The sequence below is a fragment of the Corallococcus sp. Z5C101001 genome (assembly GCF_007352635.1).
GTDB lineage: Bacteria > Myxococcota > Myxococcia > Myxococcales > Myxococcaceae > Corallococcus > Corallococcus silvisoli.
The window spans coordinates 57,672-113,414 of record NZ_VKLU01000015.1; the positions used below are offsets into that span (position 1 = coordinate 57,672).

The window sequence follows — 55,743 nt, forward strand, 5'->3', positions numbered from 1 at the left end:
AAGGACACGACGCCATGCTGCGCAAGAGCCTGCTGTGTGCCTCCCTGCTGTTCGCCGGCTGCAACGATGCCCAGAGCACCGACGCCGACACGTTCCGCGATGGCCTGCCCTCCAAGGAGATGACGCAGGTGAAGGCGCCGAAGCAGAACGGCCAGGGCCTGACGGCGGAGGGGCCGTCCGCGATGTACGGACAAGGGCAGAAGGCCGAGTACTACCAGGCCACGGTGGCGGCCACGCTGGCGGTGAACGGCGGCACGCTGTGGGTGCTCGGCCTCATCGAGCAGATCACCAAGTATCCGCCGACGACGCTGGAGGAGAACAAGGCGGTGTGGGGTCCGAGCACGGAGGCCCTGAGCCCCACGACGTGGCGGCTGACGGTGACGAAGTCCGGGGACGCGTCGTTCTCGTGGGTGCTGGAGGGCAAGGCGAAGGCGGCGGACGACAGCGCGTTCCGCGCGGTGCTGTCCGGCACGCAGGTGGTGGCGGTGGACGCGAACGGCGAGCGCATGAAGGGCTTCGGCTCCGGCGAGCTGCTCATCGACTGGGACGCGTCGCGCACCCTGCCGGACGCCGACGACAACGTGGGCACGGTGGAGATCCGCTACGCGCGCCCGAGCGCCACGGCGGAGGCCACGGTGGACGCGGACTTCCACCAGGTGCGTGACGAGAACGACGCCAGCAAGCGCGTGGACGGGAACTACCACTACAAGGCGTCCGCGACGGCGGGCGGCGAGTTCGAGTTCGCGACGTACAAGGACATCGACAACGGCAACCCGCTGCGCGCGAAGCTGGAGAAGCTGTCCATCAAGAGCCGTTGGGCGGCGACGGGCGTGGGCCGCTCGGACGTGAAGGTGACGGGGGGCGACCTGGTGGGCGAGGCCACGCTGAACGAGTGCTGGGATGCCAACTTCCTCAGCACCTACTTCCGCGTCAGCCTGGACCCCCGCCTGGGCTACGGCGAAGTGGAGGCCGCCTGCGGTGGCTTCAACGCGGCGGTGTACTCGTCGCTGTGAGGTTCCTCGCGGTAGGCTGAGCCGCGCGTGACCGGACCGACCCCGCTGGCCCTGAAGGTGGTGCCTCCCCGTCCCACCGAGGACCGGCGGGCCGTCCTGCGCGAGCTGTATGTGAAGTACGGCGGCAGCGTGCGTGAGCGCTGCCGTTATCTGCTGAAGGACGCGAGCCGGGCGGAGGACGCGATGCACGACGTCTTCGCCCGCGCGCTGGTGCACGGGGATTCGTTCCGGGCGGAGGCCTCTCCGCTCACGTGGCTGATGAAGATCGCCACGCACCACTGCCTCAACCAGCTGCGCTCGGAAGGGGCGGCGTGGCGCCGGTGGTTCGCGAGGGACGCGGCGGCCCGCTCGGAGGGCCACGGCGGAGCGGAGGAGATGGAGACGCGGGACCTGGTGCGCAAGCTGCTGGCCCGGGTGGACCCAGAGACGCAGGCCGCGGCGATCCACTACCACGTGGATGGAATGACCCTGGAAGAGGTGGCCGGGGTGCTGGGGCGGTCGGTGCCCACGGTGAGGAAGCGGTTGGAGCATTTCGCGGAGCTGGGTGGAGAGGAGCTGAGCGTCCGATGAGCGCGCACGAGTCGACCTGGACATTGCGTCGCCTGCACGCCGGCGAGCTGCCCGCCCTGGAAGCCACCCGCGCCCGGGAGCACGCCGACGCGTGCGAGAGGTGTGGCGCGACGCTCCGCTCGTTCGCGGAGGCGCAGGCCGCCTTCGAGGCGGAGGTGCCCTTCGAACGCTTCGAGGCGGGCGTGGAGCAGGCCCGCGAGAAGCAGCCCCAGGCACGGAGTGAGCCGGCGCCCAGCACGCGCTGGGTCCGGCCGCTGATGGCGGTGGCGGCGTCGGTGGGGGTGCTGGTGTTGGCGCGGCCGATGCTGGAGCGCGGCGGGGTTTCGGATCCGGTGGCGGGCAACCGGCTCAAGGGCGGCGCGAGCGCGGAGCTGCGCATCGGTGGCGGCGGGGAACCACAGCGCGTGGCGAGCGTGGACGCGCCGGAGGGGCTGCGGCCCGGGGAGCGGGTGCGGCTGGGCTATTCAGCGGAGGCGTTCCGCTACGTGGCGGCGCTGTCGGTGGATGCGCAGGGTGAGGTGACGCCGCTGTATCCCGAGTCCGGCGACAGCCTGTCGGTCGAGCCGGGCGCCGGACAGCACTGGCTGCCAGAGAGCGTGGAGTTCACCGGCGCGGGCGCGGAGCGCGTGGTGCTGGTCCTGACGGACACGCCCGTGTCGATGGACACGTTGAGCGACGCGGCCCGGAAGGCCTTCGCGGCGGCGGGGCGGGACGTCACGCGCATGGCCCCGCTGGATGTGGCGGGAGCGCAGACGCAGTGGGTCCTGCTGAAGCCATGAGCAACGGCCCCGTCAGACACCGCGCGCCGGGACGGACACCGCCTGTCCAGCTCCGCCGGACGCGAGCCGTGGTGGTCTCCATCCCCGCGTGGGTGTCGGCCGTCGTGCGGGGCCTTCGCGCGCCAGGACAAAGAGCGGCCCCCTTTATCGCGAGCGCGCGCGCATGGCTTCCCCTGCTCGTGGTCGCCTGGGTGTCCACCGCCCACGCGGACACGCTGCACCGCTTCGCGCTCATCGCGGGCAACGACGCAGGCGGAGCGGACACGCGGCCCTTGAGCTACGCGCGCGGCGATGCGCGCAAGATGCACGACCTGCTCACGCGGCTGGGCGGTGTCGCGCCGTCCGACGCGAAGCTCCTGCTGAACAACGACGCGAAGGACTTCCTCCTCGCGCTGTCGGAGCTGGAGCAACGGGCGCGCGCGGCGCAGGCGCGAGGCGAGCGCACCGCGCTGTTCGTCTACTACTCCGGACATGCGAAGGACGGCGCGCTGCGCCTGGGTGACTCCCGGCTGGCCTTCGACGCGCTCAAGCGCCGGTTGGCCGACGCCCCCGTGGACATCCGCATCGCCATCCTGGACTCGTGCCGCTCCGGCGCGCTCACGCGCACCAAGGGCGCGCGCAAGGCCCCCGCCTTCGACGTGGAGTCCGGCGCGGCGCGCGATGCCCGCGGCGTCGTCATCCTCACCTCCAGCGCCGCGGACGAGGACTCCCAGGAGTCGGACGCGCTGGGTGGCAGCTACTTCTCCCACCACCTGGCGAGCGGGCTGCTGGGCGACGCGGACCGCAGCGGCGATGGGCGCGTGACGCTCTTCGAGGCCTATTCGCACGCCTACGCGCGCACCGTCGCGGACACCGCCGACAGCAGCGCGGGCCCCCAGCACCCCACCTTCAGCTACGACCTCGCGGGCAACGGCGACCTCGTCCTCACCGACCTGCGCGCGAGCGCCGAGGGGCTGGTCGTGCCCGGCAGCGCCCCGGCGGGCTCGTACTACTTCGTGGATCCAGGCGGCCTCGTCGTCGCGGAGCTGGACAAGGCCGAGGACGCGGAGCGCCGCGTGGCCCTGGCTCCCGGCACGTACCGCGTGAAGCGCCGGCTCAGTGACCGGCTGCGCATTGGCGAGGTGGAGGTCACTCGCGGCCGGACCACCGTGTTGCAGGAGCCGCGGCTGAAGGACGCCCCCTTCTCCGACGATCCCGTGAAGGGCGCGGCGCGGGACCGGGGCTCCTGGTGGGCCTTCGGGCTCACCGGAGGCCTCCAGTCCTTCTTCGACCCGGAAGTGCGCCAGTCGCTCTTCCTCTCCGTGCCCCTCTTCGGCGCGGAGGCCGAGCTGCACGACTACTTCAGACGCGACTGGATCTGGGGCTTCGACGCGGTGGTGGGCGGCACGAAGAGCGTGCTGGCGCTGCCCACGCTCGCGGGGCCGGCCTACCGGTACTCCGTGGTGAACGTGGGCACCAGCCTCACCGCCGAGTGGCCCCTGGGCCGCGTCGCGCCCTTCGTGGGCGCGCGGGTCGCGTACCTGGTCATGAACCGCCGGTTCGACGACGCGGCGTTCCCGGATCAGCACTTCGCCATGGTGTCGCCGGGACTGGTGACCGGAGCGCGCTTCCGGCTCACGCCCCGCGTGCAGCTCACCGCGCGAAGCCGCCTGCAGTACCTCCAATACACGGTCGATGCGCAGCGCTCCCTGGGGTACTGGGAGCTGGCGGCGCTCCTCACGTACGAGCCATGAGGGAGCACGTGATGCGAAACCTGGCCCTGGCCCTGACCAGCCTCCTCGCGGTCGCGTGCGGCGGCGACTTCTCCAACGACGACCTGGAGTTCCGGAACGCCCTTCCCCAGCGCGAGGACCTGGCCGCGAAGCTGCCGGCCTCCGCCCGCGCCAGCCAGGGCCTGGGCACGCGCACCCAGCGGCTGGGCCTCCAGGTGCTGGGGGGCACGTCGGGCCTGGCGCTCCAGGCGTACACGGCGGGCTCGCAGTTCAACGCGAGCGTGGACGGCCTGCTCGCGCTGCTGGAGCTGTTCCGCAACGCCCCGCCCACCACGCGAGAGACGGACCGGCGCATCTGGGGTCCCTTCCCCGCGGACGACCACCCGGGCCACGAGCTGCGCTTCGTGATGGAGCGCACCGGCGCGGAGTTCAACTACCTCCTCCAGTTCCGTCCCCGGGGCGCGGGCGAAGGCGATTGGTGGACGTACCTGCCTGGCAGCTTCAAGGCGGACGGTGGCATCCGCAAGGGCGAGGGGACGCTCGCGCTGGACTTCAAGGCGGCCCGCGCGAAGGGCTTCGACACGAAGGGCGCGGAGGGGGTGGACCGGCTGGACATCGCCTACCAGACGAAGACGCCGCCCACGAGCGTGCTGCTGCTGTTCACCGCCAAGGGCGCCGCGCTCCCCGACACGCGCTATGCGTCGCGTCAGACGCCGGAGGGGCTGGGGGAGATGGCCTTCCGGCTGCCAGGGGAGGACCTGGTGCCCGGCGGGCTCCTGGAGACGCTGGACATCGTGGCGCGCTGGACGCCGGACGGCCGGGGCGTGCTGGTGCTCACCATCCTGGAGGGGGACGCGAAGGGCGCGAAGTACACCGAGTGCTGGGACGCCCGGACGCGAATCACCTTCATGCAGCGCAACTGGGACTTCCTCAATCCCACCGAAGGCAACCGAAGCACCTGCCCGGATGTGTCCGCGCTGGACCTCTGAGCCCCGGAAGCGGCCCGGGTTTCGGCCCGGTGGGCAGCCGGGCGGACAGTCCCTGCCCCATGGAAGGTGACGCGCCGGGTGGATTCTCTATGCTGGCGGCTGTTCTCCCGCGCCCTCCATGCCCAATTCCTCGCTTCTCACCGTCTTGAAGAGCCGGCGCATCTGGCTCCTGATGGCCGTCGGCTTCGCGTCCGGCCTCCCCCTGTGGTTGACCGGCGTCACGCTGTCCGCGTGGATGAAGAACGAGGGGGTGAACCTCAAGACCATCGGCATCTTCAGCCTGGTGGCGCTGCCCTACACCTTCAAGGTGCTGTGGGCGCCGCTGATGGACCGCTACACCCTGCCCTTCCTGGGCCGCCGCCGCGGCTGGATGCTGCTCACGCAGGTGCTGCTCATGGGCGCCATCGCGGCCATGGGGCTCGTCAACCCGAAGGACGCGCCGGTGGCCATGGCGTGCATGGCCGTGGTGGTGACGTTCCTGTCCGCCAGCCAGGACATCGTCGCGGACGCGTGGCGCACGGACAGCCTCACGATGGAGGAGCGCGGGCTCGGCAACTCGATCTACGTCACCGGCTACCGGCTGGGCATGCTCGTCGCGGGCGGGCTCGCGTTCATCCTGTCGGACCACCTGGGCTGGTCCCGGACGTACTACGTGATGGGCGTGCTCATGGGCGTGGGCGTGTTGGCCACGCTGATGGCCCCGGAGCCGCAGAGCGTCCGGCCCCCGCGCAACCTGGCGGACGCGGTGGTGCGACCCTTCGTGGACTACTTCCGCCGCAAGTACGCGCTGGGGGTGCTGGCGTTCCTGGTGCTCTACAAGCTGGGAGACGCCATCGCCGCCAGCATGGTGACGCCGTTCTACATCGAGCTGGGCTTCTCCAACACGGAGATTGGCGCGCTCAGCAAGACGCTGGGGATGTTGGCCACCATCGGAGGCGGCCTGATAGGCGGACTGCTGATGGTGAAGCTCAGCATGCGCCGCGCGCTCTTCATCTTCGGCGCCGCGCAGGGCATCACCAACCTGGCCTTCATGGCGCTGGCGCTGGTGGGCAAGAACGACGTGATGCTCGCGAGCACCATCGCCGTGGACAACGTGTGCACGGGCCTGGGCGTGACCGCGTTCGCGGCGTTCTTGATGTCGCTGTGCCACAAGAGCTTCAGCGCCACGCAGTACGCGCTGCTGTCCGCGCTGGGCACCATCGCCAACCGGCTCATCGGCTCCGTGTCCGGCTACCTGGCGACGTGGATGGGCTGGCCCACCTTCTTCGGCTTCACCGCCGTGGCGGCCATCCCCGCGCTGGTGCTGCTGATGTTCCTGCCCGAGAACGCGGCCCAACCCGTGGAGGAGGAGCCCCCCTCCGCGCCAGAGGCCATGCCGCCCACGGCGCCCTCCGTCGCCGCCGCGCGCTGACGGCTTCCGGACACGCGCCCCTACCCGCCCGGTCCGCGCTCCCGCCCGCTACTGGACGGAGCGCGTCATGACCGGTGCGGCGCCCGACAGGGACCGCGACTTCGGCTCCCCTCCGTCAGCGCGCGCGACTAGGGTGGCTCCGTCATGGCCCACCCCTCCGCTGGCAAGCCCCTTTCGCGCGACCTGCTCATCGACCCCGAGAAGCTGCGCGCGCAGTACTACGACGACACGCCCGACGCGTCCGTGGCCGAGCACCGCGTCGCCTTCGGCACCTCCGGGCACCGCGGGAGCGCCGCGCGCCGCAGCTTCAACGAGCCGCACATCCTCGCGGTGGTGCAGGCCCTGTGCGAGTACCGCAAGCAGCAGGGCTATGACGGTCCGCTGTTCCTGGGCATGGACACCCACGCATTGTCGGAGCCCGCCCAGCGCACCACGCTGGAGGTGCTGGCCGCCCACGGCGTCGAGGTCCGCTACACGGACGGCGCCACGCCCACGCCGGTCGTCTCCCACGCCATCCTCACGTACAACCGGGGTCGAACGAGCGGGCTCGCGGACGGCATCGTCATCACCCCGTCCCACAACCCGCCGGAGGACGGCGGCATCAAGTACAACCCGCCCAACGGCGGCCCCGCGGACACCCAGGTCACCTCGCGGGTGGAGAAGCGCGCCAACGAGCTGATGGCCGCGGGCAACCAGGGCGTCCAGCGCGTCCCCTACGAGCGGGCGCGCGCCAGCGCCACGGTGAAGGCCTACGACTTCATCACCCCGTACGTGGCGGACCTGGCGAACGTGGTGGACCTGGAGGCCATCCGGGGCGCGAAGCTCCACCTGGGCGCGGATCCGCTGGGGGGCTCCAACCTGGACTACTGGGCGCCGCTCGCGCGGAAGTACGGCCTGGACCTGACGGTGGTGAACCCCACGGTGGACCCCACCTTCGGCTTCATGCCCGCGGACCACGACGGGAAGATCCGCATGGACTGCTCGTCGCCGTACGCGATGGCGAACCTGGTGAAGCTCAAGGACCAGTACGCGCTCGCCTTCGGCAATGACACGGACTCCGACCGCCACGGCATCGTCACCCGCAGCCAGGGGCTGATGAACCCCAACCACTACCTCGCCGTCGCCATCAGCTACCTGTTCCGCAACCGACCGGGCTGGAAGGCGGACGCGGCGGTGGGCAAGACGCTGGTGAGCAGCAGCCTCATCGACCGCGTGGCGAAGGACCTGGGCCGCCGCGTGGTGGAGGTGCCGGTGGGCTTCAAGTGGTTCGTGGACGGGCTGCTGGACGGGTCGCTGGGCTTCGGCGGCGAGGAGAGCGCCGGCGCGTCCTTCCTGCGCCGCGACGGCACCGTGTGGACCACCGACAAGGACGGCATCATCCTGGACCTGCTCGCGGCGGAGATCCTCGCGCGCACCGGCAAGGACCCCGGCCAGCACTACCAGGACCTGGCGAAGAAGTTCGGCGCGCCGCTGTACACGCGCATCGATCAGCCGGCCACGTCCGCGCAGAAGGCCGCGCTGAAGAAGCTGACGCCGGAGGCCGTGAAGGCCACGTCGCTCGCGGGGGAGCCCATCCTCCAGCGCCTCACCCGCGCGCCGGGAAACAACGCGGAGCTGGGCGGGCTCAAGGTGACGACGGAGAACGGCTGGTTCGCCGCGCGCCCGTCCGGCACGGAGGACGTCTACAAGATCTACGCGGAGAGCTTCCGCGACCAGGCGCACCTGGACACCATCGTCCAGGAGGCGCGCGCCATCGTCGGAGAGGCGTTCGCCGGAAAGTAGGCGTGGACGGGGCGCCCCGCCCAGGCTTCGATGCCGCCGCGAGGAGCCCCACCCCCATGGATGTGAAGACAGTCCTGCAGTACCTGCTCGCGGTGTCCATGGTCGGCGCGGGGGTGAACCACTTCCTCAACCCCCGCGTGTACATGCGCATGATGCCGGCGTACCTGCCCCGCCCGAAGGAGCTGGTGCTGCTCAGCGGCGTGGCGGAGGTGCTGCTGGGCGTGTTCCTGGTGGTGCCCGCCACGACGCGGCTGGCGGCCTGGGGGCTGGTGGCGCTCTTCGTGGCGGTGTTCCCCGCGAACCTCCACATGGCCCTGCACCCGGAGCGGTTCCGGAAGCTTCCCCCGGCCCTGCTCTGGCTGCGGCTGCCGCTGCAGGGGGTGCTCATCCTGTGGGCGCTCTGGTACGTCTGAGGACGGTCAGCGCCAGAGCGGCGCGTGGTCCTCGATGTACTGGCGCACCGTGCGCGTGGGGCGGCCCAGGAGGTTGGTGAGCGTGGGGTCCACCTGCTCCGCCTTCCCGAACCGCAGGCCCACGTGCATGAGGGTCTGCATGCCCAGCTGTCCCCACGACAGCCGGCGCTGGTGCAGGTGGTGCACGTAGCCAGGCACCGAAGCGGGCACGTAGCGGATGGGCCGGCCCAGCACCTCCGACAGCACCGACGCCACCTCGCCGAACGTGACCGCCTCCTGCCCAGTGAGGGTGAAGGCGCGGTCGCGCAGGGATGTGTCCAGCAGCGCCCGCGCAGCCACCTCGCCCACGTCGCGCACGTCCACGAAGGCCACCTTGCCGTGGCCCGCGGGCATGTAGAGCCGGCCGTCCTGCCGGATGTCCTCGCGGTACGCGTCCCCCAGGTTCTGAGCGAAGAACGCCGGACGCAGCAGCGTCCACCCGACGGACGCGCGCTTCAGGTGCTCCTCCACCGCGCGGTGCGGCGCCCATGAGCGCTTCTCCGCGCCCGCCATGGACAGGAACACCACCTGCTTCACGCCCTGCGCCGCGGCCGCGTCGATGAACGCGTTGAGCGCCCCTTCCGCGTGGGAGATGGCCGGCGGCCGCATCAGGAACACGCCCCGCACGCCCTCCAGCGCGGGAAGGAACGTCTCCGGCCGCAGGAAATCCAGCGGGACCGGCGCCACGTCCCCGTCCATCTCCTTGAGCAGCGACGTGGCGTGCTCCGGCGACTTCACCGCCGCGCGCACCGCCACCCCTTCCGCCAGCAGCGCCCGCACCACCGCGCGCCCCACGTTGCCCGTGGGCCCGGTCACCAGCACCGGCCCGCTCACGGACGCCCCTCCCATGGCCCGCCCCTCCCACCCGACATGCACCCGGCACGGCCGGCGCCGCGCGACGCCACTGCGCTCATGCGGAAGACTCCTCATGCGAACCCGCAGCGCCGGACATCCTCCGGCGCGGGGTGATTTAGACCCACCTTCACATCCCATTCCCACCTCGGAAAAACGCACCCCTCCTGATCCGTTGAGGCCACCCGCTCTTGAATTCCGGAGGATGAGAACCCGGTGTGCGACACCCAACACGGGAGGCCTGGGAGCAGGCGTGGGGAGGAGCAGGGGGCGGACGGGCAGGCGAAGCCCGGCCGGGCTTCAGGCGGGGCGTGCGGCCCGCCATCCTTCCTTGACTGATCCAACCCTGCTCTTTAGGTTGAGAGGCTTCCACCGGCTCACCAGAGCCAAGAAGGATGTTCCATGGCCCGCGTTACCGTTGAAGACTGCCTCCCCTACGTGGACAACCGGTTCGCGCTGGTGCTGCTGGGCGCCAAGCGCGCGCGCCAGCTGATGGCCGGCGCCCGGCCCATCCTGGAGACCTCCAAGAACAAGCCGCCCGTGCTCGCCCTGCGCGAGGTCGCCACCCAGCGCGTGAAGTTCGACCGCGACGTGCGCGAGGCGCTCTCCGGCAAGTACGTGGGCGAGGAAGCCAAGAAGTAGCCTCCCCCGCTTGCCGCTACGCCGGCTCCTTCCCTTCCACGGGGGGAGGAGCCCCGGGCGCCAGGCCCTGGGCGCGCATCCACCGCAGCGCCCGGCCGGCGACGGCCTTCTCACCCTTGTACCCCAGCGCCGGAATCAGCCCTTCCAAGGGCAGCCAGCGCACCTCGTCCACCTCCACGCGCGGCCCCGGCAGCGGCCCCAGCTCTCCCGCCTCGTAGCGGAAGAGGAAGAAGTGGACGCGCTTGAAGATGCGCTGCCCGCGGAACTGGTAGACGTAGCGGATCTCCCCCAGCGGCGCGAGCAGCGCCACGGAGAGCCCCGTCTCCTCCCGCACTTCGCGGCGCGCAGTCTGCTCCGGCGTCTCTCCCGGATCCACGTGCCCCTTGGGCAGCGCCCACAGGTGCCGCCCGTGCGGACGGATGACCGCCACCTCCCAGGCGCCCTCCTGGAAGCGAATGACGATGCCTCCTGAGGACGCCTCGCGCGGCATGGCTCCACCCTACCCGAAGCGAGGGGCGGCCGGGCCATCAACCGCCGTGCGCGAAGTGCCGCAGCTTGGCTTCCGCCCCCAGGCGGTAGGCATAACGCAGGTCGCCGAGGAGCTTGTCCAACCGCCGGCTCGCGACGTGCCCCATGAGCCGCACGCAGAAGCGGCGGGAGAGCCGGTTCGCCTCCTCGTAGCGCCAGCGCTCCTCCACCGACAGCCGGGGCTGGTACGCCACGCGGTCGAAGAGGCGGCCCAACAGCTCGCGGGACCACCCGGCGACCCCCTCGCCCCAGCGGTGCAGCAGGCACACCACGAACTTGTCCACCTCCGCCTGGGCCTCCAACTCCAGCAGCGACACCGTGCGCTCGTAGTGCGCCGTGTGCGCGACGTAGAGGAAGTGGCTGACGCCCTCGGTCACCTGGCAGTAGCCATCCAGGTCGCCCTCCAGCACGGAGCCTAGGGGGCTGGTGTCATAGCGCTCCATGCGCTCGCGCAGCGCCGGGGCCAGGTAGAGCGCCAGCTCCAGTCCGCCCCGGGCCTCCAGCACCAGCAGTTCCTCCGGCGCGCGGCCGGTGCCGCCCAGGAGCGCGGCCACCTCCGCGTCCACCACCACGAAGGCCTCCGCGCGCGCCTCGCAGCGGAAGCCGTAGATGGCCTCCAGGTGGGCCTGGAGCCGCCCCACGAGCGGGAAGTCCGCGGCGTCAGTTGGCAAGGGAGCTCTTGCGCGGAACCCACCCGGCGTCCACCAGCACGCGCTCCAGTGTGTCGCTGCCGGTGCGCGCCCAGGACTCGTAGACGCGCAGCGCGCCAGCGGGCCCCGCGCTCACCAGCCCGCGCGCGCTGATCTCCTCCAGCACCTCCACCAGCGACCGGAACTTGTCGCACAGCTCGCGGTACACGCCGGTGAAGCCCCCCGGGGGCACCAGCTCCGCGACCTGGCCGTACGCCGCTCCGCCCATCTGGATGTAGTAGTCCGGGCCCACCATCCCCTGCTGCAGCGCGCCAGAGAAGAAGCCCACTTTGTAGAGCGACACGTCGCCCAGCCGCCGCAGCGTGCGGATGCGCTCGTCGCGCTCCTGCTGCAGCGCCCGGTGGTACAGCTCCGCCAGCGGCTCGTGGTCGCGCCGGCCTTCCGCGTCCCGGCTGAACAGCTTGTCCGTGGCCGCGAACTCCGCCAGCAGGTTCACCAGGTAGAACTCGGTGGACTCTCCCAGCGCCACCCGCTGCCGGGCCGCGGCCTCCAGGAGCAGTTCGCGGAAGAACTCCTTCAGCGAGGAAGAGGACGTCACCAGTCCGCTCATCGAGCACACCTCCCGAGGGGTCCCTGGAAGGCGCCATGGCCTCCAGGAGACGCTTCGGGCAAGCGTAGCCATGTCGCACGGCGTCGGCAAAAGGGACTCAAGTCTTATCAAGGACTTACGTTGGCACTCGGAATGGACGAGTGCCAACGGGCCGACACCTGGGACGGCCTGGCGGGCAGGCGTGGCCCAGGGGGAATCTTCCAGGAAAAGCGCAGGCGGGACGGGTGTTTAGCCGCGTACGGACGGATGCCCCGACGTCGCTTGACGAGGTGAAGTCCCTGGTTATTATCCGCCGCGCCTAGGCGTTAGCACTCAGCAGGTGCGAGTGCCAACGCCGGGGCCCACAGGCCCTTTTCAACCCCCAGCGGCGTCCCGGTCCGGACCCTTCCGTCCGCCTCCGGCAGCCGCGGTTCACAGGAGCAAGCCATGAAGATTCGTCCCCTGCAGGATCGGCTCATCATCAAGCGCGTCGCCGAGGAGAACAAGACCAAGGGCGGCCTCTTCATCCCCGACACGGCGAAGGAGAAGCCGCTCGAGGGCAAGGTCGTGGCGGTCGGCAACGGCAAGGTGCTGGAGGACGGCAAGGTGCGCGCCATGGACATCAAGGCGGGCGACACCATCCTGTTCAGCAAGTACGCGGGCACGGAGATCAAGCTGGACGGCGAGGATCACCTGATCCTCCGCGAAGAGGACGTGCTGGGCATCATCGAGAAGTGAAGCCCGCCGTTCGTCTTCCCACCCACAACTTCTAGAGGATTCAGACCATGGCGAAGGACATCATTTTCGAAGTGCGCGCGCGCGACGCCATCCTGCGCGGCGTGAACATCCTGGCCGACGCGGTCAAGGTGACCCTGGGGCCCAAGGGCCGCAACGTCGTCATCGAGAAGAGCTTCGGCTCCCCCACCATCACGAAGGACGGCGTGACGGTGGCGAAGGAAATCGAACTGGAGAACAAGTTCGAGAACATGGGCGCCCAGATGGTCAAGGAGGTCGCCTCCAAGACGTCGGACGTCGCCGGTGACGGCACCACCACGGCCACCGTGCTGGCGCAGGCCATCTTCCGCGAGGGCGCGAAGCTGGTCGCCGCGGGCCACAACCCGATGGACATCAAGCGCGGCATCGACAAGGCCGTCGCCGCCATCACCGCCGAGCTGAAGACGCTGGCGAAGCCGACCAAGGGCAACAAGGAGATCGCCCAGGTTGGCACCATCTCCGCCAACGGCGACACCACCATCGGCCAGATCATCGCGGACGCGATGGAGAAGGTCGGCAAGGAGGGCGTCATCACGGTGGAAGAGGCCAAGGGCCTGGACACCACCCTGGACGTCGTCGAGGGCATGCAGTTCGACCGCGGCTACCTGTCCCCGTACTTCGTGACGGATCCGGAGCGCATGGAGGTCGTGCTGAACGACCCCCTCATCCTCATCAACGAGAAGAAGATCTCGTCGATGAAGGACCTGCTGCCCATCCTGGAGCAGGTGGCGCGCGCCGGGAAGCCGCTGCTCATCATCGCGGAGGAGGTCGAGGGCGAGGCCCTGGCCACCCTGGTGGTGAACAAGATCCGCGGCGTGCTGAACGTGGCCGCGGTGAAGGCGCCGGGTTTCGGCGACCGCCGCAAGGCCATGCTCGAGGACATCGCGACCCTCACCGGCGGCCGGATGATCGCCGAGGACCTGGGCATCAAGCTGGACACGCTGACGCTCCAGGACCTGGGCCGCGCGAAGCGCGTGACCATCGACAAGGACAACACGACCATCGTCGATGGCGCGGGCAGCCAGTCCGAAATCGAGGCGCGCGTGAAGCAGATCCGCGCGCAGGTGGAGGACACCACCAGCGACTACGACCGTGAGAAGCTCCAGGAGCGCCTCGCGAAGCTCGTGGGCGGCGTGGCCGTCATCAACGTGGGCGCCGCGACCGAGACGGAGATGAAGGAGAAGAAGGCCCGCGTGGAGGACGCGCTCAACGCGACCCGCGCGGCCGTCGAGGAGGGCGTGGTGCCCGGCGGCGGCGTCGCCTACATCCGCTGCCTCAAGGCGCTGGACACCCTGAAGGTCGGCGACGGCGAGAAGTCCGGCGTGGACATCATCCGCCGCTCCGTCGAGGAGCCGCTGCGTCAGATCGTCGGCAACGGCGGCCTGGAGGGCAGCGTGGTGGTGAACAAGGTCAAGGAGGGCACGGGCGCCTACGGCTTCAACGCCGCGACCGGGACCTACGAGGACCTTCTGGCCGCCGGCGTCATCGACCCGGCCAAGGTGAGCCGCACCGCGCTGCAGAACGCCGCGTCGGTCGCCTCGCTGATGCTCACCACGGAGGCCATGGTCGCCGAGCGCCCGAAGGCGGACGACGACAAGGGCGCCGCGGGCGGTGGCATGGGCGGCATGGGTGGCATGGGCGGTATGGGCGGCATGGGCATGTAGTCGCCCCCCGTCCCCGCGCGACACAGGGGATGGACCTGACGGCCTCCGGCGCCCCCACGGGCTCCGGGGGCCGTCGTGTTTCAAGCGACCCGGCACCCGGCCCCCCTTGGCCCCGCGTGCAACGGGCCCCAGGGTCTGGCATCAGGAACTCCAGGAGGAATCGAATCCATGAAACCCGTGAAGATCTACACGACGACCTACTGTGGCTTTTGCGTGCGCGCCAAGGACCTGCTCAAGCGCAAGGGCGTGGCGTACGAGGAGGTCGACGTCACCGGCGACGACGACGCCCGCGAGAAGCTGGTGGAGATGAGCAACGGCCAGCGCACCGTGCCGCAGATCTTCATCGGCGACACGCACGTGGGCGGCTATTCGGACCTGGCGCAGCTGGACAAGGAGCAGCGGCTGGACCCCCTGCTCCAGGGCTAGAAGCAGGCAGGCGTCCGGGCCCCGGGTCCGGACGCCACCCGCGCCCGCCGTGCCTACCTTCTCTCCAGCGGAATTCACCCCTTTGACGGGAGGAACACCATGGCGGGCGGACAGGCAACGGCGGGGACCCGGGACGAACACCACGCCCTCATCAGCACGCTCTACCACCTGCTCAAGGGCGCGTCGGCAAGCGAGCAGTACCTGCGCGAAGCCGAAGCCTCCGGAGACCCGGAGCTGGCGCAGCTCTTCCGCGACTGGCGGGACGAACAGCGAAACCTGGCCGAGCGCGCCAAGAACCTGCTGGGCGCGCGCATGGTGAACGCGCAGGCCGCCCCCCGCCGCCCCCCCTCCCCGGCCCCGTCCAAGCGCCCCAGGGGCAAGGCGAACGCCTCCAGCGAGGCGTCAGCGGGCGAGGTGCGGGAGCCCACCAACGCCAGCGTGCGCTCCGGGGGGAGCCCCGGGGATGACTCCGTGGATGAGCAGTCCAAGGAGTCGTTCCCCGCGAGCGACGCCCCAGGGACGTACTGACGCGCGAAGACACGCCCGGAAACGAGCCCGACGTCCCCGGTAGGGGCGCGCGGGCTCCATCTGTCTTCACCTTCAACGGACGTTTCCGAGTCCACTTCTTCCGCTTGCCCCCTGTGTGCAGTCCCCCCTAAACAGGCGGGATTCAGGGCGGGGAGGGGTCCTTTCGCCCCCCGCGACCCGGTGCGACCAGGGGTCCGTGATCATGATTGACAGACCGGATGTCACCGAAACCGTGCAGGCGGAGCGCGAGGGGCAGTCCACCCGCGTCCCCCTCCACGAGTGGACGGTGGAAGTCGTGGGGGGTCCGGACAAGGGGAAGAAGGTCACCACGCGGGATTCGCTGGTGCGTGTGGGTTCCGACAGCGCGGGGGACCTGGTGCTGAGCGACCCGACGGTGAGCCGCCGCCACCTGGAGGTGGAGCGGCTGCCGCAGGGCCTGCTGCTGCGCGATACCGGCAGCCGCAACGGCACGTTCATCGACGGCCGCCGCATCCTCCAGGCCTTCGTCTCCAGCGGCGACAAGGTGGAGCTGGGCAAGACGAAGCTCGCGGTGAAGGTGGCCGCCCGCGCGACGGAGGTGGAGGTCGCCGGCACGGAGTCCTTCGGGCAGCTCGTGGGCAGCTCGGAGAAGATGCGCTGGGTCTTCACGGAGCTGCGCCGCATCGCCCGCGAGGACATGAACCTGCTCGTCGAGGGTGAGACGGGCACCGGCAAGGAGCTGGCCGCGCGCGCGGTGCATCAGCACTCGCTGCGCCGCCACGGCGCCTTCAAGGTCGTGGACTGCAACCTCATCTCCGAGGAGAAGGCGGAGCGCGAGCTGTTCGGCGGGCTGCGCGCCGGGGAGAACGAGGACAAGGGCGCGCGCGGCATCTTCGAGGCGGCGCGCGGCGGCACCCTCTTCCTGGACGAGGTGGGCGAGCTGCCCATGTCCGTGCAGGGCAAGCTCCTGCGCGTGCTGGAGACGCGGGAGGTGCCGTCCCTGGACGGGCAGCCGGTGGCGGTGGACGTGCGCGTCATCGCCTCCACGCACCGCAACCTGGAGGAGGACGTGCGCCAGGGCCGCTTCCGCGCGGACCTCTACTTCCGGCTCGCGGTGGCGCGCGTGCGGCTGCCGCCCCTGCGCACCCGCCGAGACGACATCCCCACGCTCTCGCAGGCGCTGTCGCGCGGGATGAAGGCCGCCCTGGAATTGACGCCGCAGACGCTGGCCCTCTTCGAGGGCTACGACTGGCCGGGCAACGTGCGGGAGCTGCGCAACGTGCTGGAGCGCGGCGCCCTGATGCAGGAGACGGGCAACACCAGCTGGCTGGACTTCCTGGCGCACACGCCCAAGCGCGCGGAGGGCAGCGAGCCCGCCACCAACGTGGCCGCCATCGTCTCCGGCATGCCGTACCACGAGGCCAAGGACCGCGTGCTCGCGGACTTCGAGCGACTGTACTTCGCGGAGATCATGCGCGAGGTGGCCTTCGACATGAAGGCCGCGGAGCAGCGCACCGGCCTGTCCATGCAGAGCCTCTATCGCCTGTTGAAGAAGAACGGACTCCGCCTCAAGGACCTCAAGAACGCCGAGGGACTGGAGAAGTGAGAGCCCGACCGCAGCACCCACCCACCCCACCGGGAGAAAGCCTCACCATGCTGAGACGTCTCGCCGTCGCCTCCGTCATCCTCACCGCCGCCTGTGCCGGTCAGCAGAAGACCGGCGACGCCACCGAAGGTCAGAAGGAGATGACCAAGGAAGAGCGGCTGCGCATCACCAACCAGCCGCCCTTCGACCTGGCCTCCTGCTTCCCGCATGAGCGGACCCTGCCCGCCCCCGCCAACCAGGGCATCCTCGTGGGCGCGCTCCTGAGCGTCCGTCCGGACGTGCTGGAGTGCCTGGTGGATCCGGCGAACCGCGGCCCCGCTGCCAACACCAAGGTGGTGGTGAAGACGACCGTCAGCGCCCAGGGCACCACGCACGCCGTCTCCGGGGAGAACCTCACCCCGGCGGGCACCCAGTGCGTCCAGAAGGTGGTGGACACGTACGTGAAGCCCGCGGCGCTGGCGGCGAACGCCCAGCCGGTGGAGTCCACGTACGAGTACGAACACGCCACGGCCAACAACCCCTCCGTCACCCTGGGCATCAACGAGGGTTCGGACTTCTCCGGCGCGGTGCGCCTTGCGGAGAAGGACTGGTGTGAGTGCTTCGCCGGCTACAAGGCGTCCACGCCGCCGGTGCTGGCCTTCGACATCCACATCATGAAGGGCCAGCCGAACCCCACGGAGGTCACCTTCAAGCCCACCGGAAGCACGGAGGGCGACCAGCTCGCGTCCTGCCTGAAGGCGAAGGTCGCGGCGATGCCCACCAAGGCGACGGGCGAGCTGAAGTTCCCCTTCCGCTTCGTGTACTTCAACTCGCAGGCCCCGCTGGAGGCCTCCGCGGACATGCCGCCGGAGCTGCGCTTCTTCCAGCTGGAGCTGGCGCGCACCCAGACGGCCGCCGCGTCCGCCATCGCCTACGGCGAGCGCAGCAACGCGGCGGAGACGTATGACGCCGTCGTTCAGAAGTACACCAAGACGAAGGACTACAAGCTCGCCAGCGAGCTGTCCTCCAAGTGCAACGCGCTGGTGGAGTCCGCCACTGCGTGGGTGAACGCCCTCAAGGCGCAGGAGACGGTGGACCAGACCACGCTCACCCTGGTGCAGGGCCTGAAGGCCAAGGAGGAGAACTGGGCCCCCGTGGAGACCGCCAGCCAGGAGGCGCTCGCCAACACCCAGAAGGACGTCGCCGGCGCCCAGCAGCGTCTGGCCGCGGACCAGAGCGCCTGCCCGAAGGTGAACTACACCGCGCCCAAGAAGAAGTAGGCACGCGGGCCACCGGGAGTCCTCCCGGCGGTCGAAAGAGAACGGGCGCTCCGGGAGACTTCCCGGGGCGCCCGTCGTCTTTTCTGGAGCCTCTGGAGAGGCCCCGGAGTCCCTGCCCTGCCGCGCTACGACGCGGCGGGGACCTTGTCGTCGTTGTGCGCGGCGGCCTCGCGCATCTTCACGCTGACCAGCTTGGAGATGCCGGGCTCCTCCATGGTGACGCCGTAGAGCGTGTCGGCGACCTCCATGGTGCGCTTGTTGTGGGTGATGAGGATGAACTGCGACTGGCGGCTCATCTCCTTCACCATGTCGTTGTAGCGGCCCACGTTGCCCTCATCCAGCGGGGCGTCGACCTCGTCCAGGAGGCAGAAGGGGGTGGGCTTGATGAGGAAGATGCCGAAGATGAGCGCCACGGCGGTGAGCGCCTTCTCGCCGCCGGACAGCAGGTTGACGCTCTGGAGCTTCTTGCCCGGCGGCTGGGCCACGATCTCCACGCCCGGCTCGCCGTTGGGGCCTTCCTGCGTCAGCACCAGGCTGGCGCGGCCACCGCCGAACAGGCGCGGGAAGATGGCCTGGAACTTGTCGTTCACCACGTCGAAGGTCTGCTTGAAGCGCTCGCGGCTCGTCGCGTCGATGCGGACGATGGCTTCCTTCAGCTGGCTGATGGACGCCTGGAGGTCCTGGCGCTGCGTGGAGAGGAACTCGTAGCGCTTGGACAGCTCCGCGTGCTCGTCGATGGCGGTGAGGTTGATCTCCCCCATCTTCTCCACCTGCGCGCGCAGGTCCTTGAGCTCCCCCTCCACCTCGTCCGAGAGCGGCGGCAGCAGGTGGTACTGGTGCAGCTCCGCGGCCAGCTCCAGCTGGTAGCGCTCGCGGATGCCGGAGGCCAGGTGCTCCATCTCCAGGGCGATCTCCTTCTCGCGCAGCGAAATCTGGGACAGGCCCTGCATGAGCTCATCCAGCCGGCCGCGCAGCTCGCGGAAGGCGGTGTCCTGCTCACGCACCTCGGTGGTGGCCGCGGTGTGCGCGGCGCGGCGCGCCTCCAGGGTCTCCGCCGCCCCGCGGTGCGCCTCCGCGCGCTGCTCCCGGGTGGACTCCAGCTCCGCGAGCCGGCCCTGGAGCGTCTCCACCTTGGCCCGGCCCTCCGTCACGGTGCCCTGCAGCCGGCCGACGCGCGCCTCCATGTCCCGGCGCTGGGACACCAGGCTCTCCAGCTCCTTGCGCGCGGACTCGCCGCGCTCGCTGCCGGCGGCCACCTTCACGCGCAGGCCCATCAGGTCCGAGGACGCCATGTCCGCGCGCTGGCGCAGCCCCTCCAGCTCCCCGGCGTACTGGCGCACGCGCTCCTCGCGCGCCTCGCGGTCCGCCTGGCCGTGGGCCACCTCGCCCCGGCTGGACTCCTCCTCGTTGGCGAGCGCGGTGTGGCTCTGCGACAGCTGCCCCGCCTCGCCCTCCAGCGAGCGCAGCCGCTCGCGCACCCGGGCCAGGTCCTCGCTCGCCTTGTGGAGGTCCTTCTCCTGGCTGGCCAGGTTGACCTCCTCCGCGTGCTGCTCCTTGCCCAGGCCCTTGAGGACGGCCTCCGCCTGCCCCATCTGCTTCTGGAGCGTGTAGTGGCGGGTGAGGATCTCGTTGTAGCGCTCCTCCACCCGCGCCACTTCCGACGCCAGCTCGGCGATCTCCCGCTTCTTCTGGAGCGCGCCCACCGCCGCGCCCTCGCGCTCACCGCCGGTGATGGAGCCGTCGGTGCGGAAGACCTCGCCCTCCAGCGTGACGAGCGTGCACGGGACGGGGCTGGCTTCGGCGTACTCGCGGGCGGCGAGCAGGTCCTGGACGATGACCACGTCGCCCAGCAAGAGCCGCAGCACCGGCTCCAGCGCGGGCTCGCAGGACACCTCGCGCAGCGCGTGGGCGAGGACGCCCGGGCGCGTGAGGTCCGGTTCCACGAGGCCCCGGCCCTGCTCCCCGCTGGGCACCGGCAGGAAGGTGCCGCGCCCTTCCGCGTGGCCCTTCAGGTACTCCACCAGCTCCACGCCCTTCTCGCGGCTGTCCACGATGACGTGCTGGAGCCGCTCGCCCAGGGCGGCCTCCACCGCGCGCTCATAGCGCGGCGAGTTCACCGTGAGCACGTCCGCCACCAGGCCGAAGATGCCCTGCTCCCGCGCCGCCTCCGCCGCCCGCACCATCACGGCGCGCACGCCCCGGTCGAAGCCGTCGTAGTTCTTCTGGATGTCCTCCAGCGAGGACAGGCGGCTGCGCTTGTCGCTCAGCTCCTCGCGCAGCGCGATGACCTGGACCTCGTTCTCCGTGAAGGCCTCGCGCGTGCGGGTGAGGGCCTCCTCCTCCTGGCCCCGGCGCTCGGCCAGCTCGGAGGCCAGGTGGCGGGTGTCCTCCACGTGCTTCGCCGCCTGGGTGCGCACGCCGTCCAGCGCCTGCTCCTGGGCGTGCAGCGTCTCCAGTTCGGCGGACAGCTTCGCGCGGCGGGCCTCCAGGTCGGTGCGCTGCCGCGCCAGGTTGACCAGGTTGCTCTCGTGGTTCGCCAGCCGCGTGGCCACGGCGACCAGGCCCGCCCGCTCCTGCTCCAGGCGCAGGGAGATCTCCGTCTGGAGCACGGAGACGCGGCGCTGCTCCTCCAGGGCCACCTGCATGGCCACTTCGTCTTCCTTGTACGAGCCGGCGATGCCCGACAGCTCCGCCTCGCGGGCCGTCATGGTCTCCACGACCTCCGCCTGCCGCGCGAGCAGCGCGTCCAGCTCCGCCTGCGCCGCGTCCACGCGCGTGCCGGTCTCCTCGAAGTCGCGCCGGCCGTACGCCAGCTCCTGCGCGTCGCGCTGCAGGGCGCTCTCCAGCCCGTGGACCTCTCCCGCGAACTGCTGGAGCGCGGCGCCTTCCGCGTCCAGCTCCGCGCGGCGCCGGGTGATGACCTCCTCCAGCTCCTTCACCCGGTCCAGGCCCTCGCGCTCCTCGCCGCCCAGGTTCTCCAGGCGCGACTGGAGCACGCGCTTCTCCGCCATCAGCTCCAGCGAGCGGTGGCTGGCCGAGTGCAGGTCGATCTCCCGCATGCGCGCCTTGAGCTTGCGGTACTTCTCCGCCTTCTTCGCCTGACGCGACAGCGTGTCGAGCCGCTTCTCCAGCTCGCCCGTGATGTCGTTGACGCGCAGGAGGTTGGCCTCGGTGGCCTCCATCTTGCGCTCGGCGGCCTTGCGGCGGGCCTTGTACTTGGTGACGCCCGCGGCCTCCTCCAAGAGGTGCCGGCGGTCCTCCGGCTTGCTGGAGACGATGAGGCCCACGCGGCCCTGCTCGATGATGGAGTAGGCCTTGGTGCCCACGCCCGTGCCGAGGAACAGCTCGGTGATGTCCAGCAGGCGGCAGAGCGTCTTGTTGATGAGGTACTCGGAGTCGCCGTTGCGGAACAGGCGCCGGGTCACGGTGATCTCGCTGAAGCCCTGGTACTGCGGCGCCAGCGTGTCCGTGTCGTCCACCAGGAAGGTGAGCGACACCTCCGCCATGGACAGGGGCGGCTTGTTCTCCGAGCCGTTGAAGATGACGTCTTCCATGCCGCGGCCGCGCAGGTTCTTCGCGCTCTGCTCGCCCATCACCCAGCGGATGGCGTCCACGACGTTGGATTTGCCACACCCGTTGGGGCCGACGACGCCGGTGACGCCCTCGTCGAAGGAGAAGACGCTCCGCTCCATGAACGACTTGAAGCCGGTGATGTCCAGGCGCTTGATTCGCATGCCAGCGGGCTCCCTACAGGCCGACGGTGAGACGGGATGAAAACGCGCGCGAGGCCGGAAAATCGGCTCCGCAGCGTCCGGCAGGAGTACCAAGCACCCCACCGGTGATCAAGCGTGACCATGCCACGCATGACCCTACGTCCAGTGCTACAGGATGGAGGGCAGGCGGCCTCGCATCACCCTTGCAAAGCAGCCGACCCACCCTACCTTCCTCTTGATCTTTCTGGAGGCGTCCTACGTTCCAGCCCTTGCTCGCCCTGTCACTCCTCGTAGGTGCGTCCCCGACGTCCCAGGTAGCACCCCGGTCTGACATGGTGGTGGCGGCGGCGCCGGCCCCCTGTCCGAACCCCTGGTTTCCCATGGAGGACGGCCTGACGCTGACGTACCGGGCGGGCCACGCGTCGGAGCTGGTGCTGGCGACGAAGGACGTCGTGCCCGCGCCGGATGGCACGGTGAAGGCGACGCTGGCGGTGAGCCTCAAGGGCCGGAGCGGCCAGACGGAGCTGACCTGCGACGCGCAGGGCGTGCGCACGGGCCTGGGCGGCCTGGAGGGCACGCTCCTGTCCGCGTCCGGTATGGACGTGCAGGTGGTCAGCGCGGAGGGCGCGGCCGTGCCGGCCCCTTCCGTGATGGTCCCCGGGGGCACCTGGAAGAACAGCCTGTCGGTGAAGCTCCAGCCGCCGGCGAGGAAGGGCGGCCTGCGCCCCATCATCGCCACGACCTTCGACAAGGAGGCCACGGTGGTGGGCGAGGAGGAGATCACCGTGCAGGCGGGCACCTTCAAGGCCCTGAAGATCCGCAACATCACCACGGCCCGCGCCAGCCGCCCCGGTTCGGAGGGGCGGTCCATGGAGAGCTACATGTGGTTCGCGCCGGACGTGGGCATCCTCAAGCTGACCACCGACGGGGAGACGCACCTGGAGCTGCTCAAGGTGGAGCGGCCCGCCGCCAAGGTGAAGCCGGCCTCCATCCAGGGGGGCGCGAAGAAGAAGACGCGGGCCACCAAGGGCTGACGCCTCCTGGGGGCGCTCGGCTTGGAGCGGGGCCCTACCCCGTCTCGCCGGACGACGCGGGAGGCTCCGGCGGGCGGCCCGTCCCGGGGGCCTGCGCGCCGGCGCGCGACTGGGGCTCCACGGTCACGCGCACCACGCGCGGGCCGTCCACCTCGTCCACGAGGATGCGCCACATGTCGAGCTTGAGGCTGTCGCCCTTCTCCGGCACCCGGCCCAGCTTCGTCATCAGGTAGCCGGCGATGGTGGTGACCTCGCCCTTCTCGTCGTCGCTCAGGTCGAAGGTCACGTCCAGCTGCGCTTCCAGGTCGTCCAGTTGGGCGGTGCCCGGCAGCTCGAAGCGGCCTCCCGGCAGCGCCCGGACCTCCTCCACGCGCCGGCCCAGCTCCGCCACGTCGCCCACCACCTCCGCCACCACGTCCGCGATGGTGACGAGGCCGGACGTGCCGCCGTGCTCGTCCACCACCATGGCGATCTGCCGCCGGCGCCGGCGGAACTCCGTGAGCAGCTGCTCCAGCGTCGCGTTCTCCGGGATGAAGAGCACCGGCCGCTGCACCTGGGACAGGCTGCGCAGCTCACCGCGCGACAGGAGGAAGAACAGGTCCTTCACGTTGACCACGCCCTCGAGCTCGTCGAGGTTGCCCCGACACACCGGCAGCCACGTGTGCCCGGACGCCCGCGCGTCGATGACGTTCTTGTCCAGCGTCTCCTCCACGTCCAGGTAGCGCATCTGGTTGCGGGGCACCATCACCTGACGCGCGGTCTTCTGCGCCATCTCCAGCGCGCGCTCCAGGAGCTCCGCGCGCGCCGTGGTGATGGCGCCCGCCTGCGCGGAGCTGTGCAGGATGACGCGCAGCTCCTCTTCGTTCGTCGCCTCGTGCGACTCGCTGGCCGAGTGCAGCCCGAACGCCTTGAGCACCAGCGCCGCCAACCCGTTGAGCAGCCGGATGGCCGGGTAGAAGAGGAAGTAGAACACGCGCATGGGCAGCGCGACCGCCAGCGTCGTCTGCTCCGCGCGCTGGATGGCGAGGCTCTTGGGCGCCAGCTCCCCCAGCACGATGTGCAGGAACGTGATGATGCTGAACGAGATGACCACCGCCACGCTGTGGGCGACCGTGGTCGCGGAGCCCTCCGGCACCAGCCGCGTCAGCACCGGCTCCAGCAGGTGCGCGAACGCGGGCTCTCCCAGCCAGCCCAGCCCCAGCGACGCGAGCGTGATGCCGAACTGCGTGGCGGACAGGTACGCGTCCAGCTCGCCCACCATCTTCAGGGCCATGTTCGCGCCGGGCGTGCCTTCATCCGCCAGGGACTGCAGGCGCGTGGCGCGGATCTTCACGATGGCGAACTCCGTCGCCACGAAGAAGCCGTTCGCGACGACCAGCAGCAGCGCCAGCCCCAGGAAAACCCATTCCATTGCGTGATTCCCTCAGAAGAGGGCTTCGAAGTCCGGATCGCCCTTGAGCACGTCGAACATGGGGTCCGCGGACAGCCACCCCAGGACCTTCTGCCGGTCCGCCGCCAGCGCCTTCTGCAGGTACTGGACGGCGTCCTTCGGACGGCCCCACAGCGCGTACAGCGCCGCCAGGTTGTAGTTGAGAAGCAGGTCGTCCGGATTGAGCGCCCGGGCGCGCTCGTAGGCGCGCTCGGCTTCCGCGTAGAAGCCCTTCTGGGCGTAGCAGATGCCCAGGTCCAGCTGCGCCTCGAAGTTGTCCGGCTCCAGCCGCACCACTTCCTTCAGCTGGGTGATGGAGGAGCGGTAGTCGCCCTCGTCCATCATCAGCGCCGCCAGCTCGTGCCGGGGGAAGGCGTCCTGCGGATCCAGCTCGATGGCGGATTGCAGCTCGCGCATCGCCTCCTCCACCCGCCCCTGGTCCGCGTACGTGAGGCCCAGGTTGAGGTGGGCGTCCGGGTACTCCGGATCCAGCTCGATGGCTTCCTTGTACTCCTCCACCGCCATCTCGCTGGCGTGCGTGGAGAGGAAGCAGGCCAGGTTGTAGTGCGCGGTGGCGCTCTCCGGCTCCAGCTTGAGCGCGGTGAGGTACTCCGCCAGCGCCTCGCGGAACTGCTTCTTCTCCGCGTAGACCGTGGCCAGGTTGTCGTGCGCGTGCGCCGACGTGGGGTCCAGGTCGATGGCCTTGCGGAACTCCTTGATGGCCTCGTCCAGCCAGCCGCGATCCGCCAGCTCGATGCCGCGGGTGTTGTGCTCATCGGACAGAGCGATGTTGTCCTTTTCCCGGGCCATGGAGCGCGCGGCAATCTACGCGTCGCGCGTTTCCCGGTGCAAGGTAGAGTTTCCCCTTGCCCATGCGCCACGCCGCCTTGCTGCTCCTGCTGTCGCTCGCCGCCTGCCATCCCCGCCCCGCGACGCCCGCGCCTCCACCCCCAGGGCTGACGACGCCCCCGCCCGGGACGGAGCCGGCTCCAGGGGGCACCCAGGGCGCCCCGGGCGGGTCCACTACCGGACACCCGGACGGTCCCCCGGACGGCCAGTCCCCCGCGAGCGCCTCCGGACGGCCTGCCGGGCCCGCACCCGCCCGCCCGGTGACGCTGGTGGTGGGCGGCGACGTGACGGTGGGGTACCACTACGAGGAATACTTCGACGCGCAGGTGGCCCAGGGCCGCTCGCGCGAGGAGATGTTCGCGTACGGCCTGCGCGAGGTGATGCCCATCGTGGACTCCGGCGACCTGTTCGTCGTGAACCTGGAGTGCCCGTACACGGACAGCACGCAGAAGCTGCCCAAGAACTTCAACTTCAAGGCGCGGCCGGAGCTGGTGAACGTGCTCACCGCGGGGCGCGTGGGCGTGGTCAGCCTGGCCAACAACCACATGATGGACTACGGCGCGCAGGGGCTCCTGGACACCCTCACCGCACTGGAGGCCGCGCGCATCCCCTATTTCGGCGCGGGGCGCACCCTCGCGGAGGCCCGCCGCCCCGCCCTCCTCGACGTGGGGGGCCAGCGCATCGCGTTCCTGGGCTACTTCTTCCTGGGCTCGCGCAACATCGAGCCGCCCCAGGTCTACGCCACGGACACCACGCCGGGCGTGGCCGGGCACTTCTCCGACGTGGAGGTGATGGAGCGGATGCTGCGCGAGGACATCGCCGCGGCGAAGGCCCGGGCGGACCTGGTGCTGCCCTTCTTCCACTGGGGCATCGAGGGCAACACCACCCCGGAGCCGTACCAGGTGCGGCTGGCGCACGCGGCCATCGACGCGGGCGCCGCGGGCGTGCTCGGCAGCCACCCCCACGTGCTCCAGTCCATGGAGCTCTACCGGGGCAGGCCGGTGCTCTACTCGCTGGGCAACTTCGTGTTCGGCGGGAACTGGAATCCCCGGGACAAGCGCAGCGTCCTGTGGCGGGCGCGCTTCGATTCCACGGGTTATCTCTCCAGTGACGTGCTGCCCCTCAGGACCGACCGCTATCCCGAGTTCCCCGTCCAGCCGGTGCCCGTGACGGGTGCCGAGGCCGAAGGGGTGATGACGCTGCTGCGCACCGCGTCGCAGGCCCCCGGCCTGGAGCGGATGCTTCCGGCCCTGGAGGCGGGGGAGCCTGGGGCCCGGCCGCTCCCCTCCTCCAGTGTCCGAGGGGGGGAGTAGCCTTCGTGCCTACTTGTTGTTGCGCTGGCCGCGCTTGAAGCGCGTGCGGCGGCGCTTCAGCTGCGCCTTCCGGGTCTTGGCGCGGTTCTTGAGCTTCTTCTTGGAACGATTTCCCTTCTGTGCGGCCATGTTGAAGGACTCCGTGTTGAGCGTGAATCGAGCCGCACCGGGCGGCGACGGGGGGCGTTCTTACATGCCACTGCCCGCACGGCCAAGGTTTTCCTTGACGCCCTCGGCCCTTGCCACGGGGCGGCCAAAGGGGCAAGACGCCCCGGGACCCACGCATGATTGACAAATTGGAAGAGGTCGAGCGCCGCTTCGAGCGGCTCACGGCCGACCTGTCGAACCCCGATATCCTCGCCGATACGGCGAAGCTCCAGAAGGTGTCCAAGGAGCGCGCCGGGCTGGAGCGGCTCGTCGAGACCTTCCGGAGCTACCGCAAGGTGCTGGCGGACCTGGGCGAGGTGGAGGCGTGGCTGTCCAGCGCCGACCCCGACGAGAAGGCCTACGCGAAGGAGGCCCTGCCCGGCCTGAAGGCGCAGCGCGAGGAGCTGGAGGCGTCGCTCAAGATCCTGCTGCTGCCCAAGGACCCCAATGACGACAAGAACGTCATCCTGGAGATCCGCGCGGGCGCGGGCGGCGACGAGGCCGCGCTCTTCGCGGAGGAAGTGATGCAGATGTACCTGCGCTACGCGGACCGCCGGGGCTGGAAGGCGGACATCGTGGACATGAGCGCGGGCAACGCCGGCGGCGTGAAGGACGCCACGGTGACGCTGTCCGGCGACGCGGTGTTCAGCAACCTGAAGTACGAGTCCGGGGTGCACCGCGTGCAGCGCGTGCCGGCCACGGAGACGCAGGGACGCATCCACACCTCCACCATCACCGTGTCGGTGATGCCGGAGGCGGAGGACGTGGACGTGCAGGTGAACCCGGCGGACATCGAGATGCAGGTGATGCGCTCCACGGGCTCCGGCGGCCAGAGCGTCAACACCACGGACTCCGCGGTGCGCCTCATCCACAAGCCGTCCGGCATCGTGGTGAAGTGCCAGCAGGAGAAGAGCCAGGGGAAGAACCGCGCCATGGCCATGCGCATGCTGCGCGCGAAGCTCTACGAAATCGAGCAGGAGCGCATCCGCAACGAGCGCGACTCCATGCGCCGCGGCCAGGTGGGCACGGGCGACCGCAGCGAGAAGATCCGCACGTACAACTTCCCGCAGGACCGGCTCACCGACCACCGCATCGGCCTCACGGTGCACAACCTGCCGGCCATCATGGTGGGCAACGTGGACGAGGTCATCACCGCCTGCCGCACCCACTACCAGGCCGAAGCCCTCAAGGCGCAGACGGGCGGCGGGCGGCCCCCCAGCGAAGCATGAGCGACGTCTGGACGATCCGCCGGGTCCTCACCTGGACGACGCAGCACTTCGAGAAGCGCCAGGTGGACGCCCCCCGTCTCACGACGGAGATCCTGCTGGCGCACGTGCTCAAGACGGGCCGGGTGCGCCTCTACGTGGACCTGGACCGCCCCCTGACGAAGGACGAGCTGGGGGCCTTCCGCGCGCTCATCGAGCGCAGGCTCGCGGGCGAGCCCACCAACTACCTGACGGGCGCGAAGGAGTTCTACAACCGCCCCTTCAAGGTGGACGCGCGCGTGCTCATCCCCCGGCCGGAGACGGAGCTGCTGGTGGAGGCCGTGCTGCACGCGGTGCCCAAGGACGCGCCGTCGCGCGTGCTGGACGTGTGCACGGGCTCCGGCTGCATCGCCATCAGCGTGGCGGCGGAGCGGCCCCAGGCCACGGTGCTCGCCACCGACCTGTCGAAGGACGCGTGCGCGCTGGCGCGTGAGAACGCCCAGGCCCTGGGCGTGGGCGAGCGCGTCCGCGTGCTGGAGGGCGACCTGTTCGCGCCCCTGCCCCCGGACGCGACGTTCCGGGTGGTGGTGTCCAACCCGCCGTACATCGACTCCGGGGACATCGCCGGGCTGTCGGCGGAGGTGCGGCGCGAGCCCCGGCTGGCGCTGGATGGCGGACCGGATGGCCTGGCCGCGCTCCGGCGGGTGATTCAGGGCGCCCGGCGGGTGCTGGAACCTGGCGGGCTGCTTGCATTGGAGATGGGGGAGACCCAGGGCAGCGCCGTCCTGGAGCTCCTGCGGGCCGCGGGGTACGCGGACGCGAGAGTGGAGAAGGACCTGGAGCGGCGCGAACGCATGGCGTTCGGGACACAGCCCGCGGCCTGAGGGCCACGGCCGTGAGGCCCGGAAGCAGCACGGAAGAAGGCACGCAAAGACATGGACAAGATCGTCATGAAGGGCGGCACCGCGCTGCACGGCGAGGTGGAGGTCTCCGGCGCGAAGAACGCGGCGCTGCCCATCCTGGCCTCCGCGCTGCTGGCGGACGGCACGAACACCTTCCGCAACGTGCCGGACCTGGCGGACGTGGCCACGATGCTGGAGGTGCTCCGCACGATGGGGTGCGAGGCCGCGCGGCTGACGGGCAAGAAGGCGGACACGTGTGAGATCAGCATCGCCGGGGAGATCACCCCGGAGGCCCCCTATGAGCTGGTGAAGACCATGCGCGCCAGCGTCCTGGTGCTGGGGCCGCTGGTGGCGCGCTTCGGGCGGGCGCGCGTGTCCATGCCGGGCGGGTGCGCCATTGGCGCGCGCCCCATCGACCAGCACCTGAAGGGCCTCAAGGCGCTGGGCGCGGACATCCACCTGACCGAAGGCTACGTGGAGGCCCGGGCGAAGCAGCTCAAGGGCGGCATGGTCAACTTCGACGTCATCACCGTCACCGGCACGGAGAACGTGATGATGGCGGCGGTGCTCGCGAAGGGCCGCACGGTGATGGAGAACTGCGCGCGCGAGCCGGAGGTGGAGGAGCTGGCGCGGGTGCTCAACAAGATGGGCGCGAAGGTGGAGGGCGCGGGGACGTCCGTCATCACCATCGAGGGCGTGGAGTCGCTCAACCCGGTGGACCACGCCATCCTGCCGGACCGCATCGAGGCGGGCACGCTGCTGGTGGCGGCGGCCATCAGCGGGGGCAACGTGCTGGTGAAGCACGCGCGGCCGGAGCACCTGGACGCGGTCATCGACAAGCTGCGTGAGGCCGGCTGCACCCTCACCGCCGAGGGTGGCGGCCTGCGCTGCAAGGCGCCGAAGACGCTCAAGTCGGTGAACATCACCACCACGGAGCACCCGGGCTTCCCCACGGACATGCAGGCGCAGTTGATGGCGCTGATGACGGTGAGCCACGGCACGTCGGTCATCTCCGAGAACATCTTCGAGAACCGCTTCATGCATGTGCCCGAGCTGCACCGGCTGGGCGCGGACATCACCATCCAGGGGCACACCGCGGTGGTGAAGGGCGTGAAGGCGCTGAGCGGGGCGCCGGTGATGGCCACCGACCTGCGCGCCAGCGCGTCGCTCATCCTGGCCGGCCTGCGGGCCGACGGGCACACCGAGGTCAGCCGCGTGTACCACCTGGACCGCGGGTACGAACGCCTGGAGCGCAAGCTGCGGGGCCTGGGCGCAGACATCCGCCGCGTGAAGGAGCGTGCCTGAGCCCTGGGGGCTGCCTGACGGCACGTTGACAACAGAAGCTGCGGCCCGGGTTGCATCCCAATTTTTGGGCGACCTATCATTCTCCATTCACCGGGGAGCACCATTGCTCCCCCCTTCAGGAGAACGAGCCGCCCCATGAATTGCCCCGGTTGCAACGCCGAAATGACTGATCTCGAAGGAGATCACGAGACGTTGCGGGAATGTAAAGAGTGCGGCGGGTTGTGGATCGATGTCGCGGATCTGAATCGGATCCTCCTTCACAACAACCTTCCGGGGCTGGAGGGCCAGGGCGGGAAGATGGACGCCGAGGCCCTGACCGGTCAGTGCCCCGACTGCCAGGTCGACCTGGTGCGCTACGTCGGCGGCGACCGGCAGCACCCCTTGCAGTTCGACACCTGCGAGTCGTGCGGCGGCATCTTCCTGGAGTCCGAGTTCGCGGACGCGGCGGACACCGAGGCGGCGGAGAAGAAGATCATCGAATTCTTCCGCGCCTTCAGCGCCAAGCTGAAAGCCAAGGCCGCCATCTAGGCGTCAGCCGGGCCCCTCGAGCGCCCGGACGCCCTCACGGCTGGCCGCGGAAGGTGCTCCCCCACTCCTCGGGGAGCGTCCCGTCCAGCGACAGCGCGGCGGCCGCCTTCGGCCCCTCGCCGGCGGGCGTCCGCTCGAAGCGGGCCGCCACCTTGCCCTTCTTGGGGATGTCCAGCGTCACGCGGTTGCCCGTCACGGTGTAGGTGCCGGTGACGACCGTGGTGGGCTCGGGCGTCTCCAAGGGCTCCAGCGAGAAGCGCCAGGTGCCATCCACGAAGAAGGACAGGAAGCGCTCCGGGGCGCCCTCGTGGCCGCCGAACCAGGTGCCCACGAGCGGGGCCACGCGCGCGTCGTACTTGAAGCGGGTGGCGAGCGCGGGGCCGTTGAGCGGCTTGCCGCCCGAGTAGAGGATGAGGTCGGTGATGCACACCGGGGCGTCGTCCTTCGCGCCTGGGAAGCGGTCCGCCACCTCCAGGGTGAAGCGCGCGCCGAACAGCGGTTGGGACAAGGGCACGGCCTGCAGGCCGCGCTTGTCCTGCACGGTGACGCTGCGGGAGGCGTCCACGCTGGTGAGCGTGAACTTGCGCACCCGGCCGTTGGCCTTGAAGGCGTCGCGGGACGTGCCGTCGCCCGTGTAGACGCGCACCTCGTCCAGGGTGACGGGCTCCTTGAAGCCGATGAAGACGTGCGCGGGCTTCGCCCCTTCCACGCACCACGCGGTGGTGTCCCGGCCGTCCAGCAGGTTCAGGGGCACGTAGTGCTCCGGGTGCGCTTCCTGGTCCACCCAGGTCTCCGCCTGGGCGTAGCCGGGCGCGGCCGGCGCGGCGGCGAGGACGGACGGGGACACGAGGAGCAGGGAGGCCAGGGACAGGCGTCGCATGGGTGCATCTTGGATCGTCCCCGGCCCGGGGCTCCAGTCCGGGTGCGCACCTTCCGCCGCCACCGGACCCGGGGCCCGGCCATGTCGGAGAGGGCTCCGGATGAAAGAGGCCCGGCGCGGGTTGGGGTGCTTGACACCCGGACACGCCCAGGCCGACAAGGCGGACCGACCGAGGAGGAAGACGTGATGCGACGTTGGGGCTGGGTCTGTGTGCTGGGGCTGGGGATGGCCGCATGCAAGAAGGACGTGCCGCCGGAGCCGCCGGACGCGGGCGCGGTGGAGACGGGCCCCACCGCCCTCACGGAGCAGGAGCCCAACGAGCGGCCCGACCAGGCGCTGGCCCTCACGCGCGACAGCGTGGTGACGGCGGGGCTGGCGGCGGAGCCCAACAAGCTGGACGAGGACTGGTACCGGCTGGCCCCTGGCACCCCGCGCATCGCGGACGTGACGGTGTCCGGCCTGCCGGGCGGGGACATCAAGCTGGACGTCTACGACCAGGACCGCAACCGGCTGGTGGGCGTCAACAGCGAGGGCGAGGGCAAGGGCGAGCGCCTCCCCAACCTCTATGTGGAGAAGGAGCGCTGGGTGGTGGTGTCGCCCGCGCGCAAGGGCATGGGCGGCGCCTACACGTTGGAGGTGAAGTACCGCCAGCCCAACGATGGCGAGGAGCGGGAGCCCAATGACCGCGCCGTGGACGCCGCGGCCCTGCCGCTGGGGCAGACGGTGACGGCGTACCTGGGGCACTCGGGGGACGAGGACTGGTACCGGGTGGAGCTGCCCGGCCCGGGCGAGCCCCCCGCCCAGGACAGCGGGGCGCAGGCCCCGGGCACGACGCCCGCGGCCCCGGGGGCGCCGACGCCGGCTCCCACGGGCGCGGCCATCCCGCCCCCGTCCGTGCCGGACGAGACGCCGGTCATCGATGACAGCACGGCCCCCTCCCCTGCCCCGGAGGGCACCTTCGCGGGTGGGGAGCCGCCGGCGGCGAAGCCGGAGCACGCGGGAGAGCTCGCCGGTGAGCTGGCCGCCGCGGCGGTGGATGCGGGCGTACCGCCCGAGCCCGAGGTCCCCTCGGTGGCGCTGAAGATCGAGCTGTCCGCCGTGGAGGGCGTGCGGCCGGAGATCTCCGTCCTGTCCGCCGCGGAGGCGCCGCTGTTCACCCTTCAGGGCAAGGAGGGCGAGCCGCTCGCGCTGCGCAACATCGGCGTGAGGGCCACGGACCGGGTCGTCTACGTGGTGGTGAAGGGCGGCTGGGTGGGGACGGGCAAGGCGCAGCGGCGCACGTACAACGCGCAGGTGCCGTACACGCTGACCGTGTCGCAGGAGGAGGCGGGGGCGCACGCGGAGCTGGAGCCCAACGACGAGCTGTTGAAGGCCACGCCGCTGACGGGCGCAGGCTACCGCGAGGGCTTCCTGTCGCCCAAGTCGGACGTGGACAACTACGTGCTGACGACGCGCGAGCCGGTGCTGGCGAAGGTGGAGCTGTCGGGCGTGGACCGCCTGGACCTGACGTTGTCCATGGTGGAGCCGCCGCAGGGGGACGGGCAGAAGGAGACGGTGCTGCTGAAGGCGAACGACGGCGCCATCAAGGAGCCGGAGCGGCTCAACAACGTCGCCTGCAACGGCACCTGCTACTTCCGGGTGGAGGGGTCGTTCCGCAAGGTGAACGGCAAGTTCGTGAAGGACTTCGAGAACGCGGACCAGCCCTACCGCATCACCGTCACCACGGTTCCGGACAACGGGAGCGAGGAGCGCGAGCCCAACAACACGCCGGACCGCGCGCAGGACCTGACGCTGGGCAAGGCGGTGCGCGGCACGGTGTATCCGGCGAAGGACGTGGACTACTTCCGGGTGGACCTGTCCGACCGGCCGGTGCGCACGGCCATCACCGCGACGCTGCTGGGCATCCTCAAGGTGGACGTGGGGCTGTACCTGCACCGCGTGCAGCCGGACGGGAAGCTGACGCTGGTGCAGACGTCCGACCGCGCCAAGGGCGACCAGCCGGAGACCATCCGCTACAGCGCGGAGCCCGGCGTCTACGTCTTCGAGGTGCGCGACTCGCGCAACCGCGAGGCCAACTTCCAGGACTCGTACCAGCTCACCGTCGAGGAGGGGGAGTAGCGCCCGCGGGGCGGCGAAGCCTGGGTCGCCCCGCGCCCTGCCTCGGATTCGAAGCGATGGCAGGGTGGAGGACACCGCCACTTCTTCCGGTTGACAAGGCCAGGCCTCGCCCCTACTTTGGGCCCTGCTTCGCGCGTCGCCTGCGGTGGTAGCTCAGTTGGTAGAGCACGAGCTTCCCAAGCTCGGGGTCGAGGGTTCGAATCCCTTCCGCCGCTCACTCATCAAGGCCGGTAGTTCTTGAGGAAACTCAGGGCTACCGGCCTTCGTGTTTCCGGGCCCCGCGAATGCTCCAAATCCAGGCGCCGTGAGCGGGAATGGTATGTGGCCCGCGCCAGCGTGTTCGATGGCTGGCGCGAGAGGTGCGGCATGGGCAAGACAGCGCAGAGCAACGAATCCCCATTCGGGCTCCAGAAGCTCCTCCCGCGGATGATGACCGAACCCGGAGCTCCCGCTCGTGCCATCACGGCGGCTCGGGAGCTCCTTGAACTGGATGAGCGGCTCGATCACTGGTTCCTGACCGTGGCCAAGCCGACACTGGGTCCCGAGAGGCTCCTCGCGGTGCTGGAGGAGTCCGAGCAGGTGGAAGACGCGATCCAACGGGCCTGGGATGCCCGGCAGGTGGCGGGCTGGGAGCCCGTCTGTCTTTCTCTGGAGTCCGGGCTGGAGAAATTCAGCGCGACCCTGAAGTCCGCCCCCAATCCAGGCCCCGTTTGACGCGGGCCCCCAGCGTCTGCCGTGGGGGCCGCGCTCAGGGCAGCAGCGTCTTCGCGAGCCGGTGCAGTGAGCCCTGGCACGGGATGACCGTGTCAGAGGGGATGGGGACCACCTTCACCGCGCCTGGACCGAAGTCGCGATCCAGCGCCCACTGATAGGTGGCGAGCGCCTCCTGCTCCTGTCCCTGGAGGCGGTGCGCCTGGGAGGCCGGCGCCCAACGGTAGACGGGCACCGCCATCACATCCCCCAGACGGATGGAGTTGAGATACGTGGCCCAGACGCGGGTGTTGGTGCCGTCGCACTCCCGGACGCGCCCGGGTTCTCCCAGGCAGGAGTCGCCGACGTCCTGGCAGTAGGGCGTAGGCATGGGGATGCGTACGACGTCGTAGCCCAGGTCCGCCAGCCGCCGCGCGTTGCGGTCCAGGATGGCCGCGTTGACGGCGTCGTCGCGGACGTCGTAGCGGCCGACGAGCACCGTCCTGGCGGACAGCACCGCCATCCACATATCGATGTGGTCGATGACGCCTCCCGCCAGCGACTCCAAGGTGACGACGTCGCAGCCGTGCGCGCGGCCGATGACTTCATTCGTCTCCTCCTCCGAGTAGCACCATTGCGTGAAGCAGTTGCTCGCATTGGTGTCACGCCGGGCGCGGAAGCACCGGCCCGCGCCGTCCGTCAGCAGGTTGCTGCCCGACAGCACCACGGCGGGCCGGTCCACGGGGATGCTCCTGTACCAACCCAGGTCGCCTGGGATTCGGTCTGCATGCTCGTAGAGCACGAAGCTGAAGCACTGGAAGGCCTGCATGGGACGAAGGACGTTGTCCACGTAGCGCTGCTTCCCATCCGGGCCCACCACGACATCCGGCCCGAAGTCGCGGATCCACGCAGTGTCCACCTTGAAGGGGATCAAGTCGACCGCCCAAACCTGCGCCGGGCTCGCGCCCGCTTGTGAAAGGCATTGGCGAATCCCCGCGTGGAGCGACTCCGCCGCGACCACATGCACCGGGATGCGCCCCAGCGCGGCGAAGATGAGCGCGAGCTGTTCCGGACGGTCGCAGCCCTGCCCCTCCCAGCTCAGGAGCAGTGAGCCGGGGAGTTCGTGCTCGGCCGGGAAGCGCAGGCCCGCGGGAGATGGGGTGAAGCCATAGCGCTCCGGGTAGCACTCCCACTGGTATGGGGCGGCGACTCCGTCCAGGGCCTCCCCTTGGCCGTGCGACGCCGGGTCCCCCGCGGGCAGGGGCGCCTCCTCCACGACCTGTTCGCAGCCAAGGCTCAACCCCAGCCAGGCACAGAGCATCCAGACGTTCCTCTTCGTCATGTCCACCCTCGAGTCATGAAGAGGCCGTGCCCAGACCCCATCATGGGGCCGGCACTCCCCTCCACAGGGGGTTCGCCGTGACACGTCGGCCCGGGTCCAATGAGCAGTCAATTGATTGCCGGAAGCAATCACTCATCCACGAGGAAGCCGCCTGGACTGACAGCGCGGACCGCTGGCCTTTGACATGCAATGAATGCCAGTCATGGACAATGCCTGACGCGCCGTGGGCTTTTCACCGGCGCGTGAGGCTCAACGTTCGGCTTCCATGCGCGCCTTCTCGCGGACGATGAGGTCGCGCACGTGGTCGCGCAGGGCGTGGACGTCCCCAGCGAAGCCCTCCGGGTCGATGGGCTCCAGCACGCGCACGCGGGCGTGGACCGCCTGCTGAAGGATGAGCCCGTGCTTGGGCATGGTCCGCGCGGTTCCGGTGAGGACCACGGGGATGATGGGGCAGCGCTGCTGGATGGACAGCGTGAAGGCGCCGTCCTTGAAGGCCTTCACCTCTCCGTCCTGGGAGCGGGTGCCTTCGGGAAACATCAGGATGGGGACGCCGCGCGACAGCCAATACTCACACCCGGCCATCATCTGGATGATGCTCGCGCGGTCCCCGCGGATGAGCGGCACATAGCGGTTGAGGCGCATGTTCCAGCCGATGAGCGGCAGCTTGAAGTTCTCCGCCTTGGAGACCCACTTGAAGGGCCGGTAGAGGCCGAAGAGGACCAGGATGTCCCCCAGCGACTCGTGGTTGGAGACCAGCACCGCCGCGCCCTTCCAGGGCAGGCGTTCGCGGCCCTCCACCCGCAGGTGCCACATCGGGTTCACGTAGAAGTACAGCTGTGCCCAGAAGCACGAGTACAGGTGAAGCACGCGCCCATTCGCGTCAAACGGGCGGGTGAGCGCCCACAGCAGGAGCGCTCCAAGGAACAACACCCCGCTGGACAGCGCGAGGAAGGTCCAGAACGCAATCGAGATGAGGATTCGGATAGCCCCCACTCTGTCATGGATGTGCGGCTCCACACCCCGTAGGTGAGCATTCGTGACGCCCGGCGCACGACAAGGGCTTGCTTCGTGCACGAATCCAGCCCGGGGCCGCGCAGCGAATCGTCGGAAGGCATCCGGCCCTCTGGCTGTCCCTCCCGGATCGCCCGTGATGTCGCGCACGTCCCTCGCCCCGGGCTGACGAGCGAGGCGCCCGCCGCCCTCCTCCCCTGGCGTGACTCGGGGCCGGCCCCCTACCCTGGAATTCTGAGATAATCCGGCCAGCCCCTGCTCCGAGCCATCATGCTCCCCATCGCCCGCAACCCGTCTCCCGCCATCTCCGCCCGCCCGGTCCCCCGGGAGCCCGCGCCTGCCTACGTGCAGCAGTCCACGCCGGCCCCCACCCGGACGCCGGGGTACTCCTCGGAGAGCCGCTTCGAGGACGCCCGCGCGCGGCCGGTGGCGCTGGACCTCCAGTCGCTCCCCGGCGCCGCGTGGGTGAACCGGACGCTGGACAGCTACAACCGCGTCCAGGAGATGCGGAGCACCGGTGTCCAGCCGCGCTCCGCCTTCCCCTTCTATGGGCCCACGCGCCAGGCGGAGCTGCGCACCGTTCCTCCGGAGCGGCAGGCCGACGTCAACGCGCGGGTCCGGGGCATGCTCGATGAGCAGCTCTCGCGGCTGCGCCCCGAGGACCAGCAGCGGCTGCGCCCGCTGGTGGACGCGGTGGGCACGCCCGGGTTCTACGAACGGGTCGCGGAGTTGGACACGGGCAACGCCGGTGCCTGGCGGCAGATGGCCGGCGTGCAGCGGTCCTTCGCGGCGGGGGAGGCGAATGAGTCCCCCACCACGCGCGCCTACAGCGAGTCCATGCGCCTGACGCTCCACGCGACGGCGGTGCTCCAGTTCGCCGGGGCCACCGGCCGGGTGCTCCCGCGCGACGAGTACACGCAGTTCATCCGCAACCACGCGACCGCCTTCCATGAGAACGGCGGCTCCTTCACCAACCTCCCCATCGGCGTCTCCGGCGCGGTGGAGATCCTCCGCAACACGCCCCTGGAGATGGCACCTCACCTCCCCTCCCTCCTGGGAGCGGCCATCGACCCGCTGGGTGACCGCGACACCCGCACCGCCGCGGAGATGGTGCGCCGGGCCCGCGCGCAGGTCATCGACGGCCGCCAGCCCCTTGACTGAACAGGCATTCAGCCGCACCGTTGCTGGGTGAAGGCACGCCCCGTCGACAATCCGCCCAACCCCTGGGCCAGCACCGCGGTGGAGTACCTGGATGAGATTCCTCCCGCGAAGCTGGAGGTCTGGGAGGACCACAGCCGCTCCATCGTGGCGAGCAACGACAGCCCGGACGTGTGCTTCAGCTGGAGCGTCAACCCGTACCGGGGCTGCCTCCACGCCTGCGCCTACTGCTACGCGCGCCCCACGCACCAGTACCTGGACTTCGGCGCGGGCACGGACTTCGAGACCCGCCTCGTCGTCAAGCCCCAGGCCCCGGAGCTGCTGCGTGAGGCCTTCAACCGCCCGTCGTGGAAGGGCGAGACCGTCGTCTTCAGCGGCGTCACCGACTGCTACCAGCCCCTGGAGGCCTCGCTCCGGCTCACCCGGCAGTGCCTGGAGGTCTGCGCCGAGTACCGCAACCCCGTGGGCATCATCACCAAGGGCGTGCTGATCGAGCGCGACCTGGACGTCCTCCAGCGCCTCGCGACCGAGGCCCGCCTGTTCGTGAGCATCAGCCTCCCCTTCCACAACGAGGAGCTGGCGCGCGCCATGGAGCCCGTCGTCGCCACCCCGAAGCGACGCCTGGGCACCATCCGCAAGCTCACGGAGGCCGGCATCGACGTGGCGGTGTCCGTGGCGCCCATCATCCCCGGCCTCAACGACGAGGACATCGCCCGGGTCCTCGCGGCGGCCAGGGAGGCCGGGGCCACGCGCGCGCACTACACGCTGCTGCGGCTTCCCGGGCCGGTGCAGGCCGTCTTCGAGGAGCGCCTTCGCGCGAAGCTGCCCCTGCGCGCGGAGCGGGTGCTGCACCGCATCCGCGAGACGCGCGGCGGGGAGCTCACCGACAACCGCTTCAAGCACCGCATGCGCGGCGAGGGCCTGTACGCCCAGACCATCCACCAGCTCTTCGCGACGGCGGCGCGCAAGGTGGGCATGCGCGCCTCGTCCGTCACGGAGGCCGCGCCGGACACCTTCCGGCGTCCCGCGCGGCCGTCCACCTCGCCCCAGCTGTCGCTCTTCTAGGCGACGCCGGGGCGCGGGGGCCGCCTCAGGCTATTTCCGGAGGGCTTGCAGGACGGACAGCAGGATGACCGCGCCCACGGTGGCCACCAGCAGCGAGTACACGTTGAAGCCCGTCACGCCCCGGCCACCGAAGAAGCTGAACACCCACCCGCCCACCATCGCGCCGACGATGCCGGCGATGATGTTGGCGAACATCCCCATGCGGGCGTTGGTGCCCTTGATGATGCTGGCCAGCCAGCCCGCGATACCGCCCAACACCAGCCACGAGCAGAGTCCCATGCCGTCCTCCCACAGGTAGGGCCGGAGCCTTACCAGACCTCACAGCGGTTCGCAGCGGGCGCCACCATCTTGGCCCCCTCCTGGCAGGAGAAGGCCTGCTGGAACTGCGGCAGGTTCGTCACCGGCCCGTTGACGCGCAGGAAGGCGGGCGAATGCGAATCCGTCAGCGCCCGCTGCCTCGCCGCTTCATTACGAATCTTCGAGCACCACGATTGCGCGTGCGCGAGGAAGAACTGCTGCCCCGGCGTGAAGCGGTAGGACTCCACCTTCGCCTGCTGGTCCGGGTGCTTCACCAGGTAGGCCTCCATCGCCGCGTACGCCAGCTTGAGGCCGCCCAGGTCCGCCACGTTCTCGCCCAGGGTGAGCTTGCCGTTCACCTTCACGTCGTCCACCGCCGTGTACTGGTCGAACTGGTTGCGCACGCACGCCACGCGCTCGCGGAAGGCCTTGTCGGACGCCGGGGTCCACCACGTGCGCAGGTTGCCGTCCGCGTCGAACTGGCGGCCCTCGTCGTCGAAGCCGTGGGTGATTTCGTGGCCCACCACCATGCCCATCGCGCCGAAGTTCACCGCCGCGGAGGCGTCCCGCCCGAAGAAGGGCGGCTGGAGGATGCCCGCCGGGAAGACAATCTCGTTGGTCGCCGCGTTGTAGTAGGCGTTCACCGTGGGCGGCGACATGAACCACTCGCTCTTGTCCACCGGCTGCCCCACCTTGCGCAGCTGGCGGGCCTGCTCGAACGCGTCCGCCGCCAGCAGGTTGTCCAGGAACGAGTCGCGCTTCAGCGCCAGCCCGTCATAGCGGCGCCACTGGTCCGGGTAGCCAATCTTGTTGGTGATCTGCTTCACCTTCACCAGGGCCTGCGCCTTGGTGGCGGCGTCCATCCACGTGAGCGTGTCCAGGTTGCGCTCGAAGGACTGCTCGATCTGCTGGACCATGTCCAGCGTGGTGGCCTTGCCGTCCGCGCCGAAGGTGCGCGCGATGAAGGGCCGCGCGAGCGCGTGCGGCAGCGCTTCGTCGGTGGCCTCCACGCACTTCTTCCAGCGCGTCAGGTCCGCCTTCGCGCCGGTGAGCACCGTCGACTCGAAGCGGAAGAACTCGTCGCGCACCGCCTTGGGCAGCGACTCCCGCACCGCGCTCACCAGGTGGAAGGAGAGGTACGGCCCCATGTCGGGCGGGCGCTGCTGACGCACCAGCGCGGAGACCTCCGCGAAGAACTTCGGCTGCGTCACGTTGAGCGCTTCGCCCGCGGGCAGGCCCACCTCCGCGAAGTAGGTGTCCCACTGGAAGGCGGGCGCCAGCTGCTTCAGGCCCTTGCGCTCCAGCCGGTGGTAGACCTTCTCCGGCTCGCGCGTCTCCTCCTTGGGCATCCGCGCGGTGGCGAGCCGGGTCTCGATGGCGAGGATGCCCGTGGCCTTGCGGCTGGCGACGAAGGGCGCGTCGCCCAACAGCTCGAACACCTTCTGCACGTGCGCCTGATAGGCCGCGCGCGCCTCGCGCATCTTCACGTCCGGCTTCAGGTAGTAGTCGCGGTCCGGCAGCCCCAGCCCGCCCGCGTCCACCACGGCGATGACCTGCGTGGCGTCCTTCTGGTCCTGATCCGACGCCACATGGAAGAGCGCGTTCACGTCGCGCGCGTGCAGCCACGCCACCGCCTTCGCCACGTCCTGCGGGGTCTTCAGCGCGGTGAGCTTCTTCAGGTACGCGCGCAGCACGGGCAGCGACTGCTCCAGCTTCGCCTCGTCCATGCAGGCGCCGTAGTAGTCGCCCAGCAGCTTGTCGTCCGGCGTGTTCTCCCCCTGCCCTTCCGCGGCGCGCGTGAGGATGTCGCGCAGCACGGTCTGGTTGCGCTCGGCCACGGTCTCGAAGCCGCGGCTCCAGCGCGCGCGCTCGGCGGGGATCTCCGTGGCCTTCAGCCAGCCGCCGCACGCGTACTTGTAGAAGTCGTCACAGGGGTTCACCGACGGATCCATCACCGCGGCGTCCAGCCCGGGAGGCACGGGACGCTCCGCCATGGGCACGGAGGCCTGCGCGGAGGCCGGTTCGACTGGAGCGGCGGCGGCCACGGGGGCCGGGGGGGTGGCCCGGGGCGGCTCGGGGGTGGGCTCCGCCGTCTTGCAGGCGGCGCCAAGGACACAGGAGGCGGCGAACAGGGCCAATCGCTTCAAAGCAGTCTCCAAGCACGAGCGAGGGGTGGGTGCAACTCGGCGCGCATCAACGCCCGATGCGCCAGGGCATTCCAGGGGCAGCTCACGCGCGTCTGACAGGGGCGCCGTGGGCTGTCCACCATTGAAGCAGGGACGACGTCACCGTTAAAACAGCGGCGCCCCTCGCGACGACCCTCCGTGAAGGAGGGACGCCCTCGGGGCGCGACACCGCTTCCAGGGACGCGGCCTCGTCAGTCTTCCTTGCCCAGCATCCCGTCCTTCAGTCCGCCATCCACGGGCTCCTTGCCCAGCCACACGGAGAAGAGCGCGTCCGCGAAGTCCTTGCCCTCCACGTCGATGGACTTGCCATCGCTGGTGTGCACGTTCGTGCCCTTGCCAGGGATGTACGTGAGGACCAGCTCCTCCCCCTCCTTCACCTCCGCCGGGATGGCGTTCTTGAAGGTCTCCAGTCGCGCCTGGAGCTTGGGCAGGTTCGCGCCGGCGTTCTTCTTGAAGCCGTTCTCGATGGCCTCGGTGATCTGCTCCTTCTTGAGGTCGCGCTTCATGAACATGCGCACGCGCTTGATCTCATCCGCGTTGAGCAGCGCCGTGGCGTCCTTCGTGGGGTTCTCCACGTAGAGGCCGACGGTGTAGACCTTGAAGATGGCCTTCTTGCGCAGGCCGACACCGTTGAGCTTCAGCTCCTTGCCGTCAACGGTGGCGGTGTCGGGGTACTTCACCCCCGCGATCTCCTTGGCCATGACAGGCGCGGCGAGGGTCAGCGACAGCAGCACGGCGGTCAGCGTCTTCTTCACGAAATGCCTCCAGGTGGGTACGCGCAATGTCGACGTGAGCCTAGCCGTGCATCTTCACGAAGTGATCCATGAAGGACGTCAGTGTTTTGACGTCCTGCGGCGAAACCGCGTTGTAGAGCGACACGCGGATGCCGCCCGCGGTGCGGTGGCCCTTGAGGCCCACCATCTGCGCCTGCTTCGCCTCGGCGACAAAGGCCGCATCCAGCTCCTCCGTGGGGAGGTGGAAGACGACGTTCATCACTGAACGGGACTCGCGCTCCACCGGGGCCCGGTAGAACCCCGGATTCCGGTCGATGGCGGCGTACAAGTCTTCCGCCTTCTCCCGGTTGCGCCGCTCCAGCGCGGGCAGGCCGCCCAACCCCTTCACCCACGCGAGCACGTTGCGCACCAGGTAGATGGCCAGGGTGGGGGGCGTGTTGTAGAGCGAGTTGTTCTCCGCGTGCGTGCTGTAGCGGAAGTACTTGGGGATGTCCTTGCGCCCCTTCGCGATGAAGTCCTTCGCGGCGATGATCAGCGTGACGCCGGAGGGCCCCAGGTTCTTCTGCGCGCCCGCGTAGATGAGCGCGAAGCGGCTCACGTCGGTGGGCTTCCAGAGGAAGTCGGAGCTCATGTCCGCCACCAGCGGCACGCGGCCCACGTCCGGGAAGGTGTGCCACTGCGAGCCGAAGATGGTGTTGTTGCTCGTCAGGTGCACGTACGCGGCCTGGGGGTCGAGCTGGAGCTCGGCCTGCCTGGGGACGCGCTGGTAGCGCTTGTCCGCCTGCACGGTGGTGGCCGCGACGCGCGGCGCGCCGAAGTACCTGGCCTCGTCGAAGGCCTTCTCGCTCCACACCCCGGTCATCAGGTAGTCGGCGGAGGCCCCCTGCGTGAGGAAGTTCATGGGCACCTGGGCGAACTGCTGCGACGCGCCGCCGGTGAGGAACAGCACCTGGTGCGTGGCCGGGATGCCCAGCAGCTCCGTCAGCAGCGCGACGGCCTCGTCGTGGACGCCCTCGTAGTCCTTGCCACGGTGGCTGTGCTCCATCACGGACATGCCCGTGCCGTGGAAGTCGAGCAGCTCATCCCGGGCCTGCTCCAGGGCCGGCAGGGGCAGACCGGCGGGGCCGGCGTTGAAGTTGATGACGCGCATGGCGGGGACCTCACGGTGGGGAACGACGTCCCCCCATTCTTCCCCCCGACCGGCCCCTGGAGGCCAGCGCGAAGCGTCGCGCCCGTCCGCCTCCTGTCAGGAGCGCGCCGCCGGCGTCAGCACCAACCCGTCCTTCGCGAAGCGCCCCACCTCCGCGAGGACGTCCGGGGCCGCCATCCCGGTGGCCTGGGAGACGGCCTCCGCGGACAGCCCCTCCACCGCCATCTTCAGCACCAGCAGCGCGGGCGGCGTGGCCTCCATGTAGAAGGTCACCAGCCGCTCCGGGTGGCGCCAGAGCAGCGCCAGCTCGCTCCCCTCCGCCGGACGGGCCTCCTCGCCGCGGCTCCGCACGAACGCGCAGAGGCGGTAGGGGTGCTCCAGCACCGCGAGCGTCGGGTTGGGCGTCAGGCGCTCCACGCGCTCGGGCACGACCTCCTCGGAGGCGAACACCGCGAAGTCCGTCCACTCGAAGCGCGCCAGCGCGGGCAGGAACGCGGGCAGCCCCCGCGCGCCGGTGACGTCCGAGACGAAGGGCGCGAAGCCCTCGCCCAGCCGGTTGAGCTCGTGGTGACGCGCGGGCCGCGTGCGGGTGTAGCCCTCCACCAGCCCGTCCCAGGCGTCGGCGGACACGGCCTTGCGCGTCAGCGGGAAGAGCTTCTCCAGCGTGGAGCGCACGTGGCCGCGCACGAACTGGCCATAGAGCGCCATGCGCTCCGGGTCCACGACCCAGCCCGGATGCGTCGCGGCCAGCGCCGACACGCCCTCCGCGCCCGGTGGCCCCGCGAGGTACGTCTCCATGCTGTCGAAGAAATGCTTCAGCGAGGCCTTCATCGCGTCACCTCCGCGAGCACGCCCCGCGCCAGGTCCGCCTCGTCCAGGACCGCGTCCAGGGAGGGGATGGACTGATCCCACTCCACCAGCGTGGACACCGGGCCGGTGCGCTCCAGCGTGTAGCGGTACAGCGCCCACACGTCGTCGCAGACGCGGTCGCCGTGCGTGTCGATGAGCACCGTCTCCCCCACGTCGTGCCCGGCCAGGTGCACCTGCACCACGCGCTCCAGGGGCAGCGCGTCCACGAAGGCGCGCGGGTCGTAGCCGTGGTTCTTCGCGTTGACCCAGACGTTGTTCACGTCCAGCAGCAGGCCGCAGTCCGCGGCCTCCACCACCTGGCGCAGGAAGTCCGCCTCCTTCAGCGTGCCGCCGGGCATGGCCGCGTAGTAGCTGGGGTTCTCCAGGAGGAAGGGCCGCTCCACGCGCGCCATCACCTCGCGCACGCGCGGCACCACGTGCTCCACCGCGGCCTCCGTGAAGGGCAGCGGCAGCAGGTCATGCAGGTACACCCCGCCCAGCCGCGAGTAGCACAGGTGGTCGGAGAAGAACGGCGAGTCCAGGCGCTTCACCAGCGCGGCCAGCCGGGTCACGTAGTCGTCGTCCAGCGCGTCCGGCCCGCCAATGTCCAGCCCCACCCCGTGCGGCAGGAGCGTCCAGCGCTCACGGCACGCATCCAGGGCGCGCTGGGAGCGCCCGCCCAGCGTGAGGAAGTTCTCCGGGATGATCTCCACCCAGTCCAGGGCGCGCGGCGTGCGCGGCAGCGCTTCGTAGAAGTCGCGGCGCAGCCCGATGCCCGCCCCCAGCGGCTTCAACCCATGGCGGTCTGCGTAGCGGGGCGACATGCGGCACTCCTCCTGGAACTCGGAGCTCGAAGACGGCTCTGGCGGGGGTGGAAACAACACGGGCGGCAGGAAGAACCCTTCCCACCGCCCGCGAGCCTGGGAGGAGGCCTGTCACCCAGGCCCTCCCGAGGGGCTGACTACTTCTTGCCGCCGCAGGAACCGGAGCCGCAGGAGCCCGCGCCACAGCTGCCCTCGGCGCCCTTCTCCGGGGTCGCGGCCGGCTTCGTGCCGCAGCTGCCCTCGGCGCCCTTCGCATCCGCGGGCTTCGCGCTGCAGTTGGCCTCGGCGGCCTTCTCGGACGAAGCGGCCTGCGAGCCCTCCGCCGCCTTCGTGGACGCACAGCCGGTGGCCAGCGCGCCGAGGGACAGGGTGCCGACAACCGCCGCAAGAGCCTTGACGTTCATGTGTTGCTTCCTTTCGTACCGCGTGGGGGGTGTGACTACAGGGAGGATCATCAACTACGGCTTGAACTGCGTGGAGCCCCAGGCGTCGACGGTGACCTCCGCCTTCTCGCCCACCTTCAGCAGCAGCGCCTCGGTGCGCTGGATGCCGTAGGCCTCCAGGGGAATCTGGAACTTCGCGCGCACGCGCAAGAGCTCGCCCGCGGCGCGGTTCTTCGTCTCGGCCGTCTCCTGGAGGTACGTCGCCGTCACCTCCACGGGCTCCTCGCGCGTGACGCCATGGATGGAGAACGTGCCCTTCGTCTTCACCACCACCGGCTTCGCGTTGGCGAGCGGCGCGGGCAGGGCCACGTCCTTGAACTCGAAGACGATGGCCGGGAACTTCGCCGCATCCAGCCAGCGGTCGTTCTGCAGGTGGCCGTCACGCGTCTCGTTGCCCGTCTTGATGGAGCTCACCGGGACCTGGAAGCGGCCACTGGCCTTCTGGCCCTTCACCTCCACCTGCCCCCGCACCTGGTTGGAGAGGCCGTTGATGACCTCCAGCGGCGCGTCCAGCACGAACATCACCGTGTCCCGGCTGTTCGGGTCGTTGAAGACGAAGCGCTTCTCGGCGGTGGCGGGCGCGGGAGCAGGCTCGGCGGCGGACGCGGACAGCGACAGGGCGGCGGCGAGCATCAGGACGCTGCGGAACATGGCGGACCTCATCTACGGAAGCCGCGGACCTCGCGGATGCATGCCATACGCGCCATCCGAAACACCGGTTACAGCCCTTTCCCTTTCCGGGTGTTCACCCCCCGTCATCCGGGGACCGCTCACCGTCCATCGCCTCACGCAGCCGGCTGCCGGGCGCAGCATGGAGCTTGACGCCACCCGGGTCAATTCGGACGCCAAGATTATCCAACAAGGCATCTAATTCTGAGAAGGCGGGAGTCGTGAGGTGGCGGGCGAGCAGCGCGTCGAAGAGCGGCTGGCCGGCGACGGTGTCCACGGCGGCGCCGAAGCTCCCGAGCGAGGACGTGGGCCCGCGAGTGGCGAGCAGCTCCAGCACGTCCTCCAGGCGGGCCCGGCCGTGCGTCACGCGCCGCAGCTCGACGTCCAGGTGGAGCGCGAAGAACGCGCCGGTCCAGTAGATGCCCTGCCACTCGCCCTCGCGCGCGACGACCTCCGCCATGGTGCGGGAGCGGGCGGCGGACCGGCCGCGCGCGAAGCCCGACGTCAGCTCCTTCCATGCCTGCTCCGCCGTCTGGCGCCCGGAGCGGGCGCGGGCGACCTCCGTGTAGTAGGTGGCCAGCCCTTCCGTGAGCCAGGCCACGCGGGGCAGCAGCGTCGGGTGCGCCAGGTGCAGCATCTCGTGGAGGGCGACCCAGTCCCCCGCGAAGGACGCGGCGGTGGCGTCCTGGCCCACGAGGATGGAGATGCTGGGCGGGGAGCTCCACTGGACCATGCCGAAGAGCGCGGGCGAGTCCTCGCCGGGCACGGGCACGACGCGCACGGTGATGCGCGGGTGTGGGAAGGCCTTGCGGATGGTGCCCACTTCACGAGCGGCCTGCTGGAGCCACGCGCAGAGGTCCGCGTCCGACAGGTGCGTGAAGGAGCCCAGCAGCGCGACCTCCAGCACGGAGGCGCCGACGCGCGCCTCGCACCTGCGGCCCCCGAAGCCGTGGAAGCCCGAGTCCACCAGGTCCTCGCCGCGCAGGTGGTACACGCCGCCGTCATCCGCGCGCCAGGGGAGGAGCGCGGACGTGCCGGACACGGTGAGGTCCACGCGCAGGCGGGGCGTCACCGTGCGCGGGCGCAGGAGGTAGGCCTTTCCGGCGACGTGCCAGGAGTCCTGGTCCCCCATGCCGAAGAAGAAGGACCAGCCGCCTCCGCGCGAGGGAGCCAGCGGGTAGTGGTAGCGAAGGAAGCGCGTCCCCGGGGGCACGTGCACCGCGCCGTCACGCAGGCGCAGGGCGTCCGAGGAGCCGTCCTCGCGCCAGGCCCACACCGTGTCCACGCGCTCCGGCTGCCGGAAGAGGAAGTCGCTCGGGGACGACGGCAGGAGGACGATCTCCACGTCCAGGGCCGGCTGGGGCTGGCGCGTGTACGCGATGTTGTAGCGAAGGGACGCGGAGTCCTTCGAGGGCAGCGCGGGTGGAACCACCGCGCACGCGTTCAGCATGAGCGCGAGGCCCAGGAGCCAGGCGCGAGGCCCCGTCGTCATCCCGTGACTCATCAGCCCCCCACGCATCGCGGTCCGGCGACAAGAACCCCACGGCGCCCCCCATGCCGTCCAGTCCCGAGTGACGCCTCGCGAGGACGAGCGTCGGAAGGTGGGCGGCCGCCAGGGAGCAGGGCCGGGGCTCAGTGGGGCTTCGGCTTCCGTGCGGGCGGGGAGCGACGCGGGCCACTGGCCCCCCGGGAACGACCGGCGCGCGGCGTCCGGACCGAGGCCTTCTTCCGCGAGGAGGACGCCCTGGCGTCGTCCTGCCCCGAGCGCAGCCGCGGGCCCGCCTCCCCGGCCCCTGGCACCGGTGGGCCCGCGAGCAGCAGCGCTCGCGCCGCGTCGAGGATCTCCCCCGACAAGGCCCGCGACCCCGAGGCCCTCGCGAGCGTCATCGCGCCGAAACACAGCGCCACCGTGGCCAGCATCTGCTGCCGGGGCGTCGCGCCTTCGCGGGCCGGGAGCTGCTCCTGTCCCGCGGACGTCAGGTCCTCCAGCCCCTGGACGAACGCGGCCTGCACCCGGGGCGTCGCGCGCGTCAGGTCCGACAGGAGCGACGGCATCATGCAGCTCGTCTGCCCCGTGTCCCGGTTGTAGAGGCTCAGGTAGCGCCGCGCGAAGTGCTCCAGGAACGCCGGGCCCTTCAGCCCCTCCAGCCCCGAGAGCCAGAGCGACCTGCGCTCCTCCATGAACGCGCGCAGCGACTCCGCGAGCAGCGCCTCCTTGGACGCGAAGTGGGCGTAGAAGCCGCCCACCGTCAGGCCCGCGGCGCGCATCACCCGCTCCACGCTCGCCCCGCTGAAGCCCTCCGCGCGGAACAGCTTCTCCGCGGCCGCGAGGATGCGCGCGTGCGTGGCATGCTTGTGTTCGGCGGTGTAGCGCATCGCGGGCTCCTACTCCTTGCCGCCCGGAGCCGGCGGCCGGAACACCATGCACGTCGTGGTGCCGTGCGCGTAGAGCGTCCCCTTCTCGTCCACCAGCCGTCCCTGCGCCGTCGCCACGCGCCCCCCCAGGTGGATGACCTCCCCCTTGCAGAGCAGCGGCCCGGTGTCATGCGCGATGCCCTTCACGTAGTTCACGTGGAGCTCCAGCGTCGTGTAGCCCGCGCCCACCGGCAGCAGCGAGTGGATGGCGCACCCCATGGCGGAGTCCATCAGCGTGGCCGCCAGCCCGCCGTGCACCATGCCGATGGGGTTGTAGTGGTACTCCCCGGGCTTCACCGAGAACACCACCCGCCCCTCCTCCACCTCCACCGGCGCGAAGCCCATCAGCTCCGCGATGGGCGGCCCCGGCAGCTCGCCGCGCTGGATGGCGCGCAGGTACTCCAACCCGGACAGCGTCTTCGCCGCCGCGGCGCCCTCCCGGGGGTCCTTCCACGTCACCGTCCGCGTGCGCGGGTTCACGGGCTGCTCGCTCATCAGGGGGCTCCTCTTCCGGTTGAATGACCCACATCATTCCATCCGCCGCTTGAATGCCCGGACGCCTGCTCCGTCCGTGAGTCTCAGGCTTGAATGGATGGAAGGATGGTCATAATACCATCCCGTTCAATGACCGGGGTCAAGGAGGCTTCCATGGGGCAGCGACGCGTCGTGGTGACGGGAATGGGGCTCATCAGCCCGTGTGGCACCGGCGTGGAGAAGAGCTGGGAGTCGCTGGTGAACGGCCGGAGCGGCGTGGGGCCCATCACCCTCTTCGACGCCAGCCCGCTGGACTGCCGCTTCGCGGGCGAGGTGAAGGACTTCGACCCGGAGGCGTACATCGAGCGGCGCGAGGCGCGGCGCATGGATCGCTTCGCGCAATTCGCGGTGGTGGCGGCGGACATGGCCATCGCGGACGCGGGGCTCGTCATCACCCCGGAGAACGCCGAGCGCGTGGCGGCCATCATCGGCTCCGGCATTGGCGGCATCTCCAGCCTGGAGGAGACGTACAAGAAGGCGCTGGAGAAGGGCCCGGACCGCATCAGCCCCTTCTTCATCCTCCAGATGATCATCAACATGGCGCCCGGCTACGTCTCCATGCGCCACGGCCTCAAGGGCCCGTCCTGGTCCACCAACTCCGCGTGCTCCACCAGCGCCCACGCCATCGGCGAGGCCCTGCGCGGCATCCAGCGCGGCGAGTTCGACGTGGCGGTGGCCGGCGGCGCGGAGGCGCCCATCTCCCTGCTGGGCGTGGGCGGCTTCGCCGCGATGAAGGCGCTGTCCACCCGCAATGACGCCCCCCAGGCCGCCAGCCGCCCGTTCGACCGGGACCGCGACGGCTTCGTGCTCGCGGAAGGGGCGGGCATCCTCGTCCTGGAGGAGTACGAATTCGCCCGCGCCCGGGGGGCCCGCATCCTCGCGGAGCTGACGGGCTACGGCGCCAGCTCCGACGCCCACCATGTCACCGCCCCCGCGCCCGAACACGAGGGCGCCCAGCGCGCGATGAGGGCGGCCCTGAAGGACGCGCGCCTCGCCCCCGCCGACATCGGCTACCTCAACGCGCACGGCACCTCGACGGACATCGGCGACCTGCTGGAGATGGAGGGCGTCGCCCGCGTCTTCGGCGACGCGGCGAAGACGCTGGCCATCTCCTCCACCAAGTCCATGACGGGCCACATGAACGGCGCGGCCGGGGCCGCGGAGGCCGTCATCAGCATCCTCGCCCTCACCCGGGGCGTCCTGCCCCCCACCATCAACCTGGACCACCAGGACCCGCGCATCCCGCTCGACTGCGTGCCCAACACCGCCCGCGAGACGCGCGTGAACGCCGTGATGAGCAACTCCTTCGGCTTCGGCGGCACCAACGTCGCCCTCGTCTTCCAACGGGCCCCGGGGGCTCGGTAGCGCGTTGTAAAAAATCTGGCGCCCGTTTACTGACTTTTTCCCAGTCCTGCCGCACCGCGTTGGTCAAGGGTTGACAGCGCGGCCTCCCGGCGCGCCCGCCGCACACCGGGGCCGACTGAAAGCGCTGTGATTACATGCAATTACGTGAACCTGAGTCCAGGGTGGGGGCAGTCAACCCTTCGCGCGTCGCCTGCGGGACAGCGCTGCGGTGGATCGAAAACGTTGATTGCAAATCGGTAAATCGATTTGCAGAGTGGATCCAGAGACCCGGTGTCGGAACACGTCGCCTGACGGGGCCCGCCGGGGGTTGGAGCCATGAACAACGACAACGCTCTGAACGCGAACGTGGGGCTGAAGCTTCGAGGCCTGCGTTTGCAGCGGAACATCAAGCAGGCGGACGCCGCCAAGGACCTGGGCGTGTCGCCCGCGTACCTGAACCTCATCGAGAAGGGCAAGCGCGTGATGCCCTTCCCGCTGCTCTGGAAGGCGCTGCGCTACTTCGAGCAGGACCCTGAACAGTTCATGTCCACGCTGGGTGAGGGCCGCGTGGACGAGGCCCTGGCGAAGCTGTTGGACGAACCGCTGCTCAAGAGCCTGGACATCGACTCGGAGTCGCTCCAGTCGCTGTCCGCCGAACCGAAGCTGGCGGGCACCGTCGCGGCGCTCTTCAACCTCTACAAGAACACGCGCACGCAGCTGGAGAACGTGCTCGCGCAGCTCAACGTGGAGGAGCGCACGCGCACGCAGGGCTCGCCCTCCGGGGTGGGCAACACGCCGGGCGTGCGCTTCGACTACTCGCCCTTCGACGAGGTCAGCGACTTCCTGGAGAAGCACCGCAACTACTTCCCGGAGCTGGAGGAGCAGGCGGAAGGGCTGCGCCGCGACTTCCGCCTGGAGCAGCAGCTCACCAGCAGCCAGCTCATCCGGATGCTGGAGGAGCGCTTCGACTTCCGGGTGCAGATCGAGCGCGCCGCCAGCGGCTCATCCGTGGTGCGCCGGCTGGACCTGGACGCGCGCACGCTCACGCTGTCGCCGGACCTCACCGAGCAGCCCCTGAAGTTCCAGGTGGCGGCCTCCATTGGCCTGATGGTGATGGACCGCGAGAAGCTGGTGGAGCGCATCCTGGGCGCCGGGCGCATGCGGCACGGTGAGACGGAGCGGCTCATCAAGGTGAACCTGGCGAACTACTTCGCCGGCGCGCTGATGCTGCCCTACGGCGAGTTCTTCAAGGAGGTGCAGCGCACGCGCTACGACGTGGAGCTGCTCTCCAACGTCTTCGGCACCACCTACGAGACGGTGGCCCACCGCATCTGCAACCTGTCCGACCCCAAGCGCCAGGGGCTGCCGTTCCACTTCCTGCGCGCGGACATCGCGGGGAACATCTCCAAGCGCTACAGCGGCACCGGCATCCGCTTCGCGTCGGGCGGCGGCTCGTGCGCGAAGTGGGCGGTGCACCTGGCGTTCCTCAACCCGTCGCAGATCACCCGGCAGTACTCCATCATGCCGGATGGCACGACGTACTTCTGCTTCGCCAAGGTGCAGCTGCAGCCCATCGAGGGCTCCATCGTGAAGGGCACGGCGTACTCCATCGGCCTGGGCACGCACGCGGAGAACGCGAAGTACCTGGCGTACGGCCTGCCCACCAACGACCTGCGCAAGGACGCCATCCCCAGCGGCATCTCCTGCCGCTTCTGCGAGCGCACGGACTGCAACCAGCGCGCGGCCGCCAGCTACCGCTTCGCGTTCGCGTTCGACGAATACACGAAGAAGGACTGCTTCTTCTCCCCGCTGCTGGTCCACGAGAAGGAGAAGGGCGAGCGCAACGGGCACCACGAGCCGGCTGGAAACGGGGCTGAAGGCGGCGAGAAGCACGATTCGCTGGACAGGGGCGCCCGCCGCCGCAAGGTTCACGAGAACTGACATGCACCCGTCCGACACCGAACGCGCCCACATCACCGACGCCATCCAGAAGCAGAAGAACGCGCTCGCCACCCTGCGCATCACCGGCGCCCCCACGGAGGTGGGCCAGGGGCTGGTGGCGCTCGCGGAGCTGCACGGGATGTTGGAAGACCACGCGCAGAGCCGTGAGCACTACGAGGAGGCCCTGGGCTTCTTCAAGACCGCGGGCAACAAGCCCGGCCAGGCGCAGGCCCTCTTCGGCCTGGGCGTGGTGAAGGCCCACTTCGAGGACCACAAGGGCGCCATCGAGCAGATGGCCACCGCCGCCCTGCTCTTCAACGAGTCGCGCGACCGCGAGGGCGAGGCCCTCACCCGCGCCTGCATCGGCGAGTCCCTGCGCGCCCTGGGCCAGGCGGACGCCGCCGAGGAGAAGTACCAGGAGGCGCTCATCCTCTTCCGCCAGACGCGCAACACGGAGCGGATGGCGCGGCTGCTCCTGGACATTGGCGACCTGCGCATGGCCAAGGGCGAGTACGAGCCCGCGCGGAAGCGCTTCCTGGAAGCGGTGCCGCTCCTGGAGCAGGGGGAGGACCCGGAGGCGCTCGCGCTGGGCCACCTCCTGCTGGGCGAATCCGAAGGGCTGCTGGGCCACCACGACAACGCCCGGCCGCACCTGCTGCGCGCGGTGGACGTGTACGGCGAGCTGCACGACCACGTCTACGAGGCCCGCGCCCGGTGGGACCTGGGGCTGTCCTGCTACTACCTCCAGGACTTCCCAGCGGCCCGCGAGCAGTTCGAGGCGGTGCTGCCGATGTACGAGGACCTCCAGCAGCACGACGAGGTGGCGAAGGTGAAGAACGTGCTCGCGCACTTCACCGCGCGCGGCGTGTAGCCCGCGCGCGGTCCGGTGCGTGCGCCTCCAACGTCAGGCCTGGAAGCCCGCGCCCACCGCGATCGCCAGCAGACTGATGACGCCCGCGGCGATGGCGGCGTAGCGCCACTCGCCGCGCAAGCCCAGCAGCGTTCCCGCCATCGCCAGCCGCGCCACCGGCGTCACCAGGAGCATGGACGCCGCTGCCTTGCGCAGCAGGTCGATGGCCACGTGCACGGACTCGTCGCGCGGCAGCAGCTCCAGCACGAGCGACGCGATGAACAGCCCGCCGCTGATGACCGCCCCGGTGCGCAGCATGCGCGCGATCCACCGCTCACCGGCGGCGAGCCGCCCCTCCCCCCGCCGGACGCGGGTGTGCGTCTCCGGTTGGGTGATGGGCTCTTGCTGGAGCTCTCGATGGAGCGCGCCTCCCAGCGCCACCGACGTCGCCTGGGCGCCGCGCGGTGGCGGCCCTGCGTCCGGCACCCTCATCGACGGGGGGATACCGCGTAGCTCAGGCTCCGTTTCACTCATTTCCATAGACTCGGCCACAACCCCTCCCCTCCCTTCCACAACATCTGTCCGGCCACCGCGAGCAGCACGACGGCGAAGAGCTTCTTCAGCACCGCGGTGGGCAGCTTCAGCATCAGCCGGCTGCCCACGGACGCGCCGCCCAGCACGCCCACCACCAACGGGGCCACGAGCCCCAGGTTCAGCTGGCCGCGCCACGCGTAGGCCGCCACGCTCGCGGCGCCGGTGACGCCCACCATCAGGTTGCTGGTGGCGCTGGCGACCTTGAAGGGCACGCGCATCCCGTAGGTCATCAGCGGCACCTTCAGCGGTCCCCCGCCCACCCCCAGCAGCGCGGACAGGCCGCCCGCCACGAAGGAGCCGGAGATGCCCAACGGGTAGTTGCGCGGCAGGTAGTTGGCCGCCGTCGCCGGCTCCTGGACGGGCTTGCGCAAGAGCATCATCTGCAGCGCGACGAAGAGGGTGAAGAGGCCGAAGACCACCGCCACCATCGCCTCCGCGACGAAGGCCGCGACCAGCCCTCCCACGATGGCCCCCATCACCGTGGCGAGCTCGAGTGTCAGCCCCAGCCGTAAGTCGCTGAGCTTGTTCTCCACGTAGCTGGCGGCGGCGGCGCAGGAGTTGGCCACCACGCACATCAAGCTCGCGGGCACGGCCTGCTCCAGGGGGATTCCGAATCCCAACACCAGGACCGGCACCAGGACGATGCCGCCCCCGATGCCCAGGAGCGCCCCCAGCCCACCCGCCAACACACCCGCCGCCATGAGGAGGAATACCGTCATTCCCTATCGAGGATAGGAGGCACTCCGCGCTTCGGATAGCGCTACGCCCCGGAGGGCAGCGGGCTTGACTGGCCGGATGCCCGGCACCCGGACACGGCCTCGGACTCGGGCCGTGATTGCACGTTCACTGCGAGGCGGTGGCGCCCAGCGTGCCCTCTGGAAACTCCTCCAGGAAGCGCGCGCGCGTACGCGGCGTATAGGTGCCGCGCGCCATGTAGCCGTGCAGCCTCTTGAGCAGCCCGCGCGTCACCTCCAGCGCGGCGTCCACCTCCGCCGTGAAGTCGAAGTGATCATTGCGGTACAGCTCCTGGAAGGAGAGCTGCGAGTACGCCGGCAGTGCGCGCACGCGCCCCAGCGGGCTCGCGAGGAAGAGGCCGGAGACATAGAGACCGCGCACCCAGCCATCCACCTCCGCCTTGGTGGGCGCCTGCCCCACGCGCTCCTGCGACGCCAGCCGCACCAGCTCGTAGATGCCCCGGCCAATGCCGCGCAGCGGGATGCCCTCGCTCTTCACCACCTGGAAGTGCTCGCGCATGCGGGCGGTGCCAACACCGTCCGTGCCATCCTGTTCACGCAGGAAGAAGAGCGACTGGGCCCACTCCACCTGGCGGCGCGCATCCCAGGCCCGCTCGCCCTTGCGGCGGTGGCGGATGACCAGCTGGTCCACCAGGGGGTGGAGCCGCCGGTCCAGGCTCAGGTGCATGAAGTAGCCCGCGAGGATGGCCAGGCCCGCCTCGGTGCCCACCAGGGCCCCTGACGCGACGAGCTCCGCCATCTTCAGGCCCAGGCCCACCGGCGCGCGCTCGTGGTACAGCCGCGCGAAGGGGGGCCAGCCGGCCTCTGGGAGCATCAGGCCCAGCCCCCCGCGCACGCCCGCGCACAGCGGCAGGTCCGGCAGCGCCGCGCCGAAGCGTGCGTACGGCAGGTCCTCGGACAACGCGCGCACCCAGTCGGCGGGGAGCCCGTCCGGGCGGGCCGCCAACCGTTCGATGGCCGTCAGATGGAGCAGCAGGGTGGGCATTGGGAGTGCACAGCTATCCAGCGCGCCGGGGCATTGCAATGCCGGAGTGGCAACCAGCGCTTTGCGAGCAACACGCCCCGCGTCTACAGTCGCGCCCCTCGGATCATCGCCTTCCCCCCTCTTTGCGTCCAGGAGTCCAAGTCGCCATGCAATTCAGTCTCGTCTCCGGTGAAGCCGCGCCGGTGAGCGGTGAGCTGCTCGTCATCCCCCTCTTCGAGGGCGAGCTGGGTGATTCCGCCCCCGCGCCGCTGGCCGCCGCGGACTCGGCCCTGGATGGCA

53 protein-coding genes and 1 tRNA gene (1 of these 54 cut by a window edge) are annotated in these 55,743 nt (G+C 70.2%); 30 read left to right on the top strand and 24 right to left on the bottom strand.

Annotated elements, in window-relative coordinates:
• Positions 1–14 precede the first annotated feature (14 nt).
• From FOF48_RS29840 to FOF48_RS29875, 8 genes are all read left to right on the top strand, one after another.
• Positions 15–1,013: a hypothetical protein gene (locus tag FOF48_RS29840; RefSeq protein ID WP_143907166.1), complete on the top strand. Its 999-nt coding sequence runs from the start codon at positions 15–17 to the stop codon at positions 1,011–1,013.
• Positions 1,014–1,040: 27 nt separating this feature from the next.
• Positions 1,041–1,583, top strand: coding sequence for an RNA polymerase sigma factor (locus FOF48_RS29845; RefSeq protein ID WP_255442839.1), 543 nt, complete (start codon positions 1,041–1,043; stop codon positions 1,581–1,583).
• Positions 1,580–2,362, top strand: coding sequence for a DUF4384 domain-containing protein (locus tag FOF48_RS29850; protein ID WP_143907168.1), 783 nt, complete (start codon positions 1,580–1,582; stop codon positions 2,360–2,362). The genes FOF48_RS29845 and FOF48_RS29850 overlap by 4 nt, the downstream gene beginning before the upstream one ends.
• A complete protein-coding gene (locus tag FOF48_RS29855) occupies positions 2,359–4,095 on the top strand; it encodes a caspase family protein (RefSeq protein ID WP_370456613.1) in 1,737 nt (578 codons plus the stop codon). Before FOF48_RS29850 ends, FOF48_RS29855 begins: the two co-directional genes overlap by 4 nt.
• An 11-nt stretch (positions 4,096–4,106) precedes the next feature.
• The gene (locus tag FOF48_RS29860; RefSeq protein WP_186002130.1) at positions 4,107–5,063 is read left to right on the top strand and encodes a hypothetical protein; all 957 of its coding nucleotides are present in this window, start codon (positions 4,107–4,109) and stop codon (positions 5,061–5,063) included.
• 118 nt (positions 5,064–5,181) lie between these two features.
• On the top strand, positions 5,182–6,474 hold the full coding sequence (locus FOF48_RS29865; RefSeq protein ID WP_143907172.1) for an MFS transporter: 1,293 nt from the start codon (positions 5,182–5,184) through the stop codon (positions 6,472–6,474).
• A gap of 144 nt (positions 6,475–6,618) precedes the next feature.
• Positions 6,619–8,256: a phosphoglucomutase (alpha-D-glucose-1,6-bisphosphate-dependent) gene (gene pgm, locus FOF48_RS29870; protein ID WP_143907174.1), complete on the top strand. Its 1,638-nt coding sequence runs from the start codon at positions 6,619–6,621 to the stop codon at positions 8,254–8,256.
• Between the two features lie 56 nt (positions 8,257–8,312).
• A complete protein-coding gene (locus tag FOF48_RS29875; RefSeq protein ID WP_143907176.1) occupies positions 8,313–8,669 on the top strand; it encodes a DoxX family protein in 357 nt (118 codons plus the stop codon).
• Positions 8,670–8,675: 6 nt separating this feature from the next.
• On the opposite strand, the gene FOF48_RS29880 is transcribed toward FOF48_RS29875, so the two are convergent.
• Positions 8,676–9,557, bottom strand: a complete 882-nt coding sequence (locus FOF48_RS29880) for an SDR family oxidoreductase (RefSeq protein WP_221938261.1) — start codon at positions 9,555–9,557, stop codon at positions 8,676–8,678.
• A 405-nt stretch (positions 9,558–9,962) separates the two neighbouring features.
• On the opposite strand from FOF48_RS29880, the gene rpoZ reads away from it, so the two are divergent.
• Positions 9,963–10,202: a DNA-directed RNA polymerase subunit omega gene (gene rpoZ, locus FOF48_RS29885; protein ID WP_143907178.1), complete on the top strand. Its 240-nt coding sequence runs from the start codon at positions 9,963–9,965 to the stop codon at positions 10,200–10,202.
• Positions 10,203–10,218: 16 nt separating this feature from the next.
• Here the strand turns inward: rpoZ and FOF48_RS29890 are convergent, their stop codons facing one another.
• The 3 genes from FOF48_RS29890 to FOF48_RS29900 are packed head-to-tail and all read right to left on the bottom strand — an operon-like array spanning position 10,219 to position 11,990.
• Complete coding sequence (locus FOF48_RS29890; RefSeq protein ID WP_143907180.1) at positions 10,219–10,692, bottom strand: NUDIX hydrolase; 474 nt, start codon at positions 10,690–10,692, stop codon at positions 10,219–10,221.
• 37 nt (positions 10,693–10,729) lie between these two features.
• Positions 10,730–11,401, bottom strand: coding sequence for a hypothetical protein (locus FOF48_RS29895; RefSeq protein ID WP_143907182.1), 672 nt, complete (start codon positions 11,399–11,401; stop codon positions 10,730–10,732).
• A complete protein-coding gene (locus FOF48_RS29900; protein WP_143907184.1) occupies positions 11,391–11,990 on the bottom strand; it encodes a hypothetical protein in 600 nt (199 codons plus the stop codon). The genes FOF48_RS29895 and FOF48_RS29900 overlap by 11 nt, the downstream gene beginning before the upstream one ends.
• A 426-nt stretch (positions 11,991–12,416) precedes the next feature.
• Here FOF48_RS29900 and groES point away from each other — a divergent pair, with 426 nt between their 5' ends.
• From groES to FOF48_RS29930, 6 genes are all read left to right on the top strand, one after another.
• Positions 12,417–12,707 carry a co-chaperone GroES gene (groES, locus tag FOF48_RS29905; protein ID WP_120600169.1) on the top strand — a complete coding sequence of 97 codons (291 nt, stop codon included), beginning with the start codon at positions 12,417–12,419 and terminating at the stop codon, positions 12,705–12,707.
• A 47-nt stretch (positions 12,708–12,754) separates the two neighbouring features.
• Positions 12,755–14,407 carry a chaperonin GroEL gene (groL, locus tag FOF48_RS29910; protein ID WP_143907186.1) on the top strand — a complete coding sequence of 551 codons (1,653 nt, stop codon included), beginning with the start codon at positions 12,755–12,757 and terminating at the stop codon, positions 14,405–14,407.
• 168 nt (positions 14,408–14,575) lie between these two features.
• Entirely contained in the window at positions 14,576–14,833 is a 258-nt protein-coding gene (grxC, locus tag FOF48_RS29915) for a glutaredoxin 3 (protein WP_143907188.1), read from the top strand.
• Positions 14,834–14,932: 99 nt separating this feature from the next.
• Entirely contained in the window at positions 14,933–15,361 is a 429-nt protein-coding gene (locus FOF48_RS29920; RefSeq protein ID WP_143907190.1) for a hypothetical protein, read from the top strand.
• A 202-nt stretch (positions 15,362–15,563) separates the two neighbouring features.
• A complete protein-coding gene (locus tag FOF48_RS29925; protein WP_143907192.1) occupies positions 15,564–16,946 on the top strand; it encodes a sigma 54-interacting transcriptional regulator in 1,383 nt (460 codons plus the stop codon).
• Positions 16,947–16,993: 47 nt separating this feature from the next.
• A complete protein-coding gene (locus FOF48_RS29930) occupies positions 16,994–18,205 on the top strand; it encodes a hypothetical protein (protein WP_143907194.1) in 1,212 nt (403 codons plus the stop codon).
• A 125-nt stretch (positions 18,206–18,330) separates the two neighbouring features.
• Here FOF48_RS29930 and smc read toward each other — a convergent pair whose 3' ends face one another.
• On the bottom strand, positions 18,331–21,939 hold the full coding sequence (smc, locus tag FOF48_RS29935) for a chromosome segregation protein SMC (protein WP_143907196.1): 3,609 nt from the start codon (positions 21,937–21,939) through the stop codon (positions 18,331–18,333).
• Positions 21,940–22,298: 359 nt separating this feature from the next.
• Here smc and FOF48_RS29940 point away from each other — a divergent pair, with 359 nt between their 5' ends.
• Positions 22,299–22,952 carry a hypothetical protein gene (locus tag FOF48_RS29940; protein WP_235685978.1) on the top strand — a complete coding sequence of 218 codons (654 nt, stop codon included), beginning with the start codon at positions 22,299–22,301 and terminating at the stop codon, positions 22,950–22,952.
• A gap of 34 nt (positions 22,953–22,986) precedes the next feature.
• Here the strand turns inward: FOF48_RS29940 and FOF48_RS29945 are convergent, their stop codons facing one another.
• Positions 22,987–24,363 carry a hemolysin family protein gene (locus tag FOF48_RS29945; RefSeq protein ID WP_143907200.1) on the bottom strand — a complete coding sequence of 459 codons (1,377 nt, stop codon included), beginning with the start codon at positions 24,361–24,363 and terminating at the stop codon, positions 22,987–22,989.
• A gap of 12 nt (positions 24,364–24,375) precedes the next feature.
• Complete coding sequence (locus FOF48_RS29950) at positions 24,376–25,191, bottom strand: lipopolysaccharide assembly protein LapB (RefSeq protein ID WP_143907201.1); 816 nt, start codon at positions 25,189–25,191, stop codon at positions 24,376–24,378.
• Between the two features lie 62 nt (positions 25,192–25,253).
• On the opposite strand from FOF48_RS29950, the gene FOF48_RS29955 reads away from it, so the two are divergent.
• The 5 genes from FOF48_RS29955 (at position 25,254) to FOF48_RS29975 (ending at position 30,630) form a co-directional block, all read left to right on the top strand.
• Positions 25,254–26,543 carry a CapA family protein gene (locus FOF48_RS29955; protein WP_143907203.1) on the top strand — a complete coding sequence of 430 codons (1,290 nt, stop codon included), beginning with the start codon at positions 25,254–25,256 and terminating at the stop codon, positions 26,541–26,543.
• A gap of 284 nt (positions 26,544–26,827) precedes the next feature.
• A complete protein-coding gene (prfA, locus tag FOF48_RS29960) occupies positions 26,828–27,919 on the top strand; it encodes a peptide chain release factor 1 (RefSeq protein WP_143907205.1) in 1,092 nt (363 codons plus the stop codon).
• Positions 27,916–28,779, top strand: coding sequence for a peptide chain release factor N(5)-glutamine methyltransferase (gene prmC, locus FOF48_RS29965; RefSeq protein ID WP_143907207.1), 864 nt, complete (start codon positions 27,916–27,918; stop codon positions 28,777–28,779). Before prfA ends, prmC begins: the two co-directional genes overlap by 4 nt.
• Before the next feature lie 51 nt (positions 28,780–28,830).
• A complete protein-coding gene (gene murA / locus FOF48_RS29970) occupies positions 28,831–30,102 on the top strand; it encodes a UDP-N-acetylglucosamine 1-carboxyvinyltransferase (protein WP_143907209.1) in 1,272 nt (423 codons plus the stop codon).
• 135 nt (positions 30,103–30,237) lie between these two features.
• Complete coding sequence (locus FOF48_RS29975; RefSeq protein WP_143907211.1) at positions 30,238–30,630, top strand: zf-TFIIB domain-containing protein; 393 nt, start codon at positions 30,238–30,240, stop codon at positions 30,628–30,630.
• 34 nt (positions 30,631–30,664) lie between these two features.
• On the opposite strand, the gene FOF48_RS29980 is transcribed toward FOF48_RS29975, so the two are convergent.
• Positions 30,665–31,510, bottom strand: coding sequence for a discoidin domain-containing protein (locus tag FOF48_RS29980; protein ID WP_143907213.1), 846 nt, complete (start codon positions 31,508–31,510; stop codon positions 30,665–30,667).
• A gap of 186 nt (positions 31,511–31,696) precedes the next feature.
• Between FOF48_RS29980 and FOF48_RS29985 the strand changes: the two genes are divergently transcribed.
• The 3 genes from FOF48_RS29985 to FOF48_RS29995 all read left to right on the top strand — a co-directional run bounded on the left by FOF48_RS29985 (position 31,697) and on the right by FOF48_RS29995 (position 34,342).
• Positions 31,697–33,628, top strand: coding sequence for an ABC transporter substrate-binding protein (locus FOF48_RS29985; protein WP_143907455.1), 1,932 nt, complete (start codon positions 31,697–31,699; stop codon positions 33,626–33,628).
• Between the two features lie 142 nt (positions 33,629–33,770).
• Positions 33,771–33,843, top strand: a tRNA-Gly gene (locus tag FOF48_RS29990).
• A 151-nt stretch (positions 33,844–33,994) separates the two neighbouring features.
• Positions 33,995–34,342: a hypothetical protein gene (locus FOF48_RS29995; protein ID WP_143907215.1), complete on the top strand. Its 348-nt coding sequence runs from the start codon at positions 33,995–33,997 to the stop codon at positions 34,340–34,342.
• Positions 34,343–34,376: 34 nt separating this feature from the next.
• On the opposite strand, the gene FOF48_RS30000 is transcribed toward FOF48_RS29995, so the two are convergent.
• Both FOF48_RS30000 and FOF48_RS30005 read right to left on the bottom strand, forming a co-directional pair.
• Positions 34,377–35,660, bottom strand: a complete 1,284-nt coding sequence (locus FOF48_RS30000; protein ID WP_143907218.1) for an agmatine deiminase family protein — start codon at positions 35,658–35,660, stop codon at positions 34,377–34,379.
• A gap of 249 nt (positions 35,661–35,909) precedes the next feature.
• Entirely contained in the window at positions 35,910–36,644 is a 735-nt protein-coding gene (locus FOF48_RS30005; protein WP_255442856.1) for a 1-acyl-sn-glycerol-3-phosphate acyltransferase, read from the bottom strand.
• 297 nt (positions 36,645–36,941) lie between these two features.
• Between FOF48_RS30005 and FOF48_RS30010 the strand changes: the two genes are divergently transcribed.
• Both FOF48_RS30010 and FOF48_RS30015 read left to right on the top strand, forming a co-directional pair.
• Positions 36,942–37,832 carry a hypothetical protein gene (locus FOF48_RS30010; protein ID WP_143907222.1) on the top strand — a complete coding sequence of 297 codons (891 nt, stop codon included), beginning with the start codon at positions 36,942–36,944 and terminating at the stop codon, positions 37,830–37,832.
• A gap of 27 nt (positions 37,833–37,859) precedes the next feature.
• Positions 37,860–38,894, top strand: a complete 1,035-nt coding sequence (locus FOF48_RS30015; protein ID WP_143907224.1) for a PA0069 family radical SAM protein — start codon at positions 37,860–37,862, stop codon at positions 38,892–38,894.
• A gap of 30 nt (positions 38,895–38,924) precedes the next feature.
• On the opposite strand, the gene FOF48_RS30020 is transcribed toward FOF48_RS30015, so the two are convergent.
• The 11 genes from FOF48_RS30020 to FOF48_RS30070 form a co-directional block, all read right to left on the bottom strand.
• Positions 38,925–39,173: a GlsB/YeaQ/YmgE family stress response membrane protein gene (locus tag FOF48_RS30020; RefSeq protein ID WP_143907226.1), complete on the bottom strand. Its 249-nt coding sequence runs from the start codon at positions 39,171–39,173 to the stop codon at positions 38,925–38,927.
• Between the two features lie 29 nt (positions 39,174–39,202).
• Positions 39,203–41,338: a M13 family metallopeptidase gene (locus FOF48_RS30025; RefSeq protein ID WP_143907227.1), complete on the bottom strand. Its 2,136-nt coding sequence runs from the start codon at positions 41,336–41,338 to the stop codon at positions 39,203–39,205.
• Between the two features lie 230 nt (positions 41,339–41,568).
• Positions 41,569–42,132, bottom strand: coding sequence for a chalcone isomerase family protein (locus tag FOF48_RS30030; RefSeq protein ID WP_143907229.1), 564 nt, complete (start codon positions 42,130–42,132; stop codon positions 41,569–41,571).
• A gap of 40 nt (positions 42,133–42,172) precedes the next feature.
• A complete protein-coding gene (serC, locus tag FOF48_RS30035; RefSeq protein WP_143907231.1) occupies positions 42,173–43,261 on the bottom strand; it encodes a 3-phosphoserine/phosphohydroxythreonine transaminase in 1,089 nt (362 codons plus the stop codon).
• Positions 43,262–43,357: 96 nt separating this feature from the next.
• Complete coding sequence (locus tag FOF48_RS30040) at positions 43,358–44,092, bottom strand: DUF2063 domain-containing protein (protein ID WP_143907233.1); 735 nt, start codon at positions 44,090–44,092, stop codon at positions 43,358–43,360.
• A complete protein-coding gene (locus FOF48_RS30045; RefSeq protein WP_143907234.1) occupies positions 44,089–44,934 on the bottom strand; it encodes a DUF692 domain-containing protein in 846 nt (281 codons plus the stop codon). The genes FOF48_RS30040 and FOF48_RS30045 overlap by 4 nt, the downstream gene beginning before the upstream one ends.
• A gap of 137 nt (positions 44,935–45,071) precedes the next feature.
• Positions 45,072–45,338 carry a hypothetical protein gene (locus FOF48_RS30050; RefSeq protein ID WP_186002131.1) on the bottom strand — a complete coding sequence of 89 codons (267 nt, stop codon included), beginning with the start codon at positions 45,336–45,338 and terminating at the stop codon, positions 45,072–45,074.
• 54 nt (positions 45,339–45,392) lie between these two features.
• Positions 45,393–46,028, bottom strand: a complete 636-nt coding sequence (locus FOF48_RS30055; protein ID WP_143907241.1) for a YceI family protein — start codon at positions 46,026–46,028, stop codon at positions 45,393–45,395.
• A gap of 94 nt (positions 46,029–46,122) precedes the next feature.
• Positions 46,123–47,538: a hypothetical protein gene (locus FOF48_RS30060; RefSeq protein WP_143907243.1), complete on the bottom strand. Its 1,416-nt coding sequence runs from the start codon at positions 47,536–47,538 to the stop codon at positions 46,123–46,125.
• 140 nt (positions 47,539–47,678) lie between these two features.
• Positions 47,679–48,422 (bottom strand): TetR/AcrR family transcriptional regulator, encoded by a 744-nt coding sequence (locus FOF48_RS30065; RefSeq protein WP_143907245.1) that lies wholly within the window; start codon positions 48,420–48,422, stop codon positions 47,679–47,681.
• Between the two features lie 9 nt (positions 48,423–48,431).
• Complete coding sequence (locus FOF48_RS30070; RefSeq protein ID WP_143907247.1) at positions 48,432–48,956, bottom strand: PaaI family thioesterase; 525 nt, start codon at positions 48,954–48,956, stop codon at positions 48,432–48,434.
• A gap of 153 nt (positions 48,957–49,109) precedes the next feature.
• On the opposite strand from FOF48_RS30070, the gene fabF reads away from it, so the two are divergent.
• From fabF to FOF48_RS30085, 3 genes are all read left to right on the top strand, one after another.
• Positions 49,110–50,360, top strand: coding sequence for a beta-ketoacyl-ACP synthase II (gene fabF, locus FOF48_RS30075; protein ID WP_143907249.1), 1,251 nt, complete (start codon positions 49,110–49,112; stop codon positions 50,358–50,360).
• A gap of 315 nt (positions 50,361–50,675) precedes the next feature.
• Positions 50,676–52,280, top strand: a complete 1,605-nt coding sequence (locus FOF48_RS30080; RefSeq protein WP_143907251.1) for a short-chain fatty acyl-CoA regulator family protein — start codon at positions 50,676–50,678, stop codon at positions 52,278–52,280.
• Position 52,281: 1 nt separating this feature from the next.
• Positions 52,282–53,151, top strand: a complete 870-nt coding sequence (locus FOF48_RS30085; protein WP_143907253.1) for a tetratricopeptide repeat protein — start codon at positions 52,282–52,284, stop codon at positions 53,149–53,151.
• 33 nt (positions 53,152–53,184) lie between these two features.
• Here the strand turns inward: FOF48_RS30085 and FOF48_RS30090 are convergent, their stop codons facing one another.
• The 3 genes from FOF48_RS30090 to FOF48_RS30100 form a co-directional block, all read right to left on the bottom strand.
• Positions 53,185–53,622 (bottom strand): hypothetical protein, encoded by a 438-nt coding sequence (locus FOF48_RS30090; protein WP_143907255.1) that lies wholly within the window; start codon positions 53,620–53,622, stop codon positions 53,185–53,187.
• 38 nt (positions 53,623–53,660) lie between these two features.
• Positions 53,661–54,443 (bottom strand): sulfite exporter TauE/SafE family protein, encoded by a 783-nt coding sequence (locus tag FOF48_RS30095; RefSeq protein WP_143907257.1) that lies wholly within the window; start codon positions 54,441–54,443, stop codon positions 53,661–53,663.
• A 124-nt stretch (positions 54,444–54,567) separates the two neighbouring features.
• Complete coding sequence (locus FOF48_RS30100; protein ID WP_143907259.1) at positions 54,568–55,464, bottom strand: hypothetical protein; 897 nt, start codon at positions 55,462–55,464, stop codon at positions 54,568–54,570.
• A gap of 146 nt (positions 55,465–55,610) precedes the next feature.
• Between FOF48_RS30100 and FOF48_RS30105 the strand changes: the two genes are divergently transcribed.
• Positions 55,611–55,743 carry the start of a leucyl aminopeptidase gene (locus FOF48_RS30105; protein ID WP_143907261.1) on the top strand. 1,466 nt of this gene lie beyond the right edge of the window, so the window shows 133 of its 1,599 coding nt (coding positions 1–133); its start codon is at positions 55,611–55,613; its stop codon lies off the right edge, out of view.

Coding starts and splice junctions, on each gene's coding strand:
- FOF48_RS29840 (WP_143907166.1), top strand. CDS start 15: ATGCTGCGCAAGAGCCTGCTGTGTGCCTCCCTGCTGTTCGCCGGCTGC.
- FOF48_RS29850 (WP_143907168.1), top strand. CDS start 1,580: ATGAGCGCGCACGAGTCGACCTGGACATTGCGTCGCCTGCACGCCGGC.
- FOF48_RS29855 (WP_370456613.1), top strand. CDS start 2,359: ATGAGCAACGGCCCCGTCAGACACCGCGCGCCGGGACGGACACCGCCT.
- FOF48_RS29860 (WP_186002130.1), top strand. CDS start 4,107: ATGCGAAACCTGGCCCTGGCCCTGACCAGCCTCCTCGCGGTCGCGTGC.
- FOF48_RS29865 (WP_143907172.1), top strand. CDS start 5,182: ATGCCCAATTCCTCGCTTCTCACCGTCTTGAAGAGCCGGCGCATCTGG.
- pgm (WP_143907174.1), top strand. CDS start 6,619: ATGGCCCACCCCTCCGCTGGCAAGCCCCTTTCGCGCGACCTGCTCATC.
- FOF48_RS29875 (WP_143907176.1), top strand. CDS start 8,313: ATGGATGTGAAGACAGTCCTGCAGTACCTGCTCGCGGTGTCCATGGTC.
- FOF48_RS29880 (WP_221938261.1), bottom strand. CDS start 9,557: ATGGGAGGGGCGTCCGTGAGCGGGCCGGTGCTGGTGACCGGGCCCACG.
- rpoZ (WP_143907178.1), top strand. CDS start 9,963: ATGGCCCGCGTTACCGTTGAAGACTGCCTCCCCTACGTGGACAACCGG.
- FOF48_RS29890 (WP_143907180.1), bottom strand. CDS start 10,692: ATGCCGCGCGAGGCGTCCTCAGGAGGCATCGTCATTCGCTTCCAGGAG.
- FOF48_RS29900 (WP_143907184.1), bottom strand. CDS start 11,990: ATGAGCGGACTGGTGACGTCCTCTTCCTCGCTGAAGGAGTTCTTCCGC.
- groES (WP_120600169.1), top strand. CDS start 12,417: ATGAAGATTCGTCCCCTGCAGGATCGGCTCATCATCAAGCGCGTCGCC.
- groL (WP_143907186.1), top strand. CDS start 12,755: ATGGCGAAGGACATCATTTTCGAAGTGCGCGCGCGCGACGCCATCCTG.
- grxC (WP_143907188.1), top strand. CDS start 14,576: ATGAAACCCGTGAAGATCTACACGACGACCTACTGTGGCTTTTGCGTG.
- FOF48_RS29920 (WP_143907190.1), top strand. CDS start 14,933: ATGGCGGGCGGACAGGCAACGGCGGGGACCCGGGACGAACACCACGCC.
- FOF48_RS29925 (WP_143907192.1), top strand. CDS start 15,564: ATGATTGACAGACCGGATGTCACCGAAACCGTGCAGGCGGAGCGCGAG.
- FOF48_RS29930 (WP_143907194.1), top strand. CDS start 16,994: ATGCTGAGACGTCTCGCCGTCGCCTCCGTCATCCTCACCGCCGCCTGT.
- smc (WP_143907196.1), bottom strand. CDS start 21,939: ATGCGAATCAAGCGCCTGGACATCACCGGCTTCAAGTCGTTCATGGAG.
- FOF48_RS29940 (WP_235685978.1), top strand. CDS start 22,299: ATGGAGGACGGCCTGACGCTGACGTACCGGGCGGGCCACGCGTCGGAG.
- FOF48_RS29945 (WP_143907200.1), bottom strand. CDS start 24,363: ATGGAATGGGTTTTCCTGGGGCTGGCGCTGCTGCTGGTCGTCGCGAAC.
- FOF48_RS29950 (WP_143907201.1), bottom strand. CDS start 25,191: ATGGCCCGGGAAAAGGACAACATCGCTCTGTCCGATGAGCACAACACC.
- FOF48_RS29955 (WP_143907203.1), top strand. CDS start 25,254: ATGCGCCACGCCGCCTTGCTGCTCCTGCTGTCGCTCGCCGCCTGCCAT.
- prfA (WP_143907205.1), top strand. CDS start 26,828: ATGATTGACAAATTGGAAGAGGTCGAGCGCCGCTTCGAGCGGCTCACG.
- prmC (WP_143907207.1), top strand. CDS start 27,916: ATGAGCGACGTCTGGACGATCCGCCGGGTCCTCACCTGGACGACGCAG.
- murA (WP_143907209.1), top strand. CDS start 28,831: ATGGACAAGATCGTCATGAAGGGCGGCACCGCGCTGCACGGCGAGGTG.
- FOF48_RS29975 (WP_143907211.1), top strand. CDS start 30,238: ATGAATTGCCCCGGTTGCAACGCCGAAATGACTGATCTCGAAGGAGAT.
- FOF48_RS29980 (WP_143907213.1), bottom strand. CDS start 31,510: ATGCGACGCCTGTCCCTGGCCTCCCTGCTCCTCGTGTCCCCGTCCGTC.
- FOF48_RS29985 (WP_143907455.1), top strand. CDS start 31,697: ATGCGACGTTGGGGCTGGGTCTGTGTGCTGGGGCTGGGGATGGCCGCA.
- FOF48_RS29995 (WP_143907215.1), top strand. CDS start 33,995: ATGGGCAAGACAGCGCAGAGCAACGAATCCCCATTCGGGCTCCAGAAG.
- FOF48_RS30000 (WP_143907218.1), bottom strand. CDS start 35,660: ATGACGAAGAGGAACGTCTGGATGCTCTGTGCCTGGCTGGGGTTGAGC.
- FOF48_RS30010 (WP_143907222.1), top strand. CDS start 36,942: ATGCTCCCCATCGCCCGCAACCCGTCTCCCGCCATCTCCGCCCGCCCG.
- FOF48_RS30020 (WP_143907226.1), bottom strand. CDS start 39,173: ATGGGACTCTGCTCGTGGCTGGTGTTGGGCGGTATCGCGGGCTGGCTG.
- serC (WP_143907231.1), bottom strand. CDS start 43,261: ATGCGCGTCATCAACTTCAACGCCGGCCCCGCCGGTCTGCCCCTGCCG.
- FOF48_RS30040 (WP_143907233.1), bottom strand. CDS start 44,092: ATGAAGGCCTCGCTGAAGCATTTCTTCGACAGCATGGAGACGTACCTC.
- FOF48_RS30045 (WP_143907234.1), bottom strand. CDS start 44,934: ATGTCGCCCCGCTACGCAGACCGCCATGGGTTGAAGCCGCTGGGGGCG.
- FOF48_RS30050 (WP_186002131.1), bottom strand. CDS start 45,338: ATGAACGTCAAGGCTCTTGCGGCGGTTGTCGGCACCCTGTCCCTCGGC.
- FOF48_RS30055 (WP_143907241.1), bottom strand. CDS start 46,028: ATGTTCCGCAGCGTCCTGATGCTCGCCGCCGCCCTGTCGCTGTCCGCG.
- FOF48_RS30060 (WP_143907243.1), bottom strand. CDS start 47,538: ATGACGACGGGGCCTCGCGCCTGGCTCCTGGGCCTCGCGCTCATGCTG.
- FOF48_RS30065 (WP_143907245.1), bottom strand. CDS start 48,422: ATGCGCTACACCGCCGAACACAAGCATGCCACGCACGCGCGCATCCTC.
- FOF48_RS30070 (WP_143907247.1), bottom strand. CDS start 48,956: ATGAGCGAGCAGCCCGTGAACCCGCGCACGCGGACGGTGACGTGGAAG.
- fabF (WP_143907249.1), top strand. CDS start 49,110: ATGGGGCAGCGACGCGTCGTGGTGACGGGAATGGGGCTCATCAGCCCG.
- FOF48_RS30080 (WP_143907251.1), top strand. CDS start 50,676: ATGAACAACGACAACGCTCTGAACGCGAACGTGGGGCTGAAGCTTCGA.
- FOF48_RS30085 (WP_143907253.1), top strand. CDS start 52,282: ATGCACCCGTCCGACACCGAACGCGCCCACATCACCGACGCCATCCAG.
- FOF48_RS30090 (WP_143907255.1), bottom strand. CDS start 53,622: ATGAGGGTGCCGGACGCAGGGCCGCCACCGCGCGGCGCCCAGGCGACG.
- FOF48_RS30095 (WP_143907257.1), bottom strand. CDS start 54,443: ATGACGGTATTCCTCCTCATGGCGGCGGGTGTGTTGGCGGGTGGGCTG.
- FOF48_RS30100 (WP_143907259.1), bottom strand. CDS start 55,464: ATGCCCACCCTGCTGCTCCATCTGACGGCCATCGAACGGTTGGCGGCC.